General features: G+C 72.8%; 52 protein-coding genes and 8 tRNA genes (1 of these 60 only partly in view). 21 read left to right on the top strand and 39 right to left on the bottom strand.

Annotated features, from left to right (window positions below):
• Positions 1-108: 108 nt before the first annotated feature.
• From ACZ7HT_RS18965 to pgsA, 7 genes are all read right to left on the bottom strand, one after another.
• The gene (locus tag ACZ7HT_RS18965) at positions 109-861 is read right to left on the bottom strand and encodes a YebC/PmpR family DNA-binding transcriptional regulator (protein WP_471166869.1); all 753 of its coding nucleotides are present in this window, start codon (positions 859-861) and stop codon (positions 109-111) included.
• A 63-nt stretch (positions 862-924) separates the two neighbouring features.
• Positions 925-1,512, bottom strand: coding sequence for a pyridoxal 5'-phosphate synthase glutaminase subunit PdxT (gene pdxT, locus ACZ7HT_RS18970; RefSeq protein WP_471166872.1), 588 nt, complete (start codon positions 1,510-1,512; stop codon positions 925-927).
• Between the two features lie 6 nt (positions 1,513-1,518).
• A complete protein-coding gene (gene pdxS, locus ACZ7HT_RS18975) occupies positions 1,519-2,433 on the bottom strand; it encodes a pyridoxal 5'-phosphate synthase lyase subunit PdxS (RefSeq protein ID WP_184932491.1) in 915 nt (304 codons plus the stop codon).
• A 114-nt stretch (positions 2,434-2,547) separates the two neighbouring features.
• The gene (locus ACZ7HT_RS18980; protein ID WP_123450414.1) at positions 2,548-3,090 is read right to left on the bottom strand and encodes a hypothetical protein; all 543 of its coding nucleotides are present in this window, start codon (positions 3,088-3,090) and stop codon (positions 2,548-2,550) included.
• A 108-nt stretch (positions 3,091-3,198) separates the two neighbouring features.
• Positions 3,199-4,353 carry a glycosyltransferase family 4 protein gene (locus tag ACZ7HT_RS18985; protein ID WP_471166876.1) on the bottom strand — a complete coding sequence of 385 codons (1,155 nt, stop codon included), beginning with the start codon at positions 4,351-4,353 and terminating at the stop codon, positions 3,199-3,201.
• Positions 4,350-5,264: a phosphatidylinositol mannoside acyltransferase gene (locus ACZ7HT_RS18990; RefSeq protein WP_471166879.1), complete on the bottom strand. Its 915-nt coding sequence runs from the start codon at positions 5,262-5,264 to the stop codon at positions 4,350-4,352. Before ACZ7HT_RS18990 ends, ACZ7HT_RS18985 begins: the two co-directional genes overlap by 4 nt.
• Positions 5,261-5,923, bottom strand: a complete 663-nt coding sequence (gene pgsA, locus ACZ7HT_RS18995) for a phosphatidylinositol phosphate synthase (protein ID WP_471166882.1) — start codon at positions 5,921-5,923, stop codon at positions 5,261-5,263. Before pgsA ends, ACZ7HT_RS18990 begins: the two co-directional genes overlap by 4 nt.
• A gap of 303 nt (positions 5,924-6,226) precedes the next feature.
• Here pgsA and ACZ7HT_RS19000 point away from each other — a divergent pair, with 303 nt between their 5' ends.
• Both ACZ7HT_RS19000 and ACZ7HT_RS19005 read left to right on the top strand, forming a co-directional pair.
• On the top strand, positions 6,227-8,440 hold the full coding sequence (locus ACZ7HT_RS19000) for an elongation factor G-like protein EF-G2 (RefSeq protein WP_471166885.1): 2,214 nt from the start codon (positions 6,227-6,229) through the stop codon (positions 8,438-8,440).
• A 176-nt stretch (positions 8,441-8,616) separates the two neighbouring features.
• A complete protein-coding gene (locus ACZ7HT_RS19005) occupies positions 8,617-10,272 on the top strand; it encodes a hypothetical protein (protein WP_471166888.1) in 1,656 nt (551 codons plus the stop codon).
• Between the two features lie 29 nt (positions 10,273-10,301).
• On the opposite strand, the gene ACZ7HT_RS19010 is transcribed toward ACZ7HT_RS19005, so the two are convergent.
• Positions 10,302-10,865 (bottom strand): HIT family protein, encoded by a 564-nt coding sequence (locus ACZ7HT_RS19010; RefSeq protein WP_030692008.1) that lies wholly within the window; start codon positions 10,863-10,865, stop codon positions 10,302-10,304.
• Between the two features lie 65 nt (positions 10,866-10,930).
• Here ACZ7HT_RS19010 and ACZ7HT_RS19015 point away from each other — a divergent pair, with 65 nt between their 5' ends.
• A complete protein-coding gene (locus tag ACZ7HT_RS19015) occupies positions 10,931-11,614 on the top strand; it encodes a potassium channel family protein (protein WP_471166892.1) in 684 nt (227 codons plus the stop codon).
• Between the two features lie 13 nt (positions 11,615-11,627).
• On the opposite strand, the gene thrS is transcribed toward ACZ7HT_RS19015, so the two are convergent.
• From thrS to ACZ7HT_RS19030, 3 genes are all read right to left on the bottom strand, one after another.
• The gene (gene thrS, locus ACZ7HT_RS19020; RefSeq protein ID WP_471166895.1) at positions 11,628-13,604 is read right to left on the bottom strand and encodes a threonine--tRNA ligase; all 1,977 of its coding nucleotides are present in this window, start codon (positions 13,602-13,604) and stop codon (positions 11,628-11,630) included.
• Positions 13,605-13,782: 178 nt separating this feature from the next.
• Positions 13,783-15,099, bottom strand: a complete 1,317-nt coding sequence (locus ACZ7HT_RS19025; RefSeq protein WP_471166898.1) for a hypothetical protein — start codon at positions 15,097-15,099, stop codon at positions 13,783-13,785.
• Positions 15,099-15,665: a DUF4365 domain-containing protein gene (locus tag ACZ7HT_RS19030; RefSeq protein WP_471166901.1), complete on the bottom strand. Its 567-nt coding sequence runs from the start codon at positions 15,663-15,665 to the stop codon at positions 15,099-15,101. The genes ACZ7HT_RS19025 and ACZ7HT_RS19030 overlap by 1 nt, the downstream gene beginning before the upstream one ends.
• A 121-nt stretch (positions 15,666-15,786) precedes the next feature.
• Here ACZ7HT_RS19030 and ACZ7HT_RS19035 point away from each other — a divergent pair, with 121 nt between their 5' ends.
• Entirely contained in the window at positions 15,787-16,515 is a 729-nt protein-coding gene (locus ACZ7HT_RS19035) for an exonuclease domain-containing protein (RefSeq protein WP_471166904.1), read from the top strand.
• Between the two features lie 56 nt (positions 16,516-16,571).
• Here ACZ7HT_RS19035 and ACZ7HT_RS19040 read toward each other — a convergent pair.
• A tRNA-Val gene (locus tag ACZ7HT_RS19040) sits at positions 16,572-16,643 on the bottom strand.
• 39 nt (positions 16,644-16,682) lie between these two features.
• The gene (locus ACZ7HT_RS19045) at positions 16,683-17,129 is read right to left on the bottom strand and encodes an SRPBCC family protein (RefSeq protein ID WP_471166907.1); all 447 of its coding nucleotides are present in this window, start codon (positions 17,127-17,129) and stop codon (positions 16,683-16,685) included.
• Between the two features lie 83 nt (positions 17,130-17,212).
• Between ACZ7HT_RS19045 and ACZ7HT_RS19050 the strand changes: the two genes are divergently transcribed.
• The gene (locus ACZ7HT_RS19050) at positions 17,213-19,888 is read left to right on the top strand and encodes an SCO7613 C-terminal domain-containing membrane protein (RefSeq protein ID WP_471166910.1); all 2,676 of its coding nucleotides are present in this window, start codon (positions 17,213-17,215) and stop codon (positions 19,886-19,888) included.
• Between the two features lie 50 nt (positions 19,889-19,938).
• Here ACZ7HT_RS19050 and ACZ7HT_RS19055 read toward each other — a convergent pair.
• Positions 19,939-20,013, bottom strand: a tRNA-Val gene (locus tag ACZ7HT_RS19055).
• Positions 20,014-20,067: 54 nt separating this feature from the next.
• Positions 20,068-20,490 (bottom strand): TIGR02611 family protein, encoded by a 423-nt coding sequence (locus ACZ7HT_RS19060; RefSeq protein ID WP_471166913.1) that lies wholly within the window; start codon positions 20,488-20,490, stop codon positions 20,068-20,070.
• Between the two features lie 189 nt (positions 20,491-20,679).
• Between ACZ7HT_RS19060 and ACZ7HT_RS19065 the strand changes: the two genes are divergently transcribed.
• Positions 20,680-21,093 (top strand): SsgA family sporulation/cell division regulator, encoded by a 414-nt coding sequence (locus tag ACZ7HT_RS19065; protein ID WP_015032345.1) that lies wholly within the window; start codon positions 20,680-20,682, stop codon positions 21,091-21,093.
• A gap of 191 nt (positions 21,094-21,284) precedes the next feature.
• Positions 21,285-21,842 carry a CGNR zinc finger domain-containing protein gene (locus tag ACZ7HT_RS19070; protein WP_471166916.1) on the top strand — a complete coding sequence of 186 codons (558 nt, stop codon included), beginning with the start codon at positions 21,285-21,287 and terminating at the stop codon, positions 21,840-21,842.
• 18 nt (positions 21,843-21,860) lie between these two features.
• On the opposite strand, the gene ACZ7HT_RS19075 is transcribed toward ACZ7HT_RS19070, so the two are convergent.
• Positions 21,861-22,025 (bottom strand): hypothetical protein, encoded by a 165-nt coding sequence (locus ACZ7HT_RS19075; RefSeq protein ID WP_467018740.1) that lies wholly within the window; start codon positions 22,023-22,025, stop codon positions 21,861-21,863.
• 122 nt (positions 22,026-22,147) lie between these two features.
• Positions 22,148-22,561 carry a hypothetical protein gene (locus ACZ7HT_RS19080; RefSeq protein ID WP_471166920.1) on the bottom strand — a complete coding sequence of 138 codons (414 nt, stop codon included), beginning with the start codon at positions 22,559-22,561 and terminating at the stop codon, positions 22,148-22,150.
• 148 nt (positions 22,562-22,709) lie between these two features.
• Between ACZ7HT_RS19080 and ACZ7HT_RS19085 the strand changes: the two genes are divergently transcribed.
• Positions 22,710-23,225, top strand: coding sequence for a DsbA family protein (locus ACZ7HT_RS19085; protein ID WP_471166923.1), 516 nt, complete (start codon positions 22,710-22,712; stop codon positions 23,223-23,225).
• Between the two features lie 43 nt (positions 23,226-23,268).
• Here ACZ7HT_RS19085 and ACZ7HT_RS19090 read toward each other — a convergent pair whose 3' ends face one another.
• From ACZ7HT_RS19090 to ACZ7HT_RS19100, 3 genes are read right to left on the bottom strand one after another with little or no spacing between them, the layout of a single operon-like run.
• Positions 23,269-24,108, bottom strand: coding sequence for a GNAT family N-acetyltransferase (locus ACZ7HT_RS19090; RefSeq protein WP_471166926.1), 840 nt, complete (start codon positions 24,106-24,108; stop codon positions 23,269-23,271).
• 42 nt (positions 24,109-24,150) lie between these two features.
• Positions 24,151-24,981 (bottom strand): aminotransferase class IV, encoded by an 831-nt coding sequence (locus ACZ7HT_RS19095; RefSeq protein ID WP_471166929.1) that lies wholly within the window; start codon positions 24,979-24,981, stop codon positions 24,151-24,153.
• Positions 24,978-26,060 (bottom strand): chorismate-binding protein, encoded by a 1,083-nt coding sequence (locus ACZ7HT_RS19100; RefSeq protein ID WP_471166931.1) that lies wholly within the window; start codon positions 26,058-26,060, stop codon positions 24,978-24,980. The genes ACZ7HT_RS19095 and ACZ7HT_RS19100 overlap by 4 nt, the downstream gene beginning before the upstream one ends.
• 267 nt (positions 26,061-26,327) lie before the next feature.
• Here ACZ7HT_RS19100 and ACZ7HT_RS19105 point away from each other — a divergent pair.
• The 6 genes from ACZ7HT_RS19105 (at position 26,328) to ACZ7HT_RS19130 (ending at position 26,897) form a co-directional block, all read left to right on the top strand.
• A tRNA-Gly gene (locus ACZ7HT_RS19105) sits at positions 26,328-26,400 on the top strand.
• 39 nt (positions 26,401-26,439) lie between these two features.
• Positions 26,440-26,513: transfer RNA gene (locus tag ACZ7HT_RS19110), tRNA-Cys, on the top strand.
• Position 26,514: 1 nt separating this feature from the next.
• Positions 26,515-26,586, top strand: a tRNA-Val gene (locus tag ACZ7HT_RS19115).
• Between the two features lie 34 nt (positions 26,587-26,620).
• Positions 26,621-26,695, top strand: a tRNA-Val gene (locus ACZ7HT_RS19120).
• 27 nt (positions 26,696-26,722) lie between these two features.
• Positions 26,723-26,794 (top strand) — tRNA-Val (locus tag ACZ7HT_RS19125).
• A 28-nt stretch (positions 26,795-26,822) separates the two neighbouring features.
• Positions 26,823-26,897 (top strand) — tRNA-Val (locus ACZ7HT_RS19130).
• A gap of 53 nt (positions 26,898-26,950) precedes the next feature.
• On the opposite strand, the gene ACZ7HT_RS19135 is transcribed toward ACZ7HT_RS19130, so the two are convergent.
• From ACZ7HT_RS19135 to ACZ7HT_RS19145, 3 genes are all read right to left on the bottom strand, one after another.
• A complete protein-coding gene (locus tag ACZ7HT_RS19135) occupies positions 26,951-27,244 on the bottom strand; it encodes a TFIIB-type zinc ribbon-containing protein (RefSeq protein ID WP_123450453.1) in 294 nt (97 codons plus the stop codon).
• 67 nt (positions 27,245-27,311) lie between these two features.
• Positions 27,312-28,310 carry a phosphotransferase family protein gene (locus ACZ7HT_RS19140; RefSeq protein WP_471166935.1) on the bottom strand — a complete coding sequence of 333 codons (999 nt, stop codon included), beginning with the start codon at positions 28,308-28,310 and terminating at the stop codon, positions 27,312-27,314.
• Between the two features lie 175 nt (positions 28,311-28,485).
• Complete coding sequence (locus ACZ7HT_RS19145) at positions 28,486-28,653, bottom strand: hypothetical protein (RefSeq protein WP_181924680.1); 168 nt, start codon at positions 28,651-28,653, stop codon at positions 28,486-28,488.
• A gap of 505 nt (positions 28,654-29,158) precedes the next feature.
• Here ACZ7HT_RS19145 and ACZ7HT_RS19150 point away from each other — a divergent pair.
• Positions 29,159-30,379: a serine/threonine-protein kinase gene (locus ACZ7HT_RS19150; RefSeq protein ID WP_471166940.1), complete on the top strand. Its 1,221-nt coding sequence runs from the start codon at positions 29,159-29,161 to the stop codon at positions 30,377-30,379.
• Between the two features lie 9 nt (positions 30,380-30,388).
• Here the strand turns inward: ACZ7HT_RS19150 and ACZ7HT_RS19155 are convergent, their stop codons facing one another.
• The 8 genes from ACZ7HT_RS19155 to ACZ7HT_RS19190 all read right to left on the bottom strand — a co-directional run bounded on the left by ACZ7HT_RS19155 (position 30,389) and on the right by ACZ7HT_RS19190 (position 41,375).
• Positions 30,389-31,207, bottom strand: a complete 819-nt coding sequence (locus ACZ7HT_RS19155) for a TrmH family RNA methyltransferase (protein WP_471166944.1) — start codon at positions 31,205-31,207, stop codon at positions 30,389-30,391.
• A gap of 64 nt (positions 31,208-31,271) precedes the next feature.
• Positions 31,272-32,507: a uroporphyrinogen-III C-methyltransferase gene (gene cobA / locus ACZ7HT_RS19160; RefSeq protein ID WP_471166948.1), complete on the bottom strand. Its 1,236-nt coding sequence runs from the start codon at positions 32,505-32,507 to the stop codon at positions 31,272-31,274.
• Between the two features lie 389 nt (positions 32,508-32,896).
• The gene (cobT, locus tag ACZ7HT_RS19165; protein WP_471166951.1) at positions 32,897-36,238 is read right to left on the bottom strand and encodes a nicotinate-nucleotide--dimethylbenzimidazole phosphoribosyltransferase; all 3,342 of its coding nucleotides are present in this window, start codon (positions 36,236-36,238) and stop codon (positions 32,897-32,899) included.
• A 306-nt stretch (positions 36,239-36,544) separates the two neighbouring features.
• Positions 36,545-37,789 carry a precorrin-6y C5,15-methyltransferase (decarboxylating) subunit CbiE gene (gene cbiE, locus ACZ7HT_RS19170; RefSeq protein WP_471166954.1) on the bottom strand — a complete coding sequence of 415 codons (1,245 nt, stop codon included), beginning with the start codon at positions 37,787-37,789 and terminating at the stop codon, positions 36,545-36,547.
• A gap of 72 nt (positions 37,790-37,861) precedes the next feature.
• Positions 37,862-38,497 carry a GNAT family N-acetyltransferase gene (locus ACZ7HT_RS19175; protein ID WP_471166957.1) on the bottom strand — a complete coding sequence of 212 codons (636 nt, stop codon included), beginning with the start codon at positions 38,495-38,497 and terminating at the stop codon, positions 37,862-37,864.
• A 210-nt stretch (positions 38,498-38,707) separates the two neighbouring features.
• Positions 38,708-39,562 (bottom strand): MetQ/NlpA family ABC transporter substrate-binding protein, encoded by an 855-nt coding sequence (locus ACZ7HT_RS19180; RefSeq protein ID WP_471166960.1) that lies wholly within the window; start codon positions 39,560-39,562, stop codon positions 38,708-38,710.
• A gap of 92 nt (positions 39,563-39,654) precedes the next feature.
• Positions 39,655-40,323 (bottom strand): methionine ABC transporter permease, encoded by a 669-nt coding sequence (locus tag ACZ7HT_RS19185; protein WP_471166962.1) that lies wholly within the window; start codon positions 40,321-40,323, stop codon positions 39,655-39,657.
• Positions 40,320-41,375 carry a methionine ABC transporter ATP-binding protein gene (locus ACZ7HT_RS19190; protein WP_471166965.1) on the bottom strand — a complete coding sequence of 352 codons (1,056 nt, stop codon included), beginning with the start codon at positions 41,373-41,375 and terminating at the stop codon, positions 40,320-40,322. The genes ACZ7HT_RS19185 and ACZ7HT_RS19190 overlap by 4 nt, the downstream gene beginning before the upstream one ends.
• Before the next feature lie 556 nt (positions 41,376-41,931).
• Here ACZ7HT_RS19190 and ACZ7HT_RS19195 point away from each other — a divergent pair.
• Together ACZ7HT_RS19195 and ACZ7HT_RS19200 are read left to right on the top strand one after the other, a co-directional pair.
• Positions 41,932-42,294, top strand: a complete 363-nt coding sequence (locus tag ACZ7HT_RS19195) for a hypothetical protein (protein WP_471166968.1) — start codon at positions 41,932-41,934, stop codon at positions 42,292-42,294.
• Between the two features lie 2 nt (positions 42,295-42,296).
• A complete protein-coding gene (locus tag ACZ7HT_RS19200; protein ID WP_471166971.1) occupies positions 42,297-42,716 on the top strand; it encodes a hypothetical protein in 420 nt (139 codons plus the stop codon).
• Here ACZ7HT_RS19200 and ACZ7HT_RS19205 read toward each other — a convergent pair.
• The 3 genes from ACZ7HT_RS19205 to ACZ7HT_RS19215 form a co-directional block, all read right to left on the bottom strand.
• A complete protein-coding gene (locus ACZ7HT_RS19205; RefSeq protein WP_471166973.1) occupies positions 42,713-43,201 on the bottom strand; it encodes a GNAT family N-acetyltransferase in 489 nt (162 codons plus the stop codon). The genes ACZ7HT_RS19200 and ACZ7HT_RS19205 overlap by 4 nt on opposite strands.
• A gap of 36 nt (positions 43,202-43,237) precedes the next feature.
• Entirely contained in the window at positions 43,238-43,879 is a 642-nt protein-coding gene (locus ACZ7HT_RS19210) for a sigma-70 RNA polymerase sigma factor region 4 domain-containing protein (RefSeq protein WP_471166976.1), read from the bottom strand.
• Between the two features lie 108 nt (positions 43,880-43,987).
• Complete coding sequence (locus ACZ7HT_RS19215; RefSeq protein ID WP_471166978.1) at positions 43,988-45,172, bottom strand: glycerophosphodiester phosphodiesterase; 1,185 nt, start codon at positions 45,170-45,172, stop codon at positions 43,988-43,990.
• 243 nt (positions 45,173-45,415) lie between these two features.
• Here ACZ7HT_RS19215 and ACZ7HT_RS19220 point away from each other — a divergent pair, with 243 nt between their 5' ends.
• Positions 45,416-46,090, top strand: coding sequence for a lysophospholipid acyltransferase family protein (locus ACZ7HT_RS19220; RefSeq protein WP_471166981.1), 675 nt, complete (start codon positions 45,416-45,418; stop codon positions 46,088-46,090).
• 66 nt (positions 46,091-46,156) lie between these two features.
• Here ACZ7HT_RS19220 and ACZ7HT_RS19225 read toward each other — a convergent pair whose 3' ends face one another.
• The 3 genes from ACZ7HT_RS19225 to argH form a co-directional block, all read right to left on the bottom strand.
• Positions 46,157-47,689 (bottom strand): MFS transporter, encoded by a 1,533-nt coding sequence (locus tag ACZ7HT_RS19225; RefSeq protein ID WP_471166983.1) that lies wholly within the window; start codon positions 47,687-47,689, stop codon positions 46,157-46,159.
• Positions 47,686-48,237, bottom strand: coding sequence for a TetR/AcrR family transcriptional regulator (locus tag ACZ7HT_RS19230; protein WP_382660211.1), 552 nt, complete (start codon positions 48,235-48,237; stop codon positions 47,686-47,688). The genes ACZ7HT_RS19225 and ACZ7HT_RS19230 overlap by 4 nt, the downstream gene beginning before the upstream one ends.
• Before the next feature lie 120 nt (positions 48,238-48,357).
• A complete protein-coding gene (argH, locus tag ACZ7HT_RS19235) occupies positions 48,358-49,785 on the bottom strand; it encodes an argininosuccinate lyase (protein ID WP_471166988.1) in 1,428 nt (475 codons plus the stop codon).
• A 147-nt stretch (positions 49,786-49,932) separates the two neighbouring features.
• Here argH and ACZ7HT_RS19240 point away from each other — a divergent pair, with 147 nt between their 5' ends.
• From ACZ7HT_RS19240 to ACZ7HT_RS19250, 3 genes are read left to right on the top strand one after another with little or no spacing between them, the layout of a single operon-like run.
• Positions 49,933-51,282 carry a hypothetical protein gene (locus tag ACZ7HT_RS19240; RefSeq protein WP_471166991.1) on the top strand — a complete coding sequence of 450 codons (1,350 nt, stop codon included), beginning with the start codon at positions 49,933-49,935 and terminating at the stop codon, positions 51,280-51,282.
• Positions 51,283-51,327: 45 nt separating this feature from the next.
• On the top strand, positions 51,328-51,936 hold the full coding sequence (locus tag ACZ7HT_RS19245; protein WP_471166994.1) for a pyridoxamine 5'-phosphate oxidase family protein: 609 nt from the start codon (positions 51,328-51,330) through the stop codon (positions 51,934-51,936).
• A gap of 46 nt (positions 51,937-51,982) precedes the next feature.
• Positions 51,983-52,672 carry a L,D-transpeptidase family protein gene (locus ACZ7HT_RS19250; RefSeq protein ID WP_471166997.1) on the top strand — a complete coding sequence of 230 codons (690 nt, stop codon included), beginning with the start codon at positions 51,983-51,985 and terminating at the stop codon, positions 52,670-52,672.
• An 11-nt stretch (positions 52,673-52,683) separates the two neighbouring features.
• Here ACZ7HT_RS19250 and ACZ7HT_RS19255 read toward each other — a convergent pair whose 3' ends face one another.
• On the bottom strand, positions 52,684-53,214 hold the full coding sequence (locus ACZ7HT_RS19255; protein WP_030316147.1) for an arginine repressor: 531 nt from the start codon (positions 53,212-53,214) through the stop codon (positions 52,684-52,686).
• Between the two features lie 7 nt (positions 53,215-53,221).
• A protein-coding gene (locus ACZ7HT_RS19260; protein WP_471167001.1) for an acetylornithine transaminase crosses the window boundary here: on the bottom strand, positions 53,222-54,213 show its 3' portion. 208 nt of this gene lie beyond the right edge of the window; the window shows 992 of its 1,200 coding nt (coding positions 209-1,200); the start codon falls outside the window, past its right edge — the gene reads right to left on this strand; its stop codon occupies positions 53,222-53,224.

Genomic DNA, 54,213 nt, shown 5'->3' on the forward strand with positions numbered 1-54,213 from the left:
TCCCCCTCCCCCTCCCCCTCCCCCCCCCCCCCCCCCACACCCCCCCCCACCCCCCCCCTCCCCCCCCCCCCCCCCCCCCCCCCCCCCCGCTGCGTGCGAAGACCGCGATCAGGCGTCGACCTTCTCCATGACCTCGTCGCTGACGTCGAAGTTGGCGAAGACGTTCTGCACGTCGTCGCTGTCCTCCAGGGCGTCGATCAGCTTGAACATCTTGCGCGCGCCCTCCTCGTCGAGCTCGACCTGCATGGTCGGGACGAAGCTGGACTCCGCCGAGTCGTAGTCGATGCCGGCCGTCTGGAGGGCGGTACGGACCGCGACCAGGTCGGTGGCCTCGCTGATGATCTCGAAGGACTCGCCGAGGTCGTTGACCTCCTCGGCGCCGGCCTCGAGCACCGACTCCAGGACGTCGTCCTCGGACAGCTCGCCCTTGGGGAGCACGACGACGCCCTTGCGGTTGAACAGGTACGAGACCGAGCCCGGGTCGGCCATCGAACCGCCGTTGCGGGTCATGGCGACGCGCACGTCGGAGGCGGCACGGTTGCGGTTGTCGGTGAGGCACTCGATGAGCACCGCGACACCGTTCGGGCCGTAGCCCTCGTACATGATCGTGGCGTAGTCGACGCCGCCGGCCTCAAGACCACCGCCGCGCTTGACCGCGGAGTCGATGTTCTTGTTGGGGACCGAGCTCTTCTTCGCCTTCTGGATGGCGTCGAACAGCGTCGGGTTGCCCTCCGGGTCGGCGCCGCCCGTGCGCGCCGCGACCTCGATGTTCTTGATCAGCTTCGCGAAGAGCTTGCCGCGCTTGGCGTCGATCACGGCCTTCTTGTGCTTCGTCGTAGCCCATTTAGAGTGGCCGGACATCTGCCTGTCTCCTTCGCGTAACCAACTTCTTGAACGAACCCCAGAGATCCTACCGGGATCGTGTCACCGTTCCGCGCGCACCATGTCCACGAACAGCTCGTGGATCCGGTGATCGCCGGTGAGCTCGGGGTGGAAGGAGGTCGCGAGGGCCCGGCCCTGCCGGACGGCGACGACGTGGCCGTCGTGCTCGGCGAGCACCTCGACCTGGGCACCGACGGACTCGACCCACGGGGCACGGATGAAGACGCCCTCGACGGGGGTCTCTATTCCCGTGACGGTGACACCGGCCTCGAAGGACTCGTTCTGTCGCCCGAAGGCGTTGCGGCGGACGATCATGTCGATGCCGCCGAAGGTCTCCTGGCCCGAGCGCGGGTCGAGGATCTTGTCGGCGAGCATGATCAGGCCGGCGCAGGTGCCGTACACGGGCATGCCGCCCGCGATCCGCTCGCGCAGCGGCTCCATCAGGCCGAAGAGGGCGGCCAGCTTGGAGATGGTGGTGGACTCACCGCCGGGTATGACCAGGCCGTCGACCTCGGCGAGCTCCTCGGGACGCCGGACCGGCCTGGCCACGGCGTCAGCCGCGGCCAGGGCGATCAGGTGCTCCCGTACGTCGCCCTGGAGGGCCAGGACACCGATTACGGGGGTGCTCATCGGTGCTTACCAGCCCCGGTTCGCGTAGCGCTCGGACTCGGGGAGGGTGTCGCAGTTGATGCCGACCATGGCCTCGCCCAGGTTGCGGGAGGCGTCCGCGATGACCTTCGGGTCGTCGTAGAAGGTCGTGGCCTTCACGATGGCGGCGGCGCGCTTGGCCGGGTCGCCCGACTTGAAGATGCCGGAGCCGACGAAGACGCCCTCGGCGCCGAGCTGGCGCATGAGCGCGGCGTCGGCGGGGGTGGCGACACCACCGGCGGAGAACAGCACGACCGGCAGCTTGCCGAGCTCGGCGACCTCCTTGACGAGCTCGTACGGGGCGCGCAGCTCCTTGGCGGCGGCGAACAGCTCGTTGTTGTCGAAGCCGCGCAGCTTGGCGATCTCGTTCTTGATCTGGCGCAGGTGGCGGACGGCCTCGACGACGTTGCCGGTGCCGGCCTCGCCCTTCGAGCGGATCATGGCCGCGCCCTCGGCGATGCGGCGCAGGGCCTCGCCCAGGTTGGTGGCGCCACAGACGAAGGGGGTCGTGAAGGCCCACTTGTCGGAGTGGTTGATCTCGTCGGCCGGGGTCAGGACCTCGGACTCGTCGATGTAGTCGACGCCGAGGGACTGGAGGACCTGGGCCTCGACGAAGTGGCCGATGCGGGACTTGGCCATGACCGGGATGGAGACCGCGCCGATGATCTCCTCGATCATGTTCGGGTCGGACATGCGGGCGACGCCGCCGTCCTTGCGGATGTCCGCGGGGACCCGCTCCAGGGCCATGACGGCCACGGCGCCGGCGTCCTCGGCGATCTTCGCCTGCTCGGCGTTGACCACGTCCATGATCACGCCGCCCTTGAGCTGCTCGGCCATGCCGCGCTTCACGCGCGCGGTGCCGGTCTCGGGGGACTGGAAGGTGGTGGAAGGCGTGGTGGACACGGATACCTCACTCGTGACAACAGGGGTTGACGACAAGAAGAGGAAACAGGCCACCCTCGGTCCACATCAAGGGCCAATGTGGACCCGGTGGATCGTTTTCCCAGGCTACGAGGGTCAGGCCGGACGATCAGCAAGGGCCGCAGGAGGCTCGTCGTCCATTTCGAAGGCCAGAGGGAACGGCGCGTGGCCCGCGAGCCGGAACCAGCGGACCTTGCGGTGCCGGCGCAGGGCGCGGGCGGCCCGTACGGCGTCGTTGTGGAAACGGCGGGCCATCGGCACCCGGCGGACGGCCTGCGCCAGCTCCCCCGCGGCCTCCTCGCCGCCCGGCGCCTGCCGTACGAGCTCCACCTGCTCGGGCTCGCCGAAGACCGCCCGCAGCGCCTGGCTCAGCTCGCTCTCGGCGACCTCCCGGTGGTCCTCCTCCGCCTGGCGGGCGGCGTGCGCGGCCTCGTACAGCACGATCGAGGCGGCCGGGTCGAGGACGCCGGAGGTGGCGAGCTCCTGGGTGACCGAGGCCCGGCGCAGCAGCTGCGCGTCCAGGGCGGCGCGGGCCGCGTCGATGCGCGTGTGCAGCCGGTCCAGCCGCCCGGCGGTCCAGCTCAGATAGACGCCGATGAGGATCAGCGCGACGACGGTCCAGATCAGGGTTTCGGTCACGGGCGCACAGGCTACCGGGGCGACGGCGGCACACCTTCCCCAAGGTCACGGCCATGGAACCCGCGCCCCGCCCCCAGGCGCGGGTGCAGCCCCTCGCGCGGTCCGGGACTACAAGCCCAGCCGCGCCCGCAGGCCCGGTGGGCGTTCGTCGGTGTCGACCGACGCCGCCCCGTCCGTCACCGTCTCGTACACCGCCAGGATGTCCGCCCCGACCGTCGACCAGTCGAAGCGGCGCACGTGCGCCGAGCCCCGGGCGCTCAGCTCCGCGCGGCGCGGCGCGTCGCCGAGGAGCGCGATCGCCGCGTCCGCGAGCGCGTCGGCGTCCTCGTTGGCGAAGAGCTCGCCCGCCGCGCCCTGGTCGAGGACCTGCGCGAAGGCGTCCAGGTCGGCGGCGAGGACCGGCGCGCCGGCCGACAGCGCCTCGACCAGGATGATGCCGAAGCTCTCGCCGCCGGTGTTGGGCGCCACGTACACGTCGACGCTGCGCAGCAGCCGCGCCTTGTCCTCGTCGCTGACCATGCCGAGGAACTCGACCCGGGAGCGCATCGCGGACGGCAGCGAGGCCACGGCCTCCTCCTCGTCGCCGCGCCCGGCGACGAGGAGCCGGGCGCCGGGCCGCTCCGTGAGGATCTTCGGGAGCGCCCGCATGAGGACGGGCAGGCCCTTGCGCGGCTCGTCGATGCGGCCGATGAAGCCGAGGGTCTCGCCCTGCCACTCCTTCTTCGGTTCGGCGCGGGCGAAGAAGTCGACGTCGACGCCGTTCGGGATGACGACGGCGTCGCCGCCGAGGTGCTCCACCAGCGTCCGGCGCGCGTACTCACTGACGGCGATCCGGGCGCTGATCTTCTCCAGGGCGGGCTGGAGGATCGGGTACGCGGCGATCATGGCCCGCGAGCGGGGGTTCGAGGTGTGGAAGGTGGCCACGATCGGCCCCTGCGCCGCCCAGCAGGTGAGCAACCCCAGGGAGGGCGAGGTCGGCTCGTGGATGTGGACGACGTCGAAGGTGCCGTCGTGCAGCCAGCGGCGGACCCGCGCGGCGGAGAGGAAGCCGAAGCTGAGCCGGGCCACCGAGCCGTTGTACGAGACGGGCACGGCGCGGCCCGCGGAGACGACGTACGGCGGCAGCGGGGTCTCGTCGTCGGCGGGGGCGAGGACGGAGACCTCGTGGCCGAGCCGGACGAGGTGCTCGGCGAGGTCGCGGATGTGGAACTGGACGCCGCCCGGCACGTCCCAGGAGTACGGGCAGACGATCCCGATCTTCACGCGGCCGGCTCCTCCCGCTCCTCCAGGTCCGAGAGCCACAGTCGTTGCAGCATGTGCCAGTCCTCCGGGTGGTCCGCGATGCCCGCGGCGAACGCGTCGGCGAGCGCCTGTGTCATGACGGACGTCTTCTCGGCCCGCGTACCTGACTCGGGCACGTCGACGGGCGGGTGGATCTGGCCCTTCATGACCGCCGTGTCGTCGTACCAGAGCGTCACCGGCAGCAGCAGCGCGCCGGTCTGCTGGGCGAGGATCGCCGGGCCGGCCGGCATCCGCGCGGTGTCCCCGAAGAAGGCGACCTCGGTGCCGGAGGCCGAGAGGTCGCGGTCGGCGACCAGACAGACGAGGCCGCCGGCCCGCAGCCGCCGGGCGAGGGTGCCGAAGGCGGAGCCGCCGGTGTGCGGCAGGACCTCCATGCCGAGGGACTCGCGGTAGGCGACGAACCGGTCGTACAGCGACTCGGGCCTGAGCCGTTCCGCGACCGTGGTGAACGGCACGCCGACCGAGCGGGTCACCCACACGCCCGCGAGGTCCCAGTTGGCCAGGTGCGGCAGCGCGAGGATGACCCCGCGCCCGGAGGCGAGGCCGTCCTCCAGATAGTGGCGGTCCTTGATGTCGATGGACCGCTCGACCCGCTCCTTGCTCCAGGTCGGCAGCCGGAAGGACTCCATCCAGTACCGCATGTACGAGCGCATGCCGGCCTTGGACAGCTCGGCGAGCCGCTCGGGCGTGGCGTCCGGCACCACGCGCGCGAGGTTCGATTCGAGCCGCAGGACGCTCTTGCCGCGCCGCTTCCAGGCGAGGTCGGCGATCCGCCGGCCGAGGCCCGTCGCCACCGGCTCCGGCAGCTTCTTCACGGTCGCCCAGCCGGCGCCGTAAAGACCGTCGCTCAGCCGTTCCCTGAAAGTGCTCACGAGGCCGCCCCGCCGCCCCCGGCCGCGGCGGCGTCCGCCTCGGCCGACTCCCGGCGCACGGTCACGACCCGCTGGCCCAGGGTGACGGCGCTGCCGACGGCCACGATCCACAGGGCGATCGGCAGCAGGACCTCGACGCCGGGCACGCCGAACGTGTGGAGCCCCGCGAGGCCCGCGGCGACCAGGGAGATCACCAGGCGCTCGGCGCGCTCGACGAGGCCGTTCACGGCGACGGGCAGGCCGATCGCTTCGCCTCGTGCCTTGGTGTACGAGACGACCTGGCCGCTGGCCAGGCAGAAGATCGCGACGGCGCACAGGATGTTGTCGTCGCCCGTGCCGGCGTACCAGAGCGCGAAGCCGCCGAAGATCGCGCCGTCGGCGACCCGGTCGAGCGTCGAGTCGAGGAAGGCGCCCCAGCGGCTGGAGATCCCCGCCTGCCGGGCCATGTTGCCGTCGACGAGGTCGGAGAAGACGAACAGGGTGATGACGATCGTGCCCCAGAAGAATTCTCCGCGGGGGAAGAAGACCAGCGCACCGGCCATCACCCCCGCCGTGCCGATGAGCGTGACCGCGTCGGGGCTGACGCCCCGGCGGAGCAGAAACGCGGCGAACGGTGTGAGGACACGCGTGAAAAAGGCACGCGCGTACTTGTTCAGCATGGCCTTCCCGAGGTTCGGTGGGCCGCGCGGCCCCTACGACCACCGGCCCGCCCATCGTATCCACGCGCGTCCCGGCGCACCGGCGGGCACCCGCCCCGCCGCGTCCGCGTCCCTCCGGCGTCCCTCCGGCGTCCCACCGACGGCCCTCCGGGGAGGTGCCGCGTGTACGACGTATGGACGCTTCCTGGCGTCGGTGCAAAGCTCGAAGGACCACCGCGGGCACCGCAGGAGCCGTACCGCGACACACCACTCCCCCGCGCCCGCGTCCCGCCGCACCGTGCGAGCAGTCGGGAGGAACACATCATGGGTGACAAGGCGAAGACCCCCGCCGGAGCCGCCGGCAGGGCTCCTACGGCCGACCGGCCCTCGGCCGTGCGGAACGTGGTGCTGGTCGGCCACAGCGGATCGGGCAAGACGACCCTCGTCGAGGCCCTGGCGCAGACCGCGGGAGCGGTGAACCGGGCCGGGCGGGTCGAGGACGGCGGCACCGTCTCCGACTACGACGAGATCGAGCACCGCCAGCAGCGTTCCGTACAGCTCTCCCTCGTCCCGGTCGGCTGGGACGGATGCAAGATCAATCTCCTCGACACCCCCGGGTACGCCGACTTCGTCGGGGAGCTGCGGGCCGGTCTGCGCGCGGCGGACGCGGCCCTCTTCGTCGTCTCGGCCGCCCAGGAGGCCGACGCCGTCGCCGGCTCCACCCGCATGATCTGGGAGGAGTGCGCCGCCGTCGGCATGCCCCGGGCCATCGTCGTCACCCACCTCGACACGGCCCGCACCGACTTCACCGAGCTCACCGCCGTCTGCGCCGGGCTCTTCGGCCGGGACGACCCCGACGCCGTCCTCCCCCTCTACCTGCCGGTGCGCGGCGCCGAGGGCGCCGACGGGCACGCGCCCGCGACCGGTCTCGTCGGCCTGCTCTCGGAGCGGATCTTCGACTACTCGTCCGGGGTGCGCCGGGAGGAGGCGCCCGACGAGGGGCAGCGGGCGCTCATCGCCGAGGCCCGCGCCCGGCTCATCGAGGGGATCATCGCCGAGAGCGAGGACGAGACCCTCATGGACCGGTATCTCGGCGGCGAGGAGATCGACGTGAAGACCCTCGTCGACGACCTGGAGAAGGCCGTCGCCCGCGGCGCCTTCCATCCGGTGCTCGCGGCCGCCCCCGCCGCCGACGGCGGGACGCAGGGGCTCGGCACCCTCGAACTCCTGGAGCTGATCACCGGCGGCTTCCCCTCCCCCCTGGAGCACGAGGCGCCCTCCGTGACCACCCCCGACGGCCGCTCCCGGCCCGCGCTCACCTGCGACCCGGACGGGCCGCTGGTCGCCGAGGTCGTCAAGACGGCCGCCGACCCCTATGTGGGAAGGATCTCCCTGGTCCGGGTCTTCTCCGGCACCCTGCGCCCCGACGAGACCGTGCACGTCTCCGGTCACGGTCTGGACGGGTCCCGCGACGGCCACGAGCTGCACGAGGCGGACGAGCGGGTCGGCGGGCTCACCTCCCCGTTCGGCAGGCAGCAGCGCCCGCTCGCGGAGTGCATCGCCGGGGACCTCGCCTGTGTCGCCCGACTCGGCCACGCGGAGACCGGCGACACCGTCTCCGCCAAGGACGATCCGCTCCTGATGGAGCCGTGGACCATGCCGGAGCCGCTGCTGCCGCTGGCCGTCCAGGCCCACGGAAAGGCCGACGAGGACCGGCTCTCGCAGGGCCTCGCCCGGCTCGTCGCCGAGGACCCGACGCTGCGGCTCGAACAGAACCAGGACACCCGGCAGGTGGTGCTGTGGTGCCTGGGCGAGGCCCACCAGGAGGTCGCCCTCGACCGGCTGCGCGGCCGGTACGGCGTGCAGGTCGACGCCGTGCCGTACAAGGTGGCGCTGCGCGAGACCTTCGGCGGCGCCTCCTCGGGCCGGGGCCGGCACGTCAAGCAGTCCGGCGGCCACGGCCAGTACGCCATCTGCGAGATCGACGTGGAGCCGCTGCCGCCGGGCAGCGGCATCGAGTTCGTCGACAAGGTGGTCGGCGGGGCCGTGCCGCGCCAGTTCGTCCCGTCCGTCGAGAAGGGCGTACGGGCGCAGGCGGCGCGCGGGCTCGCCACCGGCCATCCGCTGGTCGACATCCGGGTCACGCTGCGGGACGGCAAGGCCCACTCGGTGGACTCCTCCGACGCCGCCTTCCAGACCGCTGGGGCCCTCGCCCTGCGCGAGGCGGCCGCCGACGTGCCCGTCCACCTCCTCGAACCGGTCGCCCAGGTGGAGGTCCTCGTCCCCGACGAGTACGTCGGCCCGGTCATGAGCGACCTGTCGGGGCGGCGCGGCCGGGTCGTCGGCACCGACCAGGCCGGTCCCGGACGGACCGTGGTCAGGGCAGAGGTGCCGGAGATCGAGATCGGGCGGTACGCGATCGACCTGCGCGCGATCTCGCACGGCACCGGCCGGTTCGACCGCACGTACGCCCGGCACGAGCCGATGCCGCCGCACCTGGCGGAGAAGATCCGTGAACAGGCCGAAAAGGGCTCATAGTTGACGGAATGACAGGGGGCCATGTCCGCCCGGCGCTTGCCGGGCGGACGTCATTCGGCCGACGATATCCACAGGCCGTGACGCATCCGGCCGTACCCGGTTACGCTGTGGTGCCCAGCTCAGAAGGTGTGCGGGGCACGGCAGTTGGGAACAGCCCGCACAGATACTCGCGCGCGATGGGGGCGGCAGTGGCGATCGACGGTTTCGGACCCGGGGCTCAGATCCCCCTCCAGAACTCGGGAGGCGGTACGGGCGCGACGAACGCGCTCGCGTCCGCCGCGTACCGGGACAGCCCTCTGAAGACCATCCAGGAAGCCGACAACGACCTCTACAAGACCACGGTCAAGGAGGGGAAGTGGGGGCTCTTCAGCCCCGACCTCGGCGAGGCCTTCTCCCGGGCGGTCCAGGTCCGCATGCTCGGGGGTGCCCGCAAGGCCCTGATCCAGTCCTTCGGTGCCGAGCCGCAGCCGGTCGTCGAGCACTGCCTGGCCGCCACCCACCTGCGCAGACAGCGCGACATCAAGCTGACCCTGGTCACCTTCTTCTGCGGCGTCCTCTTCCTGCCCGGCCTGCTGCTCTGGCTCGGCGTCATCCAGCTGCGCCGCCTCGTCGCCGGCGCCGACAACAAGCGCCACAGCGCCATCGGCACCGGCCTCCTGTGGATCGCCGGGATCTTCGCGGCGCTCGTCCTGATCAAGCTGCCCTTCGACGGGATCCTGCCGAACTACCTGCGCGCGATGGTCGTCGCCCCGGTCGTCGGCTGGTACCTCGCGGGCCGGATCTGCCTGAACGCCGCCGTCGACCTGCGCGAGCGCTGGTCGGGCCTGCTCGGCGGCGGCGGGGTCGGCCCCCACGTCCCCAAGTCCGTCCCCCAGGACCCGGGCGAGAAGTCGGCGGAGGCCCTCCGGGTCAACCTGGAGAAGCTCTCGGCGGAGCAGCAGTCCAACATCGTCTTCTACGCGGGCCCGAAGGGGATCCTCGGTCTGGGCACCCGCTGGGGCAGCTGGTCGCTCGCCGAGCAGCTGGAGCCCCAGCCCGGCCGCGAGCTCCACGCGTTCCGCGCCTGGGACGTCGTCCGGAAGATCCACGACGAGCTGGCGCTCCTGGAGCGCGGCTCGCTGAAGACCGGCTTCCCCAAGCCGACCGTCAAGCACTGGATCGTCTCCCCGGTCGGCGAGGGCGCCGACGAGGTCACCCGCCCCGAGGGCGACAACATCGTCCACTACCAGGTGAAGCCGCACGAGATACAGCGCATCTGCAACGAGCAGCAGTTCGGGGCGGGCAACCGTCACTACCTCGGCGTGCAGTTCACGCTCTACGACGGAAACCTCGTCCTCACCATGATGGTCACCGTCACCTCGCTCCACCACACGCTCCGGATCGAGGTCACCGGCCATGCGCTCGGGCCCGTCCACGGCCTCTTCACCACGAAGCCGAAGGCGAAGACCAAGGAGGTCGCCAAGACCGTCCGCTTCTGGGAGACGAAGGAGATCCAGCAGCCCCTCCTCGGGACCAACGACATCGTGCGCCTCGCCGTGCGCGCGCCGCTCACCTGGTACCCGCCGGTCCTGGACTTCCTCGGCGGCAAGATGACCCTGCCCGAGCCGTTCGGCCTGCGGCACGTCTGGGCCGGGCCGCTCTGGAAGAACCGCTTCATGTCCGACGACGCCATCCGCATGGCCACGCCCGTGCTCCGCGCCGTGCACGCCGCGACCATCAAGGTGCTCGACGAGCACAACGTGGACACGGAGCGCTTCACCAACCGCTCGCTCGTCCTCAGCGGCGGCATCCAGGACCCGGGTCCGAAGAAGGCCGACGTCTACGAGGCCTGACCCGGGTCTCCCACGGACGCGTCAGCCGGTCAGAGCGTGGCCGGCCAGGCGTCGGCCAGCATCTTCCGGGTGTCGGCGAGCAGCTGGGGCAGCACCTTGGTGTGCCCGACGACCGGCATGAAGTTGGTGTCCCCGCCCCAGCGGGGCACCACGTGCTGGTGCAGGTGCGCGGCGATGCCGGCGCCCGCGACGGCGCCCTGGTTCATGCCGATGTTGAAGCCGTGCGCCCCGGACGCCGCCCGCAGCGCGACCATCGCCCGCTTGGTGAAGGCGGCGAGCTCGACCGTCTCCGCCTCGTCGAGGTCGGTGTAGTCGGCGACGTGGCGGTACGGGACGACCATCAGGTGACCGCCGTTGTACGGGTAGAGGTTGAGCACCGCGTACACACCCTGGCCGCGCGCGATCACCAGGCCGTCCTCGTCCGACTTCGACGGGATCACGCAGAACGGACAGCCGTCCTCGGACCCCGGCCCGGTCGGCTTGTTCTCGCCCTGGATGTACGCCATCCGGTGAGGCGTCCACAGGCGCTGGAACGCGTCCTGCGTCCCCACTCCGATCTGCTGCTCCGGCTCAGTCGTCATGCTGAGCAGCATATTGCGTCGTCCGTTCGGAACGTGTCGCCGGGGCGGAAGATCCATGCAGCGGCCATGCTGATCCGATGAGAGACAGGCCGCTGATCCCGCCCGCGCAGGAACGCTGGGATCGCTGGATGGAGACCCCGCTGACGGTGACGGCCCTGGTCTTCCTCGCCGCCTACGCGCTGCGGATCCTGGGGCACGGTCTGTCCGGGGCCCTGCGCGACCTGTGTCTCGCGCTGACCTTTGCCGGCTGGGCGATCTTCCTCGTGGACTTCGTCGTACGCGTCAGGCTGAGCGGTCTCGGCCTGCTCCGCTTCGTGCGCCACCACTTCCTCGACACGGTGGTGGTGATCCTTCCGCTGCTGCGCCCGCTGCGGATGGTGAGCGTCTACGACCGGGTGCAGCGCCGCCGTGACAAGCCCCGGCTCACGCTCTACGCCCGGGTCATGGCGTACGCGGGAATGACGGCGAGCCTGCTCGGCTTCGCGGGGGCGCTGACCGTCTACCACTTCGAGTACACCGCCCCGGGCGCGACGATCCGCACCTTCGGGGACGCCGTCTGGTGGGCGTGCGCGACCCTGGCGACGGTGGGCTACGGCGACGTGACCCCGGTGACACCGATGGGCCGCCTCACGGCCGTGGGCATGATGGGCGTCGGTCTCGCCCTGCTCGGCGCGGTGACGGGTTCGTTCTCGTCCTGGCTGATCCAGGCGTTCACCCGGGACGACGAGAGGCCCCCGGGGGGTTCCCCGGGGGCCTCCTGAACCGCTCAGCTCATCAGACCTGGACGCGGTCCTCGACGACCTTGGCGAGCTTGGCGATCGCCTCGTCGACGGGGATGCCGTTCTCCTGCGAACCGTCGCGGTAGCGGAAGGAGACGGCGCCGGCGGCCATGTCCTCGTCACCCGCGATGATCATGAACGGGACCTTCTGCTTCTGCGCGTTCCGGATCTTCTTCTGCATCCGGTCCGAGGAGGAGTCGACCTCGACCCGCAGGCCCTGCTTCTTCGCCTTCGCGGCGAACTCGTGCAGGTAGTCGACGTGCGCGTCACCGATCGGGATGCCGGTCGCCTGGACCGGGGCCAGCCACGGCGGCATCGCGCCCGCGTAGTGCTCCAGGAGCACGGCGAAGAAGCGCTCGATCGAGCCGAACAGCGCGCGGTGGATCATGACCGGGCGCTGCTTGGTGCCGTCCGGCGCGGTGTACTCCAGGTCGAAGCGCTCCGGCAGGTTGAAGTCGAGCTGCACGGTCGACATCTGCCAGGTGCGGCCGATGGCGTCCCGCGCCTGCACGGAGATCTTCGGGCCGTAGAACGCGGCGCCGCCCGGGTCGGGGGTCAGCGGGAGGCCCTGCTTCTCGGCGACCTGCTGGAGGACCGCGGTGGCCTCCTCCCACACCTCGTCGGAGCCGACGAACTTCTCCGGGTCCTTGGTCGACAGCTCCAGGTAGAAGTCGTTCAGACCGTAGTCGCGGAGCAGGTTCAGGACGAAGGTGAGGGTCTTGTCGAGCTCCTCCGCCATCTGCTCGCGGGTGCAGTAGATGTGCGCGTCGTCCTGGGTGAAGCCACGGGCGCGGGTCAGACCGTGGACGACGCCCGACTTCTCGTACCGGTACACGGTGCCGAACTCGAACAGGCGCAGCGGCAGCTCACGGTAGGAGCGCCCGCGCGCGTCGAAGATCAGGTTGTGCATCGGGCAGTTCATGGGCTTGAGGTAGTAGTCCACGCCCTCGTCGAGCTGCATGGGGGGGTACATGCCCTCGGCGTACCAGTCCAGGTGGCCGGACTTCTCGAACAGCTTGCCCTTGGTGGCGTGCGGCGAGTAGACGAACTCGTAGCCCTCCTCCTCGTGGCGCTTGCGCGAGTAGTCCTCCATGACCCGGCGGATGATGCCGCCCTTGGGGTGGAAGACCGCGAGGCCGGAGCCGATCTCGTCCGGGACGGAGAAGAGGTCGAGCTCGTTGCCCAGCTTGCGGTGGTCGCGCTTCTCGGCCTCGGCGAGGAAGTCGAGGTGCGCCTTCAGCTCGTCCTTCGACGGCCAGGCGGTGCCGTAGATGCGCTGGAGCATGGGGTTCTTCTCGCTGCCGCGCCAGTAGGCGGCCGCGTTGCGCATCAGCTTGAACGCCGGGATGTTCCGGGTGGTCGGCAGGTGCGGACCACGGCAGAGGTCCTTCCAGCACAGCTCGCCGGTCTTGGCGTCGAGGTTGTCGTAGATGGTCAGCTCGCCGCCGCCCACCTCGACGTTCGCGCCGTCGTCGGTCGACGCGGCGCCCTTGATGCCGATGAGCTCCAGCTTGTACGGTTCGTCCGCCAGCTCCTCGCGGGCGGCCTCGTCGGTCACCACGCGGCGGGCGAAGCGCTGGCCGCGCTTCTGGATCTCCTGCATCTTCTTCTCGATGACCTTGAGGTCCTCGGGAGTGAAGGGCTTCTCGACGTCGAAGTCGTAGTAGAAGCCGTCCCGGACCGGCGGGCCGATGCCCAGCTTGGCCTCGGGAAAGAGCTCCTGCACGGCCTGGGCCATGACGTGCGCGGTCGAGTGGCGCAGGATGTCGAGACCGTCCGGGGAGGAGATCTCGACGCCCTCGACGACATCGCCGTCGCGGAGCTCGTACGACAGGTCTTTCAGCTCGCCGCCCACGCGGGCGGCGATGACGGTGCGGTCGTCGGCGAACAGGGCGCCGGCGGTGGTGCCCGCGCTCACCGCCCTCTCCTCTGCCTCCGAGGCGGACTGGACGGTCACACGGACATCAGACACGGGTACTCCATACATAGGGGCGCAGGCAGACACGAGGTGCCGGCGCCGGCGACGCGCGGCAGAGACGAGGTGCCGCGTCGTCACCGATCTTACCGAGCGGTCGCCACTGCCCGCGAAACGGTTTCCCCGGCAGGCGGTGCGCCCCGTTCCCCGGCAGGCGGCGCGCCCCGCCCCTCCCTCACTCCTCGTCGTCCGGCCCGCACGCCTCCTCGAAGAAGTCGAGGTTCTCGTGCAGGGACTTCAGCAGCCGGTCCCGTTCCGTCTCGTCGACCTGGACGGGGACGACCCCGGAGGCGTCGGTGAGGCGGCGGAAGCCGCCGCGGCTCTCCAGGCGGCCCACCACCCGGATCGGGAGGCCGACGAGGTGGGCGTGGCCGGCCGTGCGGTACGCCTCCTCGTCGAGGGCGACCCGGACGTGCGGCACCTCCGCGCCGCCGAGCACCCGGAGCCGTACGATCCCCTCGCCGCGCGGCCCGGAGCGGCGCATGCGGACGACGGCGCCGGTGAGCCGGACCGGCACGGAGGGCTCGTCGGTCAGGTAGCGGGCGCTCGCCTCCCGCAGCGCGGGCAGGTCACCGGGCGAGAACTCGACCGGTTCGGGCCGGGCCGCGCACCCCGCGGGCGCGCCGGCGGCCGGCGCCCACTCCAGGGCGACGCGGGCGCCCTCGGTGCCCCGGACGAGGGCGACGAGCGCCTCCGTGAGCTCCCGGCTCACGCCCGCCTCGACGGCGGCGTCGAAGGCCTCCGTGCCGCCGGTGGCCCGCTGGTAGTCGACGGCCTCACGGGCCGCGTACAGCGCGTGGTAGAGCCGGACGGCGATCGGGCGGCCCGGTTCGACCGGCAGGAAGGCGGTCAGGCCGCGGCCGCCGGGCGCCGCGCCGACGACGACGGTCTCCAGGGAGGCCTGGGCGGCCCTGCGGTGCCGGGCGCCGTGGTAGCCGGCCCGGCCGCGCACGGCGAGGGCGCCGGCCAGGAGGAGCTGGCGGGCGGCGGACCTGAGCTGCTCCTGCACGGTCCAGGGGACGGTGCCGGCCGGGCCCGGGGGCACGTCGCGCCACCAGCGGATCTCGTCGCTGGGCACGGAGAGGCCGGTGAGGACCTCGCGGGCGGAGGGCGTGGCGCTGCGGGCGAGGGCGGTGAGCGCCTCGCCGAGCAGGTCCTCGCAGTCCGGGAAGGCGCGGCTCTCCGGGACGAGGAGGCTCGTGCCGGTGCCGCTGCCGGGCGGGGTCCAGCGGCTGTAGCGGCCGACGGCGCCGCCGCGCCGCCGCCAGCCGTGCCGGGCGAGGAGCGCGCCGAGGACCCGCGGGTCGACCCTGCCCGGATCGGGTGCGCCCTGCGTGTCGGCCCAGGGACCGATGGGCGGGGCGGGGATGCCGGTCCAGGGTCCGGGGGTCTCGCCGGGCGCCGGATGGGGCCGGTAGGGCGGGGGGACGGGGCCGCGCCCGGCCCCGTCCCCCTCGTCTCCGAACCCTCGTTCGTCGATCGGTCGGTGCATCAAGGTCTCCCTCCCACGCCGACCCGGGTCATGATCTCGCAGAGCGCCCGGTCGTCGAAGATCCGCGTCGTCGGGATGCGCACGGTGGTCCGGCGCCGTCCCGTGACCGGGTGTCCGGCCAGGTTGGTCCAGTAGCAGCAGTGCCGCAGGTCGAGCCGGTCGTGGCTCGCTCTCAGCCAGTCCTCGGGCGCCCTCGGGACGAGCATCACGACCAGGATCTTGTGGACGGACACCGGTGTCCGGGCGAGTTTCACCAGGTGGTCGTTGTCGAGAGTGAACGAGAACGTGCTGCCCGGGGGGCGCGGCGGTATCTGGTAGGTGCACTTGAGCTGCACCTTGATGGTCACTTCGTCGTCGACGGTGTGCCCGGGAGCGCTGTGGCTCACGTGCCAGTCGATGCCGTTGTCCGGAAAGGGCTGGGACAGCGAGCAGCCGGCCGCGGCGGCGACGGCGTGCAGGTATCCCACCTGAAGGGTCTCCATGCAGGCGGTGGTGGCGAGTGAGCCGCGCGTCGGTGCCACCCGCTGGGGCGGCAGCCCTCCCGACTCGGGCTGGGCGAGCGCCATGTCGTCTTCCTTCCCCGTCCCTTGTGTTGTGACCGGTCCGCGTACGACGCAAACAGTCCGGGTATCACCGTTTCGGGGCAGGGGGTTGGCCATCTGCCGCACGTGTGCAGGGAGTTCGGGGATGTCGATGCACTGGTACGAAGGGCCCCTGGCCGCTTTCGACACGGAGACCACAGGAGTTGACGTCGAGGAGGACCGGATCGTCTCGGCCGCCCTCGTCGTCCAGGACACGGAGGGGGCGCGTCCGCGGGTGACGCGCTGGCTGGTCAACCCCGGCATACCGGTGCCGGAGGGGGCGACGGCCGTCCACGGCCTGACGGACGATCACCTCCAGCGGAACGGCCGGTGGCCGGCGCCGGTGATGGAGGAGCTGGCGCGGGCGCTGGCCGACCAGTCGGCGGCGGGGCGGCCGCTGGTGGTGATGAACGCGCCGTTCGACCTGACGATCCTGGACCGCGAGCTGCGCCGGCACCGGGCTTCGTCGCTGGGGAACTACACGGCGGGCAGCCCCCTGACGGTGCTCGACCCGCGGGTCCTGGACAAGCACCTGGACCGCTACCGGAAGGGCCGCAGGACGTTGACGGACCTGTGCGCCCACTACGAGGTCGAGCTGACGGGCGCGCACGACGCGGCGGCGGACGCGACGGCGGCGATGGATGTCGTACGGGCGGTGGCGCGGCGCTTCTCGTCCCGTCTGGAGCGGCTGACGCCGGGCGAGCTCCACACGCTCCAGGCGGTGTGGCACGCGGCGCAGGCGCGGGGGCTGCAGGCCTGGTTCACCCGGCAGGGGACGCCGGAGACGGTGGACCCGGCGTGGCCGCTGCGACCGGAGCTGAGCACGGCGGCGTGATCGGCTCCGGAGACGGCTGAGGCCGGTCCGTCTTTCGACGGACCGGCCTCTCCCGGTGGGCGATACTGGGATCGAACCAGTGACCCCTTCGGTGTGAACGAAGTGCTCTCCCGCTGAGCTAATCGCCCGGGAACGGGTTGAACCATACAGGCCTTCGCGCCCTTCGTTCAAACCGCGCGCAGCTGAGCCGCGAGGCCGCGCCGTCCGCCCCGCATCATCAGGGCGTGATTGGCGCGGAAGACGGGCCTCCCGGGGACGGCCAGGGCCCGCAGGAGCCGGGCGCGGACCTCGACCTCCTGCTCGTACAGCGCGCGGGTGCCGGTCCCTTCCGGGGCGAGGGTCCAGCGGGCCCATCCCTCCAGGTCCCCGCCGAGGCCGATCTCCAGGACGCGGGCGGCCGGGTCGTGGCGCAGGGCCCGGGCGGTGACGACGAGGTCGTACGGGAGGAGGGAGCGGAAGCGGGCGGTCCCGGTGGTCTCGTCGAGGGGCACGACCTCACGGACCTGGGGCCACCAGCGCGGGTACTCCTCGGCGCGTTCGAGGACCGCGTAGACGGCCTCGGGCGGGGCGGCGAGCCGCCATACACAGCGGAAGCGGTACCGGCACCAGTCCATGCCCCCAGTGTGGACGTACTCAGACGGGAATCTGAGTACCGGGACGCATTCCCGCCGGCTGCGGCCGGAGCCACACTCCGGGTATGGACAACTCCCTGCCGCCCGCGGACGAGCTGGTGCTCGTCGACCGCGAGCTGGCGCAACTCGACTCCCGCCGGTCCCAGTTGCTGGCGCGCCGCGCCTGGCTGGTCCAGGTGCTGTACCCGCCGGTCGCGGCGGCCCCGCTCCACCCGCGCACGCCGCTCGCGGACTCGACGCCGCGCAGCGCGCAGAACGTCCTGCTCACGCTCGGCGGGACGCTGCTGACGATCGCGGCGGTCGCCTTCACCCTGGTGAGCTGGGGCTCGATGGGGATCGGCGCCCGCGCGACGGTGCTGGCCGTGGTGACCGGTGCCGCGCTGGCGGCGCCGGTGGCGCTGCTGCGCAAGGGCCTGCTGTCGACGGCCGAGTCGGTGGGGGCGCTCGGCCTGGTCCTGACGGTTCTCGACGCGTACGCGCTGCACCGGGTGGCGCTGCCGGAGACGGACGCCCTGGGGTACACGGCCGTGGCGTCGGCGGTCCTCGCGGGCGCCTGGACGGGGTACGGCTCGGCGCTGTCCCGGCTGCGGCTCCCCCGGCCGGTGGCCGTGGTCGCGGCCCAGCTGCCGCTGCCGCTGGGTGTGCTCGCGGCGGGCGGCGGGTCGACGGCGCTCGCGTGGGCGGCGCTCGTGACGGCGACGGCGGACGCGGCGGTCGTGCTGTGGACCCGCCCGGTGGCGGTCCGGATCGCGGCGGGCGCGGCGGCGACGGCTCTGGGCGGCTGGGCCCTCCTGACGGGCGGCCGGCTCTCCCTCGTCTCCCCGTGGAGCGGCGCCGCGCTGCTCCTGGCGGGCGCGGCGATCACCCTGTACGCGGCCTGGCGCGCGCCCGCCGTCGCGACGGCGGCCTCGGCGATCACGGGCCTGGCCACCCTGGCGGCCACCGGCGGCCTCCTCCGCACGGCCCTCCCCACGGACTGGTCGGTCCCGGGCTACGTCCTGTGCGCCCTGGCCCTGACGACGGTCTGGCGCCTGGGCGGCACGACGACGCCCGTCTCGGCGGGCGCGGAGCCGGGCCCGGCGGGCACGGCCGACACGGGGGCCGCGGCCGGCGGAGAGTCCGGCCCGGCCGCCCCGGCGGGCACGGGGTTCGGACCGGCGATCCCTCTCGGTACGGGATCCGGCCCGGCCGCGCCGGTCGGTGACCGTGGGCGGCTGCCGCGCGGGATCCGGCTCGGCCTTGCCGGCGCGGGTGCCGGGGTCGCGGCGCTCGGGGTCGTGTGGGCGCTGCCGCCCGCGGTGGTGGGGCTTCTCGGGCCGGCGGCCCGGACGACGGAGGTCTGGTCCGGCGAGCACGCCGCACGTGAGCTGACCTCCTACCCGGCGACGGCGGTCCTGGTCCTGGCGGCGGCGGTGGCCGCACTCGCGGTCGTCCCCCGCCTCTGGGCCCGGTGCGGGGCCCTGGCCCTCGTCTGGGCGCTGCTCACCGCGCTCCCCGTCTCCCTCGACCTGCCGTACGCGGCGACGCTCGCCCTTCAGCTGCTGACGACGGCGGCCGCCCTGTGGACCGCGGTCCGCCCGGGCCCGCTGACGCGCGGCCTGCGCGCGGCCACCACAGCGGTGGGTCGCCCCGGCGTCCGGGCCACGGCGAAGGCCGACGGCCCCGGGGAGACCGGACCGGTCACGACGGAGGCACCCGCCGCGCCCCAGGGCTTCGGGCCCGCCACCCCCTGGCCCGCATGGGCGCCCTCCGTGCCCCGGGCGCAGGCCCCGCAGCCCGGGACCGTCCTCGGGTGGACGGCGTACGCCGGCGGGCTCGCGTCCGCCATGAGCGCGGTCGCCCTCGCGCTGGACGTGCGGACGGCCACCTTCGCCGCGCTCGGCGTGGTCCTCGCGCTCCTCGCGGGCGTCGCGGTGCTCGGCACGGACGCGCGCCGGGTGGTCTCGGCCACCGGTGCCGTGCTCGCGGCGACGGGGCTCGTCTTCGCGGTGGCGGCCGCCGGCCGGTTCGAGGACCAGTGGACGGCGCTCGCGCTGCTGCTCGTCCCGGCGGCGACCGCCGCCATCGGGGCCCGTGCGCCGCGGCCGGTGGCCCTGGCGGTCGAGATCACGGGCGGGGCCGTGGGGCTGCTCGCCCTGGGGATCGCCGCGTCCCGCCCCGCGTTCCTCGCGCTGGCGCTGGCCCTCGGCGGCGTGATCGCGGCGGCGAAGGCCGTCCGGCCCGAGCGGCGGCGGTTCGCCTCGTGGACGGCGGCGGTGCTGTTCCTGCTCGCCACGTGGGTACGGCTCGCGGTCTGGGACGTGACGACCCCGGAGGCGTACACGCTCCCGGTGACCGTGCCCGCGCTGGTCGTCGGGTTCCTGCGGCGGCGCCGGGACCCGGAGGCCTCGTCCTGGACGGCGTACGGCCCGGGGCTCGCGGTGACGCTGCTGCCGAGCCTGGCGGCGGCCTGGACGGATCCGGAGTGGGCGCGCCCGCTGGCCCTGGGGGTCGCGGCGCTCGCGGTGACGCTGCTCGGGGCCCGCTTCCGGCTCCAGGCGCTCCTGGTGCTCGGCGGGACGGTGCTCGCCCTGGACGGGCTGCACGAGCTGGCGCCGTACGTGGTGCAGGCGGTGGGCGCGCTGCCGCGCTGGCTGCCGCCGGCCCTCGCGGGTCTCGTGCTGCTCGCGGTGGGTGCCACGTACGAGCAGCGGCTGCGGGACGCCCGGAGGCTGCGGGAGCGGCTCGCGCGGATGCGGTGAGACGCCGAAGGCCCGGAGACGGTGTTCCGTCTCCGGGCCTTCGGGCCGGGTGGTGGGCGATACTGGGATCGAACCAGTGACCCCTTCGGTGTGAACGAAGTGCTCTCCCGCTGAGCTAATCGCCCCGGCGCACCGCAAACATTACCGCATGTCAGCGGTGCTTCCGAACCATCGGAAGGTCACTCGTCGATCTTCCACGGCATGACGAAGCCGAACTTCCAGAAGTAGACGGCGAGCAGCGCGGCGACGATCACCAGACCGACGGTGGTGAGGATGATGTTCCGGCGGCGGACCTTGGGGTCGAGGGCGCGCTGGGCGGCCTCCGTGACCTTGCGCTTGGTCCAGCGGAGCACGAGCTGCGCCCAGACGAACTCGGTCGCCCAGATCGCCATGCCTCCGAAGATGACCAGCCAGCCCGGCCCCGGGAGCGGCAGCATCACCACTCCGGCGCCGACCACGGCCAGTCCCACGATGAAGACGCCGACCTGCCAGCTCAGGTGCAGCCCTCGCCGCGACTTGATGAACTCCGGTGCACGGGATCCCAGTCCGGCTTCCTGGCCGTCCGCGGATTCCCCGGCGCGCTCGTCACTCTCCGCATTCATGCCCCCAACCTACCGGACCGGGAGCCCCCACCGGAATGGCGGTATTACCGCAGGTCACACGCACCCATCCGAGCTACCTGAACGATCACAAAACCGACAGAGGGGTTTACAACGCCACCGGAGGTGGCATGTCGATTTCGCCGACGTGCGAATCCCCGAGCGCACACTGAGCGAAAGGCCCTGGCGCTTATGAACACCACGGTCAGCTGCGAGCTGCACCTGCGCCTCGTTGTGTCGAGCGAGTCCTCACTGCCTGTACCCGCGGGCCTGCGGTATGACACGGCCGATCCGTATGCCGTGCACGCCACCTTCCACACCGGAGCCGAGGAGACTGTCGAATGGGTCTTCGCCCGCGACCTTCTCGCCGAGGGGCTGCACCGGCCCACCGGCACGGGCGACGTCCGCGTCTGGCCGTCCCGTAGTCACGGTCAGGGAGTCGTCTGCATCGCGTTGAGCTCCCCCGAGGGAGAAGCCCTGCTCGAGGCCCCGGCGAGGGCCCTGGAGTCGTTCCTGAAGAGGACCGACGCCGCCGTGCCACCGGGCACCGAGCACCGGCACTTCGATCTCGATACGGAGCTCTCCCACATCCTGGCCGACAGCTGAGCCAGGCCGAGAGCCGCACGGCGCCGTCCGACTCGGGGAGACGGCGCCTCGCAGCCAGTCACATAGGCACGAGATCCGGCGCTCCCACCGCGCAGCCGGCGCGGTGGAGGGCGCCGGTGTCGTTTTCCGGGGCGCGCTAAAGTACCCGCCATTCCGCGGGCACCCGCACGCGGCCGGCAAGGGAGCGAATCGTGCTGATCCCCCACGACACCCGGATCGCCCTCGACACCGTCGTCGATCTGATGAACACCGCGCCCCAGGGCGAGCGCACCGACGAGCTCGCGGACCTCCCGGAGCTCCACGACTTCCTGCACGCGCACAAGGTCAGCGGCGTGGGCGATCTCGTCCCCGACGACCTGCGCGCCGTGCGCGACGTGCGCGAGAAGTTCGCGGCGGTCTTCTCCGCCCCCGAGGCCCGGATCGCGGCCCCCCTGATCAACCAGCTGGTGGCGGGTGCGGGCACCACCCCGCAGCTCACCGACCACGACGGCTACGACTGGCACGTGCACTACTTCGCGCCGGGCGCGTCCGTGGCCGACCACCTGGCGGCCGACTGCGGCATGGCCCTCGCCTTCATCGTCGTGGCGGGCGAGCAGGAGCGGCTGCGGCGCTGCGAGGCGCCGGACTGCGGCCGGGCCTTCGTCGACCTCTCGCGCAACCGCTCGCGCCGGTACTGCGACAGCCGCACCTGCGGCAACCGTCTGCACGTGGCCGCGTACCGGGCGCGCCGCAAGGAGGCCGCGGGCTGACGGGGCCCGCCACGGGGGTCAGAGCACGAAGAGGTCGTGCACCGCGGCCAGGAGGAGCAGACAGCCGATCACCCCGAGGAAGATCATCAGCGGTGGCTGGGAGAGCGCGAACAGGCAGCCGCGCGGCTCTTCGGCAGGGGCGTCGGTGGCGGCGGGCACGGGCTCCCGCGAGGTATCCAGCATCTCGGGGGGATGATGGCGCACCCCGCGGCCGGCGAATCCCGCAACACGCCCCACCGCGGGGGCCGTTCACCCCTTCCCGTGGATCACGGAACGGGGACGGACACCGGAATCGCCAGAAGTGATCAGATTCCGTGCTTCTTCAGAATCGCCTCGATGTCGCTGAAGTCCTCACCGGCGGGCTGGGCGGCCTTCGGCTTCGACGTCACGGCGCGCGAGGGCGCCGACGCGGCCGGGGCCACGGCTCTCTGCTCGGCTCCCCCGGCGGTCACCTCACGCCCGGCCCGGCGCCGCTCCACGGCCCGGGTGGACAGGAAGAGCAGCCAGGCGAGCCCGAGCACGCCGAAGCCGGCCCAGGCCACCGGGCTGAAGGCCGTGTCGACGAGCCAGTCGACCGCGCCCGTCATCACCAGACCGAGCGGCACCAGGGAGTAGGCCGCGATGCGGGCGGCGGACAGGAACTTCTTCCGGTACGCCGAAATCGCGGCGATGCCCAGGCCCGCCGCGGACACCGCGGAACAGATGGTCTCGGCGAGCATGCGATCCTCCAGGTGCCGGGCGATACGTCCCTTCCATCCTGCACCGCCGGGACCGCCCGGGGCCATGCCCCGAGCCCGGTCTCAGGGAGATCTCCGGGTCCCCCGGCCGGGATCTCCTTCCCAGGGAGCAGTGAGGGAGACTGCTGCCATGAACGAGTCCACCACCGCACCCGCCTCACCCGTCGTCCTGGAGGCGTGGTTCGACCTCCAGTGCCCCGACTGCTTCCAGGCCCTCGACGACGTCCACGCGCTGCGCGAGACGTACGGCGACCGGCTCGACGTACAGCTGCGCCACTTCCCGCTGGCCAAGCACAAGCACGCGTACGCGGCCGCGCAGGCCGCCGAGGAGGCCTTCGAGCAGGGCAAGGGCTGGCCGTACACGGAGGCGCTGCTCGCCAGGACCGCCGAGCTCGCCCAGCGGGGCGAGCCGGTCCTCCTGGAGGTGGCCGCCGAACTGGGCCTGGACGCCGAGGAGTTCGACACCGCCCTGATCGACGGACGGCACCTCCTGACGGTGGACGCCGACGAGGCCGAGGGCAAGGCGATCAAGGTCACCGGCACCCCGACCTACGTCATCGGCGGCGAGCGCCTGGACGGCGGCCAGAGCCAGGAGGGCCTGCGGGAGCGGATCGGGACGATCGCCGACCGCCTCCTGGGGGCCTAGGCCCGGTCCGGCGGATCATGGCCGGGGCCTGGCCTGTGCCTGGTCAGAGCAGCGGCTTGGCGCTGTTCACGAGGATCGTGCGGTAGCCGAGCGACTCGTAGAGCCGGATCGCCGGGGTGTTGCCCGCGAACACGTGCAGTTCGATGAGGCGCTCCCCGGCCTCCAGGGCGTGCTGCTCGGCGAGCAGCATCAGGGCCCGGCCGTAGCCCTTGCCGCGCTCCCCCTCGACGACCTCGACCTCGAAGACGAAGCCCGTCGCCTTCCCGGGCTCGCGCTCCAGGCGGCCCACCCAGAGATAGCCGACGACCTGCCCGTCGCGCACGCCGACGCTGATGGCGACGCCGGGGGTCGCGAGGCCCTGCGGGAGGAAGCGGCGGCTGCTGCCCTCGGCCTTGGCGAGCGCCTGCTCCTCCGGGACACCCCGGTCGATCCAGCTCTGCGCGAAGGCGGCCCGGGCCTTCGCCGACCACGCGTCGAACTCCTCCTGGCTCGCCGGCCGGTGCTCGAAGCCCTCCGGGAGCCGCGGCGGCTCGGCCGGAAGCTCCTTGAGCATGTTCCGGCTGCGCTCGGTGTACCCGAGCGAGCGGGCCATCCGCAGCGCGGCCTCCGCCTCCGCCGGCACCGAGACCTGCACCTCGCCGCAGCCCCAGCCGCGCAGCACCTCCTCCGAGGCGAGCGCCGCCACCGTGCCCCGCCCGCGCCCCCGGTCGGGCTCGTCGACCAGGAGGCGGTCGATCAGGCCGGAGGCCTGGCCGAAGGCCTGATCGGTGGCGAGGTGGACGGAGCCGACCCGGCGGCTGTTCACGCAGATGTCGAAGGTGCGGGAACGGCCGCCGTCGGCGGACTGCTGAAGCGGCTCGGTCGGCCGCAGGGTGGTGGTCATCACGGGTGTTCTACCCATCCGGGCACCACCCGTCATCCGGATTTACGCGAGCCGGGGATCCCGGTCCCCCGCCGCCCGCTCCCCGAAGATCCGCATCGCCTTGGCGGTGACGGGGCCGGGCGCGCCCGCGCGCTCGCGTCCGTCGACCCGGTGCACGGCCTGGACGTCGCGCAGGGTCGACGTCAGGAAGATCTCGTCGGCGCTCTCCAGGACCTCGAACGGCAGGTCGGTCTCCTCGGCGCCGGTCCACTCCACGGCGAGGGCCCGGGTGATGCCCGCGAGGCAGCCGGAGGAGACCGGCGGGGTGAGGATCCGGCCGTCGACCACGACGAAGACGTTGGAGCCGGTGCCCTCGCAGAGCCGCCCCACGGTGTTGGCGAAGAGCGCCTCGGAGGCGCCCTCCTCGCGCGCCCTGGCGAGGGCGACGACGTTCTCGGCGTACGAGGTGGTCTTGAGACCGGTGAGCGCGCCGCGCTCGTTGCGGGTCCAGGGGACGGTGATCACGGCGGTGGAGTCGGGGCGGCGGCCGGTCTCGCCGAGGGCGACGACCAGGCTCGTCCCCGCGTCGCCGCGCTCCGAGCCGAGCGGGGAGAGACCGCCGGTGTACGTGATGCGGAGCCGGCCGAGCTCCATCGGGTTGGCCTCAAGGACGGCCGCGCAGGCGCGGCGGACCTCGTCGAGGTCGGGGTCGGGCAGGCCGAGACCGCGGGCCGAGCGGGTGAGGCGCTCCAGGTGGAGGGTGAGAGCAAACGTTTCGCCGCGGTCCGCCTTGACCGTCTCGAAGATGCCGTCGCCGACGGTCAGTCCGTGGTCCAAAACGGAGACCCGGGCGGTCTCCGCGTCGTGCAGTCCGCCGTTGACCCAGAGTTTCATCGAGAAGTGGCCCTTCCGCTCGCCTCGGAGACGTCCGCGCCCGGGGCGCCTGACGCGTAGGCGCCCGACGCTATCGCGACGAGCCGGGCCGCCTTCAGCTCGGTCTCCTCCCACTCGCGCTCCGGGTCGGAACCCCAGGTGATCCCGGCACCCGTGCCGAAGCGGAGCACACCCTCGGGGCGGTCGATCCAGAAGGTGCGGATGCCCACGGCCAGCTCGCCGGTGCCCGCGTCGGCGTCGACCCAGCCGATGCCTCCGCAGTACGGCCCCCGGGGCGCGGTCTCGAGCGCCTCGATGATCCGCAGCGCGCTGGACTTGGGCGCGCCGGTGACGGAGCCGGGCGGGAAGGTGGCGGCGAGCAGCTCGGGCCAGCCGGCGTCCTCGCGGAGGAGGCCGGTGACCGTGGACACCAGGTGGACGAGCCCGGGGTGCTCCTCGATCGCGCAGAGTTCGGGGACGGCGACGCTGCCGGTCTCGCTGACGCGGCCCAGGTCGTTGCGGACCAGGTCGACGATCATCACGTTCTCCGCGTGGTCCTTGGGCAGGAGGTCGGCGGCGGTGCGGCCGGTGCCCTTGATGGGGCCGGAGGAGATCAGGGCCCCTTCCCTGCGCAGGTACAGCTCGGGGGACGCGGTGGCGATCTCCACGCCGTGGGCGGGCAGGCGAATCGTTCCGGCGTAGGGGGCGGGGTTGCCCCGGGCGAGCAGCGCGGTGAGGGCGTCGACGTCGGCGCCGGCCGGGTCGGGCAGCGGCGCGGTCAGCACCCGGCAGAGGTTCGCCTGGTAGACCTCGCCGCGCGCGATGTGCTCGCGCACCCGCCGTACGCCCGCGGTGTACGCGGCGCGGTCGAGCGAGGACGTCCAGTCACCGGCGGAGGGACCGCGCCAGGCGCCCGGGACGGGCGCGGGGACCGGATCGGGCCGGACGTCCCCGAAGCGCGCGCAGGTGAGGCGCCCTTCGAAGTCCGCGCAGACGGCCCAGAAGCCTGCGGAGTCGAGTGCCTCGGGATCGTGGGTGACGTCCCGGAGGTCGGTCGCGACGAGGCCGCCGAAGCGGGCCAGAGGAGCAAGGTCGTGCACGCATCGAGTCTAGGTCGGGCGGAGGGGGACCATGGCGGTCGCGTGCGAGGGGGGCGTGGGCGGCGCAGGGGTGGAGCGTGGGCGGGGGCTTCCTGTCGTCCCGGGGGCACGGTGGGTGAACAGCGTTCGAACCCTCCGGGAGGCCCGGCCGGGCGCGGCGAAGGGCCCGCAGGTCAGCACGCTGCGGAAACGCGTTTTTGTACTGGCCCAGGAATCCGCTAGAGTTCAACACGTCGCCGGGACGCGCAAGCGGAACGGAAACGACAAGCGGACGTGGCTCAGTTGGTAGAGCATCACCTTGCCAAGGTGAGGGTCGCGAGTTCGAATCTCGTCGTCCGCTCGATGTGGGGGATCTTCCCGAACCCCCGTATTCACTCCTGGTGGAGTGGCCGAGAGGCGAGGCAACGGCCTGCAAAGCCGTCTACACGGGTTCAAATCCCGTCTCCACCTCCAAGGACGATTAGCTCAGCGGGAGAGCGCTTCCCTGACACGGAAGAGGTCACTGGTTCAATCCCAGTATCGTCCACTGGATCTTCGGATCCTGGATCCACGGATCCCCCGCGCGATTAGCTCAGCGGGAGAGCGCTTCCCTGACACGGAAGAGGTCACTGGTTCAATCCCAGTATCGCGCACCACACTTCACGCACCCCTCGGGTGCGCCCGCGCGATTAGCTCAGCGGGAGAGCGCTTCCCTGACACGGAAGAGGTCACTGGTTCAATCCCAGTATCGCGCACGCAGTACAGGCACCCTCGGGTGTACCCGCGCGATTAGCTCAGCGGGAGAGCGCTTCCCTGACACGGAAGAGGTCACTGGTTCAATCCCAGTATCGCGCACCACACGGAGAAGCCCCCGGCCGCAGCTCGCGGCCGGGGGCTTCTCCGTTCCCCGGTCAGGAGGAGAAGAGCATCCGCCCGAAGCCGCCCTTGCGGTAGTGGCCGCCGTGGTGACCACCGTGGTGGCCGCCGTGGTGCGGGGCACCCCAGGCCGGCGCGGCGGGCGCGCCCTGCGCCGGGTAGGCCGGCGGGGCGGGCGGGGCCTGCTGGACCCACTGGGACTCCAGGCGGGTCAGGGCCTCCAGCTCGCCGTAGTCCAGGAATATGCCCCGGCAACCGCTGCACTGCTCGATCTGGACGCCGTTGCGGTTGTACGTGTGCATGGCCGCATGGCACTTGGGACACTGCATGCTCGGCTCAACTCCCTGACATTGCCGTTCGAATGGTGGCTTCACCCTACGTGGACGCCGAAAGGGCCTACCCGGTTCGATGCCCGGCGATGCGGGCGCAGGTGTCGATCATCACTTCCTCGACCTCGTCGAGCGGCCGGCACTCGGCCGTGGACTTGGCGAGGGCCAGCGCGGCGGTCTGGACCGTCAGCGCCCGTGCGGGCACGTCGAGTCGGGCCCACGGATCGCCGTCCACGGCCGGGCCGCCCGCCTCCTGGTACGCGCCGAGGAACCGCGTCCAGATCTCCGGCGGCAGGATGCCGGCGGCGAACCAGGCGGCGGGCCGGGACAGGTCCCAGGCGGGGTCACCCAGGCCGAGGTCGTCGATGTCGATCAGCCGCCAGGGCGCTTCCCCGGTGCCGGGGCGGGGGGCTCGGACCAGCTGGCCCAGGTGGAAGTCGCCGTGGCACAGGAGTCGGTGCGCCGTCGCGGGGGCGTCGGCGACCGTCCGCCAGGCGTCCAGGACGGTGGCGGCGGCCGGGTGCTGCGGGACCGTGCGGCGCATCCGCTCCACGGCGAGGGCCACCTTCACGGGGGCCCTCATGTCCGGGAGCCGTTCGGCGCGGCCGGGCGGGGGCGGGGTGCGGTGCAGCAGGGCGAGGAGCCGCGCCGCCTCCTCCCACGGTGCGGCGTCGGGGTCCTCCGGGTCGACGGGCGGCCCGTACGGCCAGACCGTGACCGGGCGCCCGTCCAGCGCGTCGGTGCCGGGCCGCGGCAGGGGTACGGGCAGGGGCGGCAGGAAGACGCCTGCGACGTCCTGGTGGCCGGCCAGCGCGAGCCGTACGCGATGGGCCTCGGGGTCGGTCCCGGGCGCGTGCGCCTTGGCGACGAGATCCCCGTGCCGTACGACGGTCCCGTCGTCCCGGTCGGCCAGCACGCCGACGACGGCGCCCGCGCAGCCGCAGGGCTCACCCGCCGGATGCGCGGCGGTGCGGGCCAGGGCGGCGAGGGGGTGGAGTGGGGGTGCGGAGGGCGCGAAGGGTGTGGAGGGCGCGGAGGGTGTCGGGGGTATCGGTGTTGCGGCCACTCGTGGAGCGTACGGGGTGGGCGCTCCCCCGCCGGCCGTCCTTCCGGGAACGCGCGAGGGCCGGTCAGCTCCCCAGCTGACCGGCCCCACGCTGCCGTCCGCCGCACCCCCGTCCCCACGGGGCTGATGGCCGGATGTCCCGACCCGGGCCGCTCTCCCGGGTCCGGGGCGCCTCTCAGCGCCCCAGCATCACGCCCACGGACGACGCCTGTGTGACCACCGCTTCCCAGCCGCCGAAGACGACCACGAGCAGGGCCGCGAGAGGGAGGACCATGGCCGTGGCCACCAGGGGGTGACGGCGGCCGGAGGGCCGGGCGGTCGTCCGCGGTGCCGTGTAGGCCATGGTTCCTCTCCTGTCGTGTCTGGCGCGGCGGGTGCGTGACCTCGGGGGACGAGTGCTGCACCCGCCGCTTGACCTCAACACTAGGGAGCCGCAAGCTCCGGGACGTCATGCCCGCGTACCGACTTCCGGGCCTCCCGGAGGATGACGCCCGCCCGTGCGGCGTACTCCCCTGGGTGGAGACGGGGGTCCGGAACCCGGGGTCTTCCCGGAGGGGACGGTGCGCAAGAGTGACATCGGTCACTTCCCCGGGTGCCGGGTGCGCGGCCCTCCGCTCCGGCCGGGTCCGGAGGGGCCCGGAGGCGCCCTCCGGGGCGTGCTGCTCTGCTCGCGTCCGCACGTCAAGTGGGTTTTCCCGACGGGGGGTTGGCGCCCGGCTCCGTTGCCGCCGGTCCCCCGGTGTCCCCCTCAGCACTGACAATCGATCCCGGTGCGAGGGCGCGGCCTATGAGCGCCTGCGGGCGCCACTACGTAAGCTGTGCCACGTCGAACGGACGAGGGGACGGACATGGCGATGATGCGGCTCCGGCGCGAGGATCCGCGGATCGTCGGGTCGTTCCGGCTCCACCGCAGGCTGGGGGCCGGCGGGATGGGCGTCGTGTACCTGGGGTCCGACCGGCGCGGCCAGCGGGTGGCGCTGAAGGTGATCCGGCCCGACCTCGCCGAGGACCAGGAGTTCCGCTCGCGGTTCGCCCGCGAGGTGTCGGCGGCCCGGCGCATCCGCGGCGGCTGCACGGCCCGTCTCGTCGCCGCCGATCTGGAGGCCGACCGCCCCTGGTTCGCCACCCAGTACGTGCCCGGCCCCTCGCTGCACGACCGGGTCGCCGAGGAGGGCGGACTGCGCGCCGCCGACGTGGCCTCGATCGGGGCGGCGCTCTCGGAGGGCCTCGTCGCCGTCCACGAGGCCGGGGTCGTGCACCGCGACCTCAAGCCGTCGAACATCCTGCTGTCGCCCAAGGGGCCTCGGATCATCGACTTCGGGATCGCCTGGGCCACCGGGGCCAGCACCCTGACCCATGTCGGCACCGCCGTCGGATCGCCCGGCTTCCTCGCGCCCGAGCAGGTGCGCGGCGCGGCCGTCACCCCCGCCACCGACGTCTTCTCGCTCGGTGCCACCCTCGCGTACGCGTCGATGGCCGACTCCCCCTTCGGGCACGGCAGTTCCGAGGTCATGCTCTACCGGGTCGTGCACGAGGAGCCCCAGCTGCACGGGGTGCCGGACGCTCTGGCGCCGCTGATCCGGGCCTGCCTCGCGAAGGACCCCGAGGACCGGCCCAGCACGCTCCAGCTGTCGATGCGGCTCAAGGAGATCGCGGCGCGCGAGGCCCAGGGACTGCCCGTCTCCCGGCCGCCGGTGCAGCGCGAGCGCGCCGAGGAGCGGAGCACCGTCCGGCCCACCGAGCGGTACACCGAGCGGGACGTGCCCGGTCGTGGCCCCGAGCGGGGCGGAGAGCGCGGTGCGGAGCGTGAGCGGGGTGCGGAGCGTGAGCGCGGTGCCGATCGGGGGCAGCGTGGGACCGGGGCCGCGGCGCGGCCCTCGGCCGGTCCCCGGACCGGTGGTTCGCGCGGGCCCCAGTCCCGTTCCGGTACGCGGCCCGGCGCCCGTTCCACCTCGACCGGGCGCCGGCCCGCCAACCCCCGTCTGCTGCGCCAGCGGCTCTTCGTCTTCGTGGTCGTGACGCTCGTCGTGGCCCTGGGGATCGCCGCCGCGCAGGCCCTGCAGAGCTGAGGCCGAGGGTCAGGCCTCCGGGCGGCCCGTCGCCACCGCGTAGAACGCGACGGCCGCCGCCGCGCCCACGTTCAGCGAGTCCACGCCGTGGGCCATCGGGATGCGGACCCACTCGTCGGCGGCACGCAGGGCCTGCGTGGACAGGCCGTCGCCCTCCGCCCCGAGCATCAGCGCCACGCGGTCCAGGCGGTGCGGGGCGGCCTCGTCGATCGAGGTCGCCTTCTCCGCCGGGGTGAGCGCGAGGAGCTTGAAGCCCGCCTCCCGTACCGTCTCCAGGCCCCGGGGCCAGCTCTCCAGACGGGCGTACGGGACGGAGAACACCGCGCCCATCGAGACCTTCACCGAGCGCCGGTACAGCGGGTCCGCGCAGTCCGGGGACAGCAGGACCGCGTCCATGCCGAGCGCGGCGGCGCTGCGGAAGATGGCGCCGATGTTCGTGTGGTCGTTGACCGACTCCATGATCACCACACGGCGGGCGCCGGCGAGGAGGTCGCCGGCCTCCGGCAGCGGCTTGCGCTGCATCGAGGCCAGCGCGCCCCGGTGCACGTGATAGCCGGTCACGCGCTCGGCAAGCTCCGGCTGGATCGCGTACACCGGCGCCGGGACCTCGTCGATGACGTCCCGCATGACGTCCACCCACTTGGCGGAGAGCAGCATCGACCGCATCTCGTACCCGGCCTGCCTGGCCCGGCGGATGACCTTCTCGCCCTCCGCGATGAACAGGCCCTCGGCCGGCTCGCGCCTGCGGCGCAGCTCGACGTCGGTCAGGCCGGTGTAGTCGCGCAGGCGCGGGTCGTCGGGATCGTCGATCGTGATGAGTTCGGCCACGAGGTGATACTGCCTTGTCCGGGGTGTGGTGCCAATGTGTGCGACGGGGTTCCGTTACCCCGGGTTACTTCGTGAGCTTGTCCGGCCCCTCGGCGACCACCGGGCCGATGACGATGACCGCCGGCGGACGCACCTCCTCCGCCGCTACGACGTCGGCGACGGTGGCGAGGGTGGCGTCCACGCGGCGCTGGGTCGCGGTGGTGCCCTCCTGGATCAGGGCGAGGGGGGTGTCGGGGGACTTGCCGTGGGCGATCAGCGCTTCGGCGATCTTGCCGATCTTGTCCACGCCCATGAGGATGACCAGCGTGCCGGTGAGCTTCGCCAGCGACGCCCAGTCGACCAGCGAGCGCGGGTCGTCGGGGGCCACGTGGCCGCTCACGACGGTGAACTCGTGAGCCACCCCTCGGTGCGTCACCGGGATGCCGGCCGCCCCCGGGACCGAGATCGAGCTGGAGATGCCCGGGACCACCGTGCAGGCGATGCCCTCGGCCGCCAGGGCCTGGGCCTCCTCCATGCCGCGGCCGAAGACGAAGGGGTCTCCGCCCTTGAGGCGGACCACCGACTTGCCCTGCTTCGCGTGCTCGATGAGCGCGTTGTTGATGGCCTCCTGGGCCATGAAGCGGCCGTACGGGATCTTCGCCGCGTCGATCACCTCGACGTGCGGCGGCAGTTCGTCCAGGAGGTCGCGCGGGCCGAGCCGGTCCGCGATCACCACGTCCGCCTCCGCGAGCAGCCGGCGGCCGCGGACCGTGATCAGGTCCGGGTCGCCGGGGCCGCCGCCGACCAGGGCCACGAAGGGGGTGCGGGCGCGGTGCGTCGGTGCGGCGATCGAACCGTCCCTCAGACCTTCCAGGATCACGTCCCGTACGGCCGCCGAGCGGCGGGGGTCGTGGCCCGTCAGCACGGCCACCGTGACGCCTTCGCCCCGGCCCGTCGCCGGGGTCCAGGCGGTCGCCGCCTCCGCGTCGTCCGCTCGTACGCACCAGGTCCTGGTGCGCTCCGCCTCGGCCGAGGCCGCCGCGTTGGCGGTCGCGTCCGTGGTCGCCACCAGGGCGTACCAGGCGTCCGCCAGGTCGCCCTCCTCGTACCTGCGCTTGATCCAGGTGATCTCGCCCGTCTCCGCCATCGCGTCCACGGACGGGGTCGCGGACGGGGAGATCAGGGTGATCTGCGCGCCCGCGGCGATCAGGGCCGGGAGTCGGCGCTGGGCCACCTGGCCGCCGCCGAGGACGACGACGCGGCGGCCGGCGAGGCGCAGCCCTACGGGGTAGGCGGGGTGCTCGGTGTTCTCTGCTGCCATGGGTGAGCGGCTCCTCGGAGAGCGTGCGGTGCGGGCGAGGGTGCCGCTGCTGCGGTGGAGCGGCTCTGCACGGTCACGATAGCGGTGACGTGGGGGTTGCTGGGTGTGATGGATGTCCCGCCCCGGCCGGTGGGTGGGTGGGTGGGTGGGTGCGGGGGATGCTTCCGGCCGGTGGGTGGGTGGGTGGGTGCGGGGGGACGCTTCCGGCCGGTGGGTAGGTGCGTGGGGGACGCTCCGGAACCGGGTTCGGGACTGCATGATTTACGGCGCCTGCGGGGCCATCAGATGCCTGGGCGTTTCTCACGCGCCACAAATCACGCTTTACGTCCCGAACCCGGTTCCTGCGCGTCCCCCACTCCCGTGAGTGGGCGGGGGGACGCGCCGCGGTGCTACTTCTCGGTGACTCCCGCCGAGTCGAACGTGGCCACCTCGTGCATCGCTCGGGCCGCGCTCTGGACCAGCGGGAGGGCCAGGAGCGCGCCCGTTCCTTCGCCGAGGCGCAGGTCCAGGTCGACCAGCGGGCGCAGGCCCAGCTTGTTCAGGGCCGCCACGTGGCCGGGCTCGGCGCTGCGGTGGCCCGCGATGCACGCCGCGAGGGACTCGGGGGCGATGGCGCGGGCGACGAGGGCCGCCGCGCCCGTGGAGACGCCGTCCAGGATGACCGGGGTACGGAGCGAGGCCGCGCCCAGGATCAGGCCCACGAGGGCCGCGTGCTCCAGGCCGCCGACCGCCGCCAGGACGCCGATCGGGTCCGCCGGGTCCGGCTTGTGCAGGTCCAGGGCGCGACGGACCACGTCCACCTTGCGGGCGTGCGTCTCGTCGTTGATGCCCGTGCCCCGGCCCGTGACCTCGGCGGCGTCCACGCCCGTGTAGACCGAGATCAGGGCGGCCGAGGCGGTCGTGTTGGCGATGCCCATCTCGCCTGTGAGCAGGGCCTTGTTGCCCGCCGCCACGAGGTCTCGGGCCGTTTCGATGCCCACCTCGATCGCGGCCAGTACCTCTTCGCGGGTCATCGCGAGGCCCGTGGTGAAGTCGCCCGTGCCGGGGCGGACCTTGCGGGGCAGGAGACCGGGCGTCGCCGGGAGTTCCGACTTGACGCCCACGTCGATGACGCAGACCTCCGCCCCGACCTGGTTCGCGAAGGCGTTGCAGACCGCTCCCCCGCCCAGGAAGTTGGCCACCATCTGGCCCGTGACCTCCTGCGGCCACGGGGTCACGCCCTGGGCGTGGACACCGTGGTCTCCCGCGAAGATCGCGACCGCGGCCGGCTCCGGGATCGGGGGCGGGCAGACGCGGGACAGGCCCGAGAGCTGCGCGGAGATGATCTCCAGCATGCCCAGCGCGCCGGCGGGCTTCGTCATGCGCTTCTGGCGTTCCCACGCCTCGCCGAGCGCCTTCGCGTCCAGCGGGCGGATGTTCGCCACGGTCTCCTGGAGGAGGTCGTGCGGCTCCTCGCCCGGCAGGGCGCGGCGGCCGTACGTCTCCTCGTGGACGACCCACGCCAGCGGACGGCGCTTGGACCAGCCCGCCTGCATCAGCTCGGGCTCCTCCGGGAACTCGTCGACGTAGCCCACGCAGAGGTACGCGACCACTTCCAGGTGCTCGGGAAGGCCCAGCGAACGGACCATCTCGCGCTCGTCGAAGAAGCTGACCCAGCCGACACCGAGGCCCTCGGCGCGGGCCGCGAGCCAGAGGTTCTCCACGGCGAGCGCCGAGGAGTACGGGGCCATCTGCGGCTGCGTGTAGCGGCCGAGCGTGTGGCGGCCGCCCCGGGTGGGGTCGGCGGTCACCACGATGTTCACCGGGGTGTCGAGGATCGCCTCGATCTTCAGTTCCTTGAACTGCTTCGCCCGCGCCTTCGGCAGCGACTTGGCGTACGCCTCGCGCTGACGCTGCGCCAGCTCGTGCATCGTCTGCCGCGTCTCGGCGGAACGGATGACGACGAAGTCCCAGGGCTGCGAGTGCCCGACGCTGGGTGCGGTGTGCGCCGCTTCGAGGACTCGGAGGAGTACCTCGTGCGGGATCGGGTCGCTGCGGAAGCCGTTGCGGATGTCGCGGCGCTCGCGCATCACACGGAGGACGGCCTCGCGCTCGGCGTCGTCGTAGCCGGGGGCCGGGGGGGTGTCGGGGCGCGTCTCCGTCTCCGTCTCCGTCTCCAGCTCCGGCGCCGACTGCGGCTGCGTTTCCGGCTGCGGCTGCGTCTCCGCCTGCGGCTGTGTCTCCGGCTGTTCGTCGGTGGTGACTTCGACGGCCGGGGCCTCTGCCGGTGCTTCGGCTGCCGGCGCTTCGGCGGTCGGCTGAGCCTCGGGCTCGGGGGTCGGCTCGGCGGCCGGGGTCTCGGTCGGTGCGGCCTCGACCGCTGCGGGCGCCTCCACGGGGGCGTCCACCGGGAGCTCCGGCGCGGCCTCGGCCACTGCCGGCTCCTCGACGGCGGGCTCCAGGAGGGCCTCCACGACGGGCTCCACGGCCTCCTGAGCGGGCTCTTCCTGGACCTCGGCGGCCTGGGCGGGCTCCTCCACGGCGGCCTGCGGGGCCTGGGCGGGCTCCTCCACGGGCTGCGCGGGCTCGGCCGGGGCCTCGGCGGCGGGCTCGGTCGGCTGCGGCTCGGGCTCCTGGGCCGGGGCGATCACCTCTGCGGCGGGCTCGGCCTCGCGGGGCGCGGGGACCACGACCTGGGGCTCGGGGGCCTCCTCCGGGGCCGTCTCCACGGCCTCGGCCGGGACCTCCGCCACCGGAGCCACGGGAGCCGCCGGAGCCACGGGCGCCTCGGCCGGGGCGGGCTGCTCCGCGAGCGGCGCGGGCTCGGCGAGCGGGGGCACCTCGGCCGCCGGGATCGGGGCCAGGTGCGGGGTCGTCGGGACGGAGCCCTCGACCTGGACGAACTGGGCCGTCGGCGGGACGACCGTTTCTGCGGGTGCCTGCGGCTGCGCGACCCACGGCTCGGCACCCTGCGGGGCGAGCTGCTGGTCCTGCGCGATCTCGAAGTACTCGGGGCCGGTGGTCGGCGGGCCCGGGTTCCGCACCGGCATCGGGGCGGGGGCCGTGGCCACGACCGGCTCGGGGACCGGTGCGGGCTGCGGGGCCGGCGCGGGAGCGGCGGCCGGGCCGCGGTCGGCGAGCGAGAGCACGACGCCGCCGGTGGCGTCGGGCACCGGCGGGCCCATGTGCAGCGGGCGGCGGGCCGGCGGCGGGGCCGGGGCGGCGGGCGGGGGCACGCGGACGCCACCGAGGTCGACGGAGCCGGTGTCACGGCCGGCCGCCTCGTGGGCGCCGGTGTCGAGGATGCCCGGCTCGTAGCCGTGGTCGGTGACCACGGGGACGCCGTGCGCCGGGGTGCCGAGCGGCACGCCCTGCGGCGGGGTCTGGCCCTGGGGGGCCGTCAGGACGTCGGCGAGCGCGACCCCGTCGGGGAGCGGGCCCGTGAGCGGGTCCGGCAGGGGGTCGGTGAGCGGGTCGCCCATCGGGACCTGCGGCGCCGGGACGGCGGCCTGCACTTCCTGGGGCGGAAGGACGGGGGCCGGTACGGCGACCGGCGGCGCGGGCACGAAGCCCGGCGGGTGCTCGCTCCAGGCGCCCTGGGCGCCCGGCATCAGCAGGATGTCCTCGTCCTCGGTGGTGTGCCCGGAGGGGTCCAGGAAGGTGTACGCGTCCGGAGCGGGGATGCCCGGCTGCTCGACCATGCCTGCGTTCTCCGGCAGTCCCTCGCCCGGGACCTGGCCGGTGTCCGTCATGCGTACCCCTCGCCCATCGCTTGTGCTCCTTCAGACCTGCGCCCGTCGACAAGAACGAGCGCGCGCGCCGCGCGGCACGAAGCACGCACTGACACCCACACATTGTCGCGGCATTCGGCCATCGTGGCAGGGAGATCTGCCACGGTGCGCTGTGGACTGCGCCACGTCGCGCGGTCCCCCCTTGTCACGTACCACATCAGTGGCACAAAGCGGCCACCCATTCGGGACATTGACGAACAGACCGCCGAACGTCCCGGTGCGGTACAACAATCGGCCAGCCTACCCTGCCCCGGTGGGGCGGCCGGATCACGGGGCTCGGTCGATCCTGCGTCCGGACAGCAGGAACACGACCGAACGCTCGCGTTCCGACCAGTCCTCCGGATCGAGTCCGACGGTCTGCAGGAGGAGGCTCTCGACGGCGTATCCGCCGTCGCCGAGGGCGGCTCCGATCGCCTCGGCCTCGTCGCGGGTGGAGGCGTGGGCGACGATCCGTTCCGGGCGCCGGTCGGTGCAGGCGGTGACGACGGGGACGCCGCCGGCCGCGATCCGTACGACGTCGGGTTCGGGCAGGCTCTCCAGGACGTGCGGGGCGCGGCCCTGGACGGTCTGGAGGGGGACCCCGTGGCGGCGGGCGGCCCGTTCGGTGCGGGCGCAGGCGGCCGGGTCGGTGTCCACGGCGATGACGGCGGCGCCGAAGCGGGCGGCCTCGACGGAGAAGGCGCCGCCCGCGCAGCCGATGTCCCAGACGAGGTCGCCCGTGCGGGGGCCGAGGCGGGCGAGTTGGGCGGCCCGGAGGGCGGGGTCCGTGCCCGCGCCGGTGTGGGCCTGTCCGGTTCCCGGGCCTTCGCCCTCGGAGTCGTACTCCTCGGTGGGAAGTCCCCAGCCGCGGACCGTGCGCGCGGCCGGGTCCTGGCCCATCAGCCAGGGGGCGGTGGGGGTGCCGCCGACCGCGCCGCCGATGACGAGGACGACGTTGGGGTCGCGCCAGACGTGGTCGGCGGCCTTGTCGGAGGTGAGGACGGACACCTGTTCGCGGTCGGTGCCGAGTTCCTCGCAGACGACGAAGGTGCGGTGGACCCCTTCGAGGAGGAGGGCGAGTTCGGCGGGGCCGGCACCCGGTGAGGTGAGGACGGCGACCTTGGGGTGGGCGCGGCAGACGTTGACGGCGCGGCGCAGGGTGCGCTGGTGGGCGACGACGATCCGGGCGTCCTCCCAGGGCATGCCGGCCCGTGCGAAGGCGGCGGCGACGGAGGAGACGGCGGGGACGACCTCGACCTCCAGGCCGTGTTCGGGGGCGCGCAGGGTGCGGACGACGCCGAAGAAGCCGGGGTCGCCGTCGGCGAGGACGACGGCGGTGCCGCGGTGCAGGGCGATGCGGCGGGCGGCGAGGTCGACGCTGCCGAGGCGGATGCGTTCGGCGGCGGGGGGCACCTCGGGCAGCGCCAGGTGGTGGGCGGCGCCGGCCACGAGGGTGGCGGCGGAGAGCGCGGCCCTGGCCGCCGCGGTGAGGGGCGAGCCGTCCCAGCCGATCACCGTGACGCGGTCGGCCATCGTCGTCTGTCTCCCTGTGTCGTCGCAGGTCGGGGGCGTGCCGAGCGTACCCCGGGATCGTTCTCCGGGGGCTCAGCTCCAGTCGGTGTACGAGGAGTAGCCGGCCTCGGCCATCTGGTCGGCGACGCCGTCGAGGTCCTCGGGGAGGAGGCCCCAGACGATGAAGTCGGTGCGCAGTTCGGTCCAGCTGCCGTCCTCGGTGCGCGTGCGGGCTATGCAGGCGTTGCGCAGGACGCCTTCGCTGATGCAGCCGATCTTCTGGGCGACCTGCTGGGAGGCGGTGTTGTCGGCGGCGGTGCGCAGTTCGAGGCGCTCGAACTTCTGGTCGCCGAAGAGCCACTGGGCGGTGGCGAGCGCGGCCTCGGAGGCGTAGCCCTCGCCGCGGGCCCAGGGGGCGATGATGTACGACATCTCGGTGGAGCGGACGCGCCAGTCGGTGTCGGCCAGCTGGACGATGCCGACCAGACGCTGGGTCAGGAACTCGGTGACGGCGAGGTCGAGGCCCCGTCCCGCGGCGCGTTCGGTGGGGGCGTACTCGGTGATCCAGCGGTGTGCCGCGGCCTCGGTGTAGGGCTGGGGCACGGCCGTCCAGGCGGCGACCATCTCGTCGTTCATCATCTCGGCGAGGGCGGGGGCGTCCGCCTCCTCGAGCGCGCGCAGCACCAGCCGGTCCGTGTTGATGGAGATGTCCGGAAAGGTGGTAGTCATGCGCAGCTCCATGCCGTGGACCGTCCGAATCGACCGTGAACGCACAGCATGCAGCATGCGACTGCCGGTGCGCATGGCCGGGTCGGGTGTCGGGTGGGGGTGTGGCGAAGGCCCCGCGCACCGGACGGGGTGCGGGGGGCCTTCTGCTCAAGGACTGTACGGGGGAACCGGTCTGACGGTCCCTCGGACGTGGTTCCTGCTCTCCGGGCCTTACTTGGCGACGTCGAAGGCGGGGATGACCGAGCCCTTGTAGGTGTCCTCGATGAACTTCTTCACCTCGGGCGAGTGCAGGAGCTTGACGAGCTTCTGCACGCGGGCGTCCTTCTCGTTGCCCGCCTTGACGGTGAGGATGTTGGCGTACGGGTTGCCCTGGGCCTTCTCCAGGGCGAGGGCGTCCTTCGTCGGGGAGAGCTTGGCCTCGATGGCGTAGTTGCCGTTGATGACGGCGGCGTCCACGTCGTTCAGGGCGCGGGGCACGGTGGCGGCCTCCAGCTCCTTGAACTCCAGGCCCTTCTTGTCGGTGATGTCGGACAGCTTGGCGTCGGTGCCGACACCGCCCTTGAGGGTGATGAGGCCGTTGTCGGCGAGGAGGTGGAGCGCGCGGCCCTCGTTGGTGGTGTCGTTCGGGACGGCGATGGTCTGGCCCGCCTTGATGTCCTTCACCGACTTGAGGTTCTTGGAGTAGAGGCCCAGGGGCTCCAGGTGGACGTCGGCCACCGGGACGATGTGGGTGCCGTTCTTCTTGTTGAAGTCGTCGAGGTACGGCTTGTGCTGGAAGAAGTTGGCGTCGACCTGGCCGGTCTCGGTGGCGGTGTTCGGCAGGACGTAGTCCGTGAACTCCTTCACCTCCAGCTTCAGGCCGGCCTTCGCGGCCAGGTTGTCCTGGACGAACTTCAGGATCTCGGCGTGCGGCGTCGGGGACGCGGCGACGACGAGGGGCTTGTCGGCGGCGCCGGCCGCGTCCTTGGAGGAGGACGGGTCCGAGGAGGTGCCGCAGGCGGTGAGGCCGAGAGCCAGGGCGGCGGTGGCGGCGATACCGGCGGTGAGCTTGATGTTCTTGCGCACGAAGAGTGCCTCTTTCAGGTGGAGCGGTGGACGCCTGGACAACAAGTCCGGGCTGTTCTTCGACAATCGAAGTCTGGGGTGGCCGGGGGGCGTTACGCGGTGCGGCCCCGGCGGGCGAGGAGTCGGACGGCTCCGTCGCCGATGAGCTGGACGACGGTCACGATGAGGACCAGGACGACGACGGTGACCAGCATGAACGTCGTGTCGAAGCGCTGGTATCCGTACGTGACGGCCTTGGAGCCGAGGCCTTCGCCGCCGACCGCGCCGGCCATCGCGGAGTACCCGATGAGCACGATCACGGTGGTGGTGACGGCCGAGACCAGCGAGGGCAGGGCCTGCGGGAGCAGCACCTTGCGGACGATGGTGGGGATGCCGCCGCCCATGGCCTGGACGGCTTCGACGAGTCCGTGGTCGACCTCGCGGATCGCCGTCTCGACGAGGCGCGCGAAGAAGGGGATGGCGCCGATGGCGAGCGGCACGATCATCGCGGTCGGGCCGATGAAGGTGCCGACGACGAAGCTGGTGAAGGGGATCAGGGCGATCAGCAGGATGATGAACGGCAGGGAACGGCCGACGTTCACGATCGCACCGACGACCTTGTTGACGGGCCGGTTCTGCAGCAGTCCGCCCTTGTCCGTGAGGACGAGGAGGATGCCGAGCGGCAGTCCGCCGACGATGGTGACGACGGTGGCCCACAGGACCATGTAGAGGGTGTCGACGGTGCCCTGTTCGAGCAGGGGCTGCATCTCCGACCAGGTCACTTGGCACCTTCCTTGACCAGCACGTGGGCGATGTCCTCGACGAGCACGTCGTCCTCCACGAGTTCGACCTGGAGGCCCTGCTCGCGCAGGAAGCCGACCGGGACGACGTTCTCCTCGTACCGTCCGGGCAGTTCGATCCGCATCCGGCCGATCTGCTTGCCGCCGACGGTGTCCATCGCCGCCCCGAGGATCGAGATGTCGATGTTGTACGTGCGGGAGAGCTGGGAGATGACCGGCTGGGTCGCGGCCTCGCCGTGGAACGTGACGTCGACGACGGTGCGGTCGGGGCCCGTGGCGGCGCCGCTGACCGGGAACAGCTCGGCCGCCAGCTGGGAGCCGGGGGTGGCGAGCAGTTCGCCGACGGTGCCGGACTCGACGACGCGGCCCTTCTGCATCAGGGCGGCGGAGTCGCAGATCGTCTTGACGACGTCCATCTCGTGCGTGATGAGCAGGACGGTGAGGCCGAGCTGCCGGTTGAGGTCGCGCAGGAGCTGGAGGATGGAGCGGGTGGTCTCCGGGTCGAGGGCGCTGGTGGCCTCGTCGGAGAGCAGGACCTTGGGGTTGCCGGCGAGGGCGCGGGCGATGCCGACGCGCTGCTTCTGGCCGCCGGAGAGCTGGCCCGGGTAGGACTTCGCCTTGTCGGCGAGGCCGACCAGGTCGAGGAGTTCGAGGGCGCGGCGGGAGCGCTCGGCGCCGGAGACGCCGAGGATCTCCAGGGGGAGCTCGATGTTGTCCTTGACCGTGCGGGAGGACAGCAGGTTGAAGTGCTGGAAGACCATGCCGATGCTGCTGCGCGCCCGGCGCAGGTCCTTCCCGGCGCGGCGGCCCTTTCCGGCGAGGGCGGTGAGGTCGACGCCGTCGACGGTCACGGTGCCGGAGGTGGGGCGCTCCAGGAGGTTGACGCAGCGGATGAGCGAGGACTTGCCGGCGCCGCTCTGGCCGATGACGCCGAACACCTCGCCCTCGCGGACGTGGAGGTCGACGCCGTCCAGAGCGGTGACCTGCCGGCCGCGCGACTCATAGACCTTGGTCAGGCCCGAAGTGGTGATCACAGGGGTTTCCGTCACTGTCGAGTGCGCGACGCGGGGTCCGTCGTGCACGGGCATTCGTCATTCGGACAGTCAGGCGCACGGGGGGCTGTCGGCCGACTGGTGGCCGGGGGCAGCGGTGCGCGGGGCGGGCACGGTCCGGCGCCGGTTGGCGGGCGGATCGGCTCGGCCGTCGGGGTCTCGCTTCGGGGCGCGAGGCTCGGCGGGGGCCCTCAGATGGCGCACATTCGACACGTACAACGAGCACCGGGCGTCGTGTTCGCCTCGGTCGCAAGGGTGCGGCTGCTCGTCGTGGTCATGTCTGCAAGTAAAACATGCGCAGCTGCGAAGGGAAGCGGGGTGTCCGAATAGCGGACGCGGATGAGACGGCATGCGGACGCGTCCCGTCCGGGCCGTCGGCGCGCCTTCCCGTGCGTGGCCTGGAGGGAAGGGCCCTGCACGCGGCCGCGCCGGGGAGGGTGATCGGGTACGGGATGTGGCGCAGGCCACGCGGTCGGCGGGGCCCGGCGGGCCGGGGGCGGGCGCATCGGGTGGTTCGGGCCGTAATACCCTCGGGCGCATGCTTGACGCCCTGACGGTCGCGGTCTCCGTGGCCGCGCTCGCCCTCGCCGCCTGGTGCGGCTTCGCCGCCTTCCGGGACCAGCCGACCAAGGACTGGCACTTCATCGGCATGGCCGTGGTGACCTTCCTGGTCCTGGTCCAGCTGATCGTCGGCATCGTGCGGCTGGCGCGCGGCGAGAAGGCCGAGGAGGGCACGACGATCTTCGTCGCCTATCTGCTCGGCGCGCTGTGCGCGGTGCCCATCGCCGGCTTCATGTCGCTCGCGGAGCGCAGCCGGTGGGGTTCGGCGACGGTGGCGGCCGGCGCGGTCGTCCTGGCCGTGCTCGAAGTGCGTCTCTACGACATCTGGACGGTGGGCTGACCATGACCGCGACCGAGACCGAGACCCAGGGAAAGACCCGGCTCGTCACCGGCCCGGGCATGCTGCTCGTCTGGCTGTACGGCGTGATGTCCGTCGGCGCGGTGTCGCGCTCGATCTACCAGATCGCCAGTGAGTTCGACCGCGCGCCGCTGGCGTACGGCCTGTCGGCGGTGGCGGCCGTCGTCTACGTGTTCATCACGTACACGCTGGTACGCGGCGGGGAGAAGGCCCGCAGGGCGGCGCTGGTGTGCTGCGCCGCCGAGCTCGCGGGCGTGCTGATCGTGGGGACCTGGACGCTGGTCGAGCCGTCCGCCTTCCCGGACGCCACGGTCTGGTCCGACTTCGGCTACGGCTACGTCTTCATCCCGGTGCTGCTGCCGCTGAGCGGCATCTGGTGGCTGCGGAGGTCCAGGACCGCCTAGGCGGCCTTCTCCAGGGTCACCAGGGTGAGCTTCGGGCCGAGCTCACGGGTGGAGACCTGCGCGTACCCCTTGCTGCGGTAGAGGCGCAGATTGCCCTCGCTGCGGTGGCCGGTGAAGAGCTGGAAGCGCTTGGCCGGGGCCGACTCCTCGGCTTCCGCCGCGAAGTGGCGCTCGATGCCGTCGAGGAGGCGGCTGCCGAGGCCGTGGCGCTGCATGCGCGGGTGGACGATCAGCTTGGCGATCCGCACGGTGCCGTCCTCGTCGAGGCGGGCCCGCACGGAGGCGACGACCTCGTCGCCGAGCCGGGCCACGAGCCCGTATCCCTCGGCCAGTTCGGCGCGCAGGGCGTCGAGCGACTGGGTGAGCGGCTCGATGGACCAGTCCCCGTAGAGCTCCGCCTCGCTCTGGTAGCAGAGGTACTGCAGCTTCAGGATGTGCTCCGCGTCCTGCGCGTCCGCCGCTGAGATGGTCACACTCAGGCCCATGTGTGCACGCCTCCCGCTCATCTGTCGATCATCGGTTTACCGCACCCTTCCCCGTCGACCGGGGGCGGGAACCTCTGCAGCCAGCATTCTGCGCAGGCATCCCAGGCATCGGGAACGCATCGGCCCCAGGCTGCCCTGTGAGATACCCAACTCTCCTGCGATTTCCCGGTAGGTGGGGTCCTCCGGGTCGAGCATCGCGGTCAGCACCTTCGGGCAGCGGCCGGGTGTCCTGGTGACGGCGGCGCGCAGGGTGCGGCGGCCCTCGGCGACCAGCAGGGAGTGTTCGGGGGAGCCCTCGGGCACGGCGCCGCCCGGTTCTTGGACGGGTTCGTCCCGGTAGGGGCGTTCCCGGTCGTGGGTCCTGCGGGCGCGGCGCGCCTCCGCGCGGACGGCGCGGCGCAGCCATTCGGCGGGCCGCTCGGGTGCGGTGCCGGTCTCCTGGAGCTGCTCCAGGAGGCGGAGCCAGACGGCCTGTTCGAGGTCTCCGGGGTCGACGCCTGCGGCGGGCGCCTCGGCGTCGGACTCGGCGGAGAGCAGCGGGGCGAGGGCGGCGAGGAGGCCGGGTGCCTGGGCTCGCGCGGCTTCCGGGCCGAGGGGCTCGGCCTGGGCTCGCGCGGCTTCCGGGCTGCTGGTCTCGGCCTGGGCGTCCGCGGCGGGGAGGGTCTTGGGGGTGGTCATGACCGGCACGATGCCGGGGCGCTCGGCCGTGGTTGCGGTGCGGGGCGTAAACCACCCGGGAGGGGGTCGTACGAGCCGTACGGCCCCCTCCTTCGGATCACGTGGGGGTCAGCCGCGGGCGGTGAGGTCCTCGGCCGCGAGCCGGGCGGTGTCCGGGTTGTCGGAGAAGATGCCGTCGATCCCCGTCCCCAGGTAGCGCTTGAGGGCGCCGAAGGCGTCGCCGTACGCCGTCGGGTCCGTGCCCTTGCGGAAGTCCGCGGGCAGGAAGGTGTTCTCGTTGCGGTGCGTGTACGGGTGGAGGATCAGTCCCTCGGCGTGCGCGTCGCGGACCAGGGTGGTCGGGTCGCCGAGCCGGCCGCTCGCGTCCTTCGGGATGACCAGGTCGAGCGTGGGGCCGATGCCCTTGGCGTACGAGGCGATCCAGCGCAGGCCCTCGGGCGTGACCAGGTCGGCGACCGTGCGCGGGTCCCCGGCCTCGACGAAGTCCCAGGGGCGGCTGCTCGCGCCGGAGAGCAGGACGACGCCGGGGGCGTCCACCAGCTTCGCCAGGCGCTGGATGCTGCTGGGCTCGAAGGACTGGAGGAAGACCGGGGAGTTGGCGCGGTGGCGTCCGTACCGGCGCAGGAGCTTCGCGAGCCGCTCCTCGAGGCCGAGGCCGAGGGAGCGGAAGTAGCTGGGGTGCTTGGTCTCGACGTGGAGCCAGATCTCGCGGCCCCGGCGGCGGCCCTCCTCCTCGGCCCAGATCAGGACCTCCTCGAAGGTGGGGACGGTCCAGCGGCCGTCGTAGAGGGTGTTCTCCTGGCGGGTGGCGGGGATGCGCTCCTTGGCCCGCAGCGTCTTGAGCTCGGCGAGCGTGAAGTCCTCGGTGAACCAGCCGGTGAGCGCGGTGCCGTCGACGGTCTTGGTGGTCTTCCGGGACGCGAACTCGGGGTGGTCGGCGACGTCGGTGGTGGCGGTGATGTCGTTCTCGTGGCGGCAGACCAGGTGTCCGTCCCGGGTGGGGACGAGGTCCTGCTCGACGACGTCGGCGCCGAGGTCGAGGGCGTGCCGGTAGGAGCCGAGGGTGTGCTCGGGACGGTAGCCGGCGGCACCGCGGTGGCCGATGACGAGGGGGACGGGGAGGGAGCGGTAGCCGTGGCCTCGGCCGGGCGTGCGCTCCGTACCCAGGTCCGCCGCGGCGGCCCGCGCGGTGCCGGTGCCGGCGGCGAGGGCCGTGGAGGCGCCGAGGACGGTGGCGCCCGCCGCTCCGAGAACCGTCCGCCGTGCCGGGGTCCGGCGTTCGCCCTGGGTCATGAGGGATCCTCCTGTGTGAGCCCGCGGTGTGATGTCCCGCACCTGTCAACTGTTGTCCCCGACGCTAGGCAGTCGGGCCCTACGGGCGGCAGACCTGCGCGGAACATGGCGGAAACACGCGTCAACACTGCGTATCCACTCGGTGAACCCGATGTGCGCGTGAGGGTGACCCGCGAGTATCGTCGCCAGCCTCAGCCGTCGTCCCGACGGGCCCGACCGACCCGCTTCCCACCGGAGGAACCGTTGTCCCGTCTCGCGATCATCAAGGCAGTGCTCGGGCCGGTCATGCGCCTGATGTTCCGCCCCCGCGTGGAGGGCGTCGAGAACATCCCCGGGACGGGTCCCGTGATCCTCGCGGGCAACCACCTGACCTTCATCGACTCGATGATCATGCCGATCTGCCTGGACCGTCCGGTCTACTTCATCGGCAAGGACGAGTACGTGACGGGCAAGGGCGTCAAGGGCCGGGCGATGGCCTGGTTCTTCACCAGTGTCGGCATGATCCCGGTGGACCGGGACGGCGGCCGCGGCGGTGTGGCGGCGCTGATGACGGGCCGGCGTGTCCTCGAGGAGGGCAAGATCTTCTCGATCTACCCGGAGGGCACCCGCTCCCCCGACGGCCGGCTGTACCGGGGCCGGACGGGCATCGCGCGGCTGACGCTGATGACCGGGGCGCCGGTGGTGCCGTTCGCGATGATCGGCACCGACAAGATCCAGCCGGGCGGGTCGGGCTTCCCGCGCCCGGGCCGGGTGACGGTCCGCTTCGGCGAGGCGATGGAGTTCTCGCGGTACGACGGGATGGACCGCGACCGGTACGTCCTGCGGGCGGTGACGGACTCGGTGATGGCCGAGGTGATGCGCCTGTCGGGCCAGGAGTACGTGGACATGTACGCCACGAAGGCGAAGGAAGCGGCGTAGCCGCGGAGCGGCATCGACGGGGGCGGCGTCCTGGACGGGACGCCGCCCCCGGCTTTTTCCCGCCGGCTACTTCTCCAGCTTCTGGCCCCTGAGGAGGAACCAGGCGGCGACGGCCGTCGCCAGGAGGACCGCCGCGCCGACGCCGGACGCGATCCGCAGGCCGTCGACGAAGGCCTCCTGGGCGGAGGCGACCAGGGCGGTCGCCGTCTCGGGGGCGAGGCCGCCGGAGGCCTCCACCGCGCCGCCGAGCGACTCGTGGGCGGCCGACGCGATGCCCGAGGGGACGCCGGCCGGGGTCGTGAAGCCCTGGTAGACGCCGGTCACGATGGAGCCGAGGATGGCGATGCCGAGCGCGGCGCCCAGTTCGTACGCGGTCTCGGAGACGGCGGAGGCGGCTCCGGCCTGCTCCTTCGGGACGCTGGAGAGGATCACGTCGGCGGTCACGGTGAAGGAGAAGCCCGCGCCCACGCCGACGACGAGGAGGCTCGCGCCGAGCAGCGGGTAGCCGGTGTGCTGGTCGAGCGTCGTCAGGACGGCGAGGGCGAGGCCGACCGCGGCGAGGCCGCCGGCCACCACGGACCGTACGGAGAAGCGGCGGGCCACGACACCGGCGGCCAGACCGGCCGTCACGGCCCCGATCGCGGCCGGGAGTTCGGCGAGTCCGGCCTCCAAGGGCTGGCGGCCCTGGACCAGCTGGAAGAACTGGGACAGGAAGAACACCAGGCCGGAGAGGCCGAGGATGGTCAGCAGGTCGGCGAGGACGGCACCGGAGAAGCCGCGGTGGCGGAAGAGGTGCATGTCCAGGAGCGGCGCGGGCAGGGTCAGCTGCCGGCGGACGAACCAGGTCAGGGCGGCGGCGCCGATGAGGGCTCCGGCGCCCGCGTCGAGGCTCGGGCCGTGGGAGGCCAGTTCCTTGACGGCGTAGACGACGCCGATGACGCCGACGAGGGAGAGGGCGACGCTGGGGAGGTCCCAGGGGCCGGGGTTGGGGTTCTTCGACTCGGGGATCAGCTTGGCGCCGACGAGGACGAGGACGGCCATGACGGGCAGGTTGATGAGGAAGACCGAGCCCCACCAGAAGTGCTCCAGGAGGAATCCGCCGACGACTGGGCCGACGGCGGCGCCGGCCGAGGCCATGGCGCCCCAGATGCCGATGGCGAGGCTGCGCTCGCGCGGGTCGTGGAAGAGGTTGCGGATGAGGGCCAGGGTCGACGGCATCAGGGTCGCACCGGCGACGCCGAGGAGGGCGCGGGCGACGATCATCATCTCGGGGCTGGTCGCGTAGGCGTTCAGGACCGAGACGGCGCCGAAGGCGGTGGCACCGATCAGCAGGAGCTTCTTGCGGCCGATGCGGTCGCCGAGGCTGCCCATGGAGACGAGGAGTCCGGCGATGACGAAGGAGTAGACGTCGCCGATCCAGAGGAGCTGGGTGCCGGAGGGCTTGAGGTCCTCGGAGAGGAAGGGGGTGGCGAGGCCGAGCACCGTGGCGTCGACCGCCACGAGGAGGACGGCCAGGACGAGCACGGAGAGGGCGAGCCACCGGCCGGGGCGGCGCACGCCCTCGATATGGCTCTCGGTCTTGACGGTGCTGGTGGTCACTTCTCCACGCTCCTGCGCGCTCCGCCGAGCAGCAGCTCGGCGATCATGTACTGGAAGTCCTTGGCGGCGACCCGGCCGTCCTGCACGGCCCAGGCGCCGGAACCGATGAGCCCGTAGAAGGCCTCGGTGAGCCAGGCGGGGGTCAGGTCGATGCGGAAGACACCCTGTTCCTGTCCGCGCCGGAAGAGCGCGGAGACCCGGGCGTCGAGGCGGGCCCAGCCCTCGTTCTGCTGGTCGCCCTCGAAGAGCTGGTTCTCGGTGACGAGGAACGAGAGCAGGGGGGCGACGGGCTCGACCTCGGCGACGAGCCGCCGTACGGCCTCGTCGGCGGGGCCTTCCTCGGTGCGGGCCCGGTCGTGGGCCGCCTCCAGCTCCTGCAGCCCGAGCTCCTCAAGGGCCCGCACCAGGGCGTCGCGCCCGGCGAAGTGCCGGTGCAGTGTCGCCCGCCCGATCCCGGCGGCCCGCGCGACCTCGTCCATGGTGGCGGTCGCCTTCCGGGTGAGCAGGGCGGCGGCGGCACGGAGCACCTGGGTGCGATCGACTGACATGAGACAACCATACACCGAGTGAGACATTGATGTCTCACTCGGGACGCGGGTGCATACGGAAACACGGCGCCGCCGTCCTCCGGGAGGGAGGACGGCGGCGCCGCGGGTCGCGCAGGGGAGCTACTTCTTGGCCTCGGCCCAGGCGTGCTGGATCACCAGGTCCGCCTTCACCTCGACGAGCTGGGTGGCGACCGCCGAGGGGGCGGTGCCGCCGCGGCCGTTGCGGGAGGCGAGGGCGCCGGGGACGTTGAGGACGGTGCGGACCTCGGGGGTGAGGTGCTCGGAGATCTTGGCGAACTGCTCGTCCGTCAGCCCGTCCAGCTCCTTGCCCTCGGACTCGGCGACCTTCACGCACTCGCCGGCCACCTCGTGCGCCACCCGGAACGGGACGCCCTGCTTGACCAGCCACTCGGCGATGTCGGTCGCGAGGGAGAAGCCGGCCGGGGCCAGTTCCTCCATGCGGTCGCGGTTGACCGTGAGGGTGGCCATCATGCCGGTGAAGGCGGGCAGCAGGATCTCCAGCTGGTCGCAGGAGTCGAAGACCGGCTCCTTGTCCTCCTGGAGGTCCCGGTTGTAGGCGAGCGGGAGGGCCTTGAGGGTGGCCATCAGGCCGGAGAGGTTGCCGATGAGGCGTCCGGACTTGCCGCGGGCGAGCTCGGCGATGTCGGGGTTCTTCTTCTGCGGCATGATCGACGAGCCGGTGGAGAAGGCGTCGTGGAGGGTCACGAAGGAGAACTCCTTCGTGTTCCAGATGATGATCTCCTCGGCGATCCGCGAGAGGTTCACGCCGATCATCGCGGTGATGAAGGCGAACTCGGCGACGAAGTCACGCGACGCCGTGCCGTCGATCGAGTTGCCGACCGAGCCCCGCTCGAAGCCGAGGTCCTTCGCCACCGCCTCCGGGTCGAGCCCGAGCGAGGAACCCGCGAGGGCGCCGGAGCCGTACGGCGAGACGGCCGTCCGGACGTCCCACTGCCGCAGCCGCTCGGCGTCCCGCGAGAGGGACTGGGCGTGGGCGAGCACATGGTGGGCGAAGAGCACCGGCTGGGCGTGCTGGAGGTGCGTACGACCGGGCATGGCGACGTCCGGGTGGGCCTCGGCGAGGCCGACGAGGGCGTCCTGGAGGTCGGCGACGAGCCCGCCGATGATCCGCGCGTGGTCGCGCAGGTACATCCGGAAGAGGGTGGCGACCTGGTCGTTCCGGGACCGGCCGGCGCGCAGCTTGCCGCCGAGCTCGGCGCCGAGGCGCTCCAGGAGGCCCCGCTCCAGGGCGGTGTGGACGTCCTCGTCGGCGATGGTGCCGACGAAGGAGCCGTCGGCGACGTCCGCCTCCAGCTGGTCGAGCCCGGCGATCATGCGGGTCAGCTCGTCCTCGGTGAGCAGGCCGGCCTTGTGCAGCACGCGCGCGTGGGCCCGGGAGCCGGCGATGTCGTACGGCGCGAGGCGCCAGTCGAAGTGCACCGAAGCGGAGAGCTTCGCCAGGGCCTCGGCGGGGCCGTCGGCGAACCGTCCGCCCCAGAGCCGGACGTCACCGTTGTTGCTGCTCACTGCTGCTCCTCGATCGAACGTGGGCGGATGACGCGAGGTCGACGTTGATAGGCATAACTATGCGGACCGCTGCATGTTTTGTCAATCACGGTCCGTAGGCCGGAAAATCAGGGGCATCCCCGTACACCCTGTCCCTACGCTCCGCCCATGGACGACACCCACACCGCAGGAGCCACCCGACTGGCCCGGGGCACACCGATCACCTCGGCGATCGACACGTCGGACGCCTCCGCCTGGACGGGTCTCGACCTCGCCGTACGGGAGCTCGCCCGCACCCGCCCGTCCGTTCTGCCGGACCAATCCTGGGCGACCGGCCGCCGCTTCCACTGGTCGTGGGACGCACCGCTGCCCACCTTCGACCTCTCGCGCCGCTCGCGCCGCGAACCCGACGGGACCGGACTCGCCGTCGCGCTGTGCCACCCCGACGGCCGGATACGCGAGGCGGCCCTGCGGCGCGCGGCCGGTCTTCCCGCACCGGACCTCCGGCCGCTGCTGCCCCTCGTCGCCATCCGCTGCGCCGACTGGGCGCCGCCGGTGCGCGAGGTGGCCCGCGACCTGCTGCGGGACGCGCTCCCCGGCGCCGGACCCGACGCGGTCGCCGTCCTGGCGCCCGTCGTCCTGCGCGTCGCCGCGCGCCTGCACGGGGAGGCCGCCCGCACCCTGCTGGAAGCCGTGCTCCAGGAGGGCCCGGCGCCCGTCCTCGACACCGTCCTCGTCCGCGACGACCGGGCGACCCGCCGCCTGGCGCACCGGATCGCGGTCCAGCGGCGGCACCTCTCCGCCCAGCGGTTCGCCGAGGCCGCCGCCACCGACCCCGACGTGGTGATCCAGGACATCTGCGCGGACGGCGCGATCGCCGCGGTGGGTCCGGAGACCGGGGGCGAGGTGCTCCTCCCGCTGCTGCGCTCCCGGCACTCCCGGGTACGCGCGGCGGGCGTGACGGCACTGCGCCGGGCCGGGCGCCCCGGGGAGGCCGAGGCGTTCCTCGCGGACCGGTCGGGACTGGTGCGGGCGTGCGCGCGGTACGTGCTGCGGCAGTACGGCATCGAGGCCGCCCCGCTCTACCGGGCCCTGTGCGGCGGAGAGTCGGTGCCCCCGGCCGCGCCCCTCGGGCTCGCCGAGTGCGGCGCCCGCGAGGACGCCGCCCTGCTGTGGGGTCTCACGGAGCACCCGCACCCGGGTGTGCGCGCCCACGCCGTGGCCGGGCTGCGCGTACTGGACGCGACGGACTGGGCGCGCCTGGTGCCGCTGCTCGACGACCCGGCGCCCGGAGTCGTACGGGAGGCGGTGACCGCCCTCGTACCGTGGACCGACCGGATGCCGAGGGCGGAGCTGTCGGCCCGGCTCGGGACCGAACACCCCCGGCACGTGCGCGTGGGGGCGTTCCGGCTGCTCGTGGCGCACGGCGGTCCGGAGCTGCGGGAGATCGCCTGGACGCTGATCGACGACGCCGAGCCGAAGCTGCGCGCCAACTCCTGGGCGTTGCTGCGGAGCTGACCCCCGGACCGGTGGCCCGGCACCCTCGCGGGAGAGAATCAGGCCATGGCAAAAACGTATGAGCGTATCGACGGACGACTCCGGGCCTTCATCGAGGACCAGCCGGTCTTCTTCACCGCGACCGCGCCGCTCGCCGGCGACGGGCACGTCAACCTCTCCCCCAAGGGCCGCAAGGGCACGCTCGTCGTGCTCGACGAACTGACCCTCGCCTACGTCGACTTCGGCGGCAGCGGCGCCGAGACGATCGCGCATCTGCGGGAGCCGGGGAACGGGCGGATCACCCTGATGTGGACCGCCTTCTCCGGGCCGCCGACCGTCGTACGGGTGCACGGGACCGGGGAGGCCGTGCTGCGGGACGATCCGCGGTGGGGCGAGCTGTTCGCGCGGTTCCCGGCCGAGGCCGTCGAGGGGCAGGGCAGTGCGCGGGCGATCGTCGTCGTGCACGCGCGGCGGATCAGCGACGCGTGCGGGTTCGCCGTCCCGCTGATGGAGTACCGGGAGGACCGGACGCTGCACGCCGAGTACTTCAACCGGAAGACGGACCAGGAGTTCAGCGACTACTGCGCGAGCAAGGACCTCCTGGCGACCAGCCTCGACGGACTGCCCGCGCTGCCTCTCCCGCTGCCCCCGCTGCCCCCGCTGCCCGCCGAATAGCCCCGTACGACGGGCGGGGACGCGTGAGCGGTCCTAGCGTCGCGGCATGCGCACCCTCCTCGTCCTCGGCGCCGCCCTGCTCTCCTGCCTGGGCGCCGCGCCCGCCCCCGTACCGCTGCCCGAGCGGATGGCCGACACGGGCGGGGGCTCCCAGCTGATCACCGCCGAGGCCGCGGACCCGGGCGCCACCACGGGGACGCTGACCTGGTGGGACCGGAAGGGCGGGCGGTGGGTCGTCGCGGGATCCGCGCCCGCCCGGTTCGGGGCGAGCGGGCTCACCGAGGGCTCCGGGCGCCGGCAGGGCACGAACACCACGCCCACCGGGCTCTACCGGCTGCCGTACGCCTTCGGGGTGCGGGCGAGGCCCGCCGGGACCCGCTTCCCGTACGCCCGGGTGACCGAGCGGTCCTGGTGGTGCCAGGACAACGCCTCCCGCGCGTACAACCGCTGGGTCGAGGGGCTGCCCCGGGACTGCCGGGCCGCCGAGGCCGAGCATCTCGCCTCGTACGGCACGCAGTACGCGTACGCGCTCGTCATCGGCTTCAACTACGAGCGTCCGGTGCGCGGGCGCGGGGCCGGGATCTTCCTGCACGTCAACGGGCACGGCGCGACGGCCGGCTGCGTCTCGGTGCCGGCCGACGCGATGCGCGCCGTCCTCGCCTGGGCGGATCCCCTGCGCCGACCGCACATCGCCGTCGGAACGCGGGGCGGTCCGACGGCGATCACGCGCTACTGAGCCCGAAGGGGCTACTTCTGGGCCAGCTTCAGCAGGTGGTCGGCGAGGGCCTGCCCGCCGGCCGGGTCGCGGCTGATGAGGAGCAGGGTGTCGTCACCCGCGATGGTGCCGAGGATGGCGTGGAGTTCGGCCTGGTCGATGGCCGACGCGAGGAACTGGGCGGCGCCCGGCGGGGTCCGCAGCACCACCAGGTTGGCGGAGGCCTCGGCGGAGATCAGCAGTTCGCCGGAGAGGCGGCGCATGCGCTCCTCCTTGGCGGACTCGCCGAGCGGCGCCTGCGGGGTGCGGAAGCCGCCCTCGCTGGGCACCGCGTAGATCAGCTCGCCGCCCGTGTTGCGGATCTTCACCGCGCCGAGCTCGTCGAGGTCGCGGCTGAGCGTCGCCTGGGTGACGCTCAGTCCGTCGTCCGCGAGGAGCTTGGCGAGCTGGCTCTGCGACCGCACCGGCTGCCGGTTGAGGATGTCGACGATCCTGCGGTGGCGTGCGGTGCGGGTCTGCGGAACGGACGGCCCTCCGTGCTCGTTCTCCTGCGCGTCGGTCATCGTCGTCTCATTCTCCGGTTCGTCCTTGCCCGTTCGCCTCGTCCAGGACCCCGGGCAGCGCCTGGAGGAAGGCGTCCGCCTCGGCGTCGGTGAGGACCAGCGGAGGCATGATCCGTACGACGTCGGGGGCGGGCGCGTTCACCAGGAGGCCGGCGTCCTGGGCCGCCTGCTGCACCTGGGGTGCGAGGGGCCCGGTGAGCACGATACCCAGCAGGAGGCCGGCACCACGGACGTGGGAGACCAGCGGGTGCCCCAGACCCTCGATTCCCTGGCGCAGCCGCTCCCCCACCGACTTCACGTGGTCGAGGGCGGCGTCGGCGGCGAGGGTGTCCAGGACGGCGAGTCCGGCGGCGCAGGCGACCGGGTTGCCGCCGAAGGTGGTGCCGTGGTGGCCGGGCGTGAAGAGCTCCGCGGCCTCGCCGAAGGCGACGGTCGCGCCGAGCGGGAGGCCGCCGCCGAGGCCCTTGGCGAGGGTCACGACGTCCGGCTCGACGCCCTCGTGGGCCTGGTGCTCGAACCAGTGGCCGCAGCGGCCGATGCCGGTCTGCACCTCGTCGAGGACGAGCAGGGTGCCGGTGGCGCGGGTGATCTCGCGGGCGGCCTTCAGGTAGCCGGCGGGCGGGACGACGACGCCGTTCTCGCCCTGGATGGGCTCGATGATGACGAAGGCGGTGTCCTCGGTGACCGCGGCCCGCAGCGCCTCCACGTCCCCGTACGGAACGTGGGTGACGTCGCCGGGGAGCGGCAGGAACGGGGTCTGCTTGCCGGGCTGGCCGGTGAGCGCCAGCGAGCCCATGGTGCGGCCGTGGAAGCCGCCGTCGGTGGCGACCATGTGGGAGCGGCCGGTGAGCCGGCCGATCTTGAACGCGGCCTCGTTGGCCTCGGCGCCCGAGTTGCAGAAGAAGACCTTGCCGGGCCGGCCGAAGAGGCTCAGGAGCCGCTCGGCGAGGGCGACGGGCGGTTCGGCGACGAAGAGGTTGGAGACGTGGCCGAGGGACG

The sequence above is a fragment of the Streptomyces sp. NPDC037410 genome (assembly GCF_055602235.1).

Excerpts from the sequence above, each read along its gene's own strand:
- ACZ7HT_RS19215 (WP_471166978.1), bottom strand. The coding sequence starts at position 45,172 with ATGACCCAGGGCGAACGCCGGACCCCGGCACGGCGGACGGTTCTCGGA.
- ACZ7HT_RS19195 (WP_471166968.1), top strand. The coding sequence starts at position 41,932 with ATGCTTGACGCCCTGACGGTCGCGGTCTCCGTGGCCGCGCTCGCCCTC.
- ACZ7HT_RS19245 (WP_471166994.1), top strand. The coding sequence starts at position 51,328 with ATGGCAAAAACGTATGAGCGTATCGACGGACGACTCCGGGCCTTCATC.
- ACZ7HT_RS19135 (WP_123450453.1), bottom strand. The coding sequence starts at position 27,244 with ATGCAGTGTCCCAAGTGCCATGCGGCCATGCACACGTACAACCGCAAC.
- pdxT (WP_471166872.1), bottom strand. The coding sequence starts at position 1,512 with ATGAGCACCCCCGTAATCGGTGTCCTGGCCCTCCAGGGCGACGTACGG.
- ACZ7HT_RS19085 (WP_471166923.1), top strand. The coding sequence starts at position 22,710 with ATGAACGAGTCCACCACCGCACCCGCCTCACCCGTCGTCCTGGAGGCG.
- ACZ7HT_RS19200 (WP_471166971.1), top strand. The coding sequence starts at position 42,297 with ATGACCGCGACCGAGACCGAGACCCAGGGAAAGACCCGGCTCGTCACC.
- ACZ7HT_RS19210 (WP_471166976.1), bottom strand. The coding sequence starts at position 43,879 with ATGACCACCCCCAAGACCCTCCCCGCCGCGGACGCCCAGGCCGAGACC.
- ACZ7HT_RS19255 (WP_030316147.1), bottom strand. The coding sequence starts at position 53,214 with ATGACCGACGCGCAGGAGAACGAGCACGGAGGGCCGTCCGTTCCGCAG.
- ACZ7HT_RS19095 (WP_471166929.1), bottom strand. The coding sequence starts at position 24,981 with ATGAAACTCTGGGTCAACGGCGGACTGCACGACGCGGAGACCGCCCGG.
- ACZ7HT_RS19080 (WP_471166920.1), bottom strand. The coding sequence starts at position 22,561 with ATGCTCGCCGAGACCATCTGTTCCGCGGTGTCCGCGGCGGGCCTGGGC.
- ACZ7HT_RS19010 (WP_030692008.1), bottom strand. The coding sequence starts at position 10,865 with ATGCTGCTCAGCATGACGACTGAGCCGGAGCAGCAGATCGGAGTGGGG.
- ACZ7HT_RS19205 (WP_471166973.1), bottom strand. The coding sequence starts at position 43,201 with ATGGGCCTGAGTGTGACCATCTCAGCGGCGGACGCGCAGGACGCGGAG.
- ACZ7HT_RS18965 (WP_471166869.1), bottom strand. The coding sequence starts at position 861 with ATGTCCGGCCACTCTAAATGGGCTACGACGAAGCACAAGAAGGCCGTG.
- ACZ7HT_RS19065 (WP_015032345.1), top strand. The coding sequence starts at position 20,680 with ATGAACACCACGGTCAGCTGCGAGCTGCACCTGCGCCTCGTTGTGTCG.
- pgsA (WP_471166882.1), bottom strand. The coding sequence starts at position 5,923 with ATGCTGAACAAGTACGCGCGTGCCTTTTTCACGCGTGTCCTCACACCG.
- ACZ7HT_RS19145 (WP_181924680.1), bottom strand. The coding sequence starts at position 28,653 with ATGGCCTACACGGCACCGCGGACGACCGCCCGGCCCTCCGGCCGCCGT.
- ACZ7HT_RS19000 (WP_471166885.1), top strand. The coding sequence starts at position 6,227 with ATGGGTGACAAGGCGAAGACCCCCGCCGGAGCCGCCGGCAGGGCTCCT.
- ACZ7HT_RS19050 (WP_471166910.1), top strand. The coding sequence starts at position 17,213 with ATGGACAACTCCCTGCCGCCCGCGGACGAGCTGGTGCTCGTCGACCGC.
- ACZ7HT_RS19015 (WP_471166892.1), top strand. The coding sequence starts at position 10,931 with ATGAGAGACAGGCCGCTGATCCCGCCCGCGCAGGAACGCTGGGATCGC.
- ACZ7HT_RS19150 (WP_471166940.1), top strand. The coding sequence starts at position 29,159 with ATGGCGATGATGCGGCTCCGGCGCGAGGATCCGCGGATCGTCGGGTCG.
- ACZ7HT_RS19240 (WP_471166991.1), top strand. The coding sequence starts at position 49,933 with ATGGACGACACCCACACCGCAGGAGCCACCCGACTGGCCCGGGGCACA.
- ACZ7HT_RS19230 (WP_382660211.1), bottom strand. The coding sequence starts at position 48,237 with ATGTCAGTCGATCGCACCCAGGTGCTCCGTGCCGCCGCCGCCCTGCTC.
- ACZ7HT_RS19090 (WP_471166926.1), bottom strand. The coding sequence starts at position 24,108 with ATGACCACCACCCTGCGGCCGACCGAGCCGCTTCAGCAGTCCGCCGAC.
- ACZ7HT_RS19075 (WP_467018740.1), bottom strand. The coding sequence starts at position 22,025 with ATGCTGGATACCTCGCGGGAGCCCGTGCCCGCCGCCACCGACGCCCCT.
- ACZ7HT_RS19025 (WP_471166898.1), bottom strand. The coding sequence starts at position 15,099 with ATGCACCGACCGATCGACGAACGAGGGTTCGGAGACGAGGGGGACGGG.
- cobT (WP_471166951.1), bottom strand. The coding sequence starts at position 36,238 with ATGACGGACACCGGCCAGGTCCCGGGCGAGGGACTGCCGGAGAACGCA.
- ACZ7HT_RS19250 (WP_471166997.1), top strand. The coding sequence starts at position 51,983 with ATGCGCACCCTCCTCGTCCTCGGCGCCGCCCTGCTCTCCTGCCTGGGC.
- ACZ7HT_RS19175 (WP_471166957.1), bottom strand. The coding sequence starts at position 38,497 with ATGACTACCACCTTTCCGGACATCTCCATCAACACGGACCGGCTGGTG.
- ACZ7HT_RS19030 (WP_471166901.1), bottom strand. The coding sequence starts at position 15,665 with ATGGCGCTCGCCCAGCCCGAGTCGGGAGGGCTGCCGCCCCAGCGGGTG.
- cbiE (WP_471166954.1), bottom strand. The coding sequence starts at position 37,789 with ATGGCCGACCGCGTCACGGTGATCGGCTGGGACGGCTCGCCCCTCACC.
- cobA (WP_471166948.1), bottom strand. The coding sequence starts at position 32,507 with ATGGCAGCAGAGAACACCGAGCACCCCGCCTACCCCGTAGGGCTGCGC.
- ACZ7HT_RS19005 (WP_471166888.1), top strand. The coding sequence starts at position 8,617 with ATGGGGGCGGCAGTGGCGATCGACGGTTTCGGACCCGGGGCTCAGATC.
- ACZ7HT_RS19035 (WP_471166904.1), top strand. The coding sequence starts at position 15,787 with ATGTCGATGCACTGGTACGAAGGGCCCCTGGCCGCTTTCGACACGGAG.
- ACZ7HT_RS19045 (WP_471166907.1), bottom strand. The coding sequence starts at position 17,129 with ATGGACTGGTGCCGGTACCGCTTCCGCTGTGTATGGCGGCTCGCCGCC.
- ACZ7HT_RS19060 (WP_471166913.1), bottom strand. The coding sequence starts at position 20,490 with ATGAATGCGGAGAGTGACGAGCGCGCCGGGGAATCCGCGGACGGCCAG.